Source organism: Ferrovibrio sp. (assembly GCF_025869515.1).
Classification (GTDB): domain Bacteria; phylum Pseudomonadota; class Alphaproteobacteria; order Ferrovibrionales; family Ferrovibrionaceae; genus Ferrovibrio.
Map to the genome: position 1 here is coordinate 1 of NZ_JAOZVR010000038.1, position 55655 is coordinate 55655.

The following is a 55655-nucleotide window of genomic DNA, read 5'->3' on the forward strand; positions in this document are numbered from 1 at the left end:
TTGCGCTGGGTCATCTCGTCCATGCTGCCCACGGCGGTATTGATCTGGTCGAGCCCGGTGGCCTGTTCGCGAGAAGCAGCCGCGATCTCGGCCACGATATCCGACACCTTCTTGATCGCGGTGACGATCTCGGTCAGCGAACCGCCGGTCTGGTTGACCAGCGTCGCGCCGGTTTTCACCTGCGCATTGGATTCCGTGATCAGCGCCTTGATGTCCTTGCTGGCATTGGCCGAACGCTGTGCGAGCGCGCGCACTTCCTGGGCGACGACGGCAAAGCCCTTGCCGGCTTCACCGGCGCGGGCCGCTTCCACGCTGGCATTCAATGCCAGCAGGTTGGTCTGGAAAGCGATCTCATCGATCAGCCCGACGATGTCGGCGATCTTCTGCGCGCTGCCCTCGATCTTGGTCACCGCGGTCACCGCATCGGCCACCACGCTGCCGCCCTTCTCGGCGGTATCGCGCGCCGCCACCGCCAGCTGGCTGGCAGCCTGGGCATTGTCGGCATTCTGCTTCACGGTCGCGGTGATCTCGTGCATCGAGGCTGCGGTTTCCTCAATGCTGGCGGCCTGCGATTCCGTGCGACTCGCCAGATCCTGGCTGCCCGAGGAAATCTCGGCCGAGGCCGTACGCACGGTTTCCGCGCTTTCCGCCAGCCGGCCGGCGAAATCGCGCAGGCGCGTCACGGTCTCGCGCGCGGCTTCGGCCAGATCGCCGAAGGCACCCTTGTACTGACCCGAAGCGGTGGTGGTGAGATCGCCATGGCTCAGGCCGCGCAGCACGCGGCCGAGATCGTCGAGCACATTCTGCAGCGTATCGGCCAGGCCGTTCATCTGCTGCGACAGGTCGCGGAACACGCCATCCTTGCCGGCCAGATCGATACGGCGTGAAAAATCGCCGCCGCCGACGGCCATGCAGAACTGGGCGATCTCCTGGCTGATCGCCGCTTCGGTCTCGCGCTGTTCGGCGAGCCGGCTGCGCTCGGCATCGGCGCGATTGCGCTCTTCGGCCTCCAGCCGGGTTTTCTCGTCGGCGTTACGCTGAAAGATGCCCAGTGCCTTGGCCATGTCGCCGATTTCATCGCTGCGGTCGGTAAAGCCGATCGTGGCCGCTTCGCCCTCGGCGATCCGCGTCATCGTGCCGGTCATCCCGCCCAGCGGACTGATCACGCGGCGCAGGAAAAATACCGTGCCGGCAAGCAGGACCAGCACCGCGAGCACCGCGAGGCCGGATTCGACGGCCATATGCTGGGTCCGCTCGACGATCAGGCGATCCGCCACTTTCAGCGCATCGGCAATCGCCGCATCGCGCAGATAGCCGGCGGTGTAGAGCTGCGGGTTCTGTTTGGCGCGAAAATCGGCCATGGTGAAAGGATAAGGTTCGCCCTTGTCGCTGGCCGCACGGATGGCGGCATACATCGGCGGCAGCGTTTCGTAGAAGGCCTTGCGGGTTTCCTCGACCTTCGTCTTCAGTTCAGGCGACGCATCCACTGCGCCCAGCCCCATGCCGATGCGTGCCCAGATCGCATCCACCTTGCCGGCCTGCTCGGAGATCATGATGAGGGTGGCCGGCGGGATCGGCTTGCCGGACGCCACGATATTCACCGTGGCGGTGCCGCGCGTGCTGGCTTCGGCGCGCATATCGGCTGCCAGACGCGCGATCCCCATCGGGGCGGAAACTTCGTCGTCGGCGCGGCTGATCGCGGCGCCAATATTGTTCAGCAGCGGCACAATATCGTTCACCAGCGCGGTCATGGCCGGCACATAGCCATTCATCACATCCGCCGCCCGGTCGGCCCGCGGCCGATTCACGACGGCATCGGCGCGTTTGCGCCAGTCGTCGAGCGTGGCCTTCATGGCCTGGATGCGGCGGATATCGATGGAGGGATGACCAGAGGCCTGCGCGGCGGCCAGGGCGGCGGCAATGGTGTCGTCCATCGTCTTGCGCGGCTTGGCAAGAAAATCGCCATTCGGATCTGTGGTCTTCTCGTCGCGCAGGGCGGCGTTGTAGGCGCCGCGCTCGATGCCGAGCAGTTCAACGATGCGCAGCAATTCGCCCTGGGTGGCGGCCAGGCCGCGTGCGATCACCGCATTCTGGCGATCCTTGTAGGCATCGCTGATAACCCAGCCGGCGAGGCCGAGCACGATCATCCCCATGACGGCCGTGAAAACCAGAAAACTGCCACGAATACGCATTGTCGCTTCCCCATCCCGCGAAAGGCGGTTTTCGAGTTCTCTGGGGACATTAGCGGATGACACCTGTTCATCCTATTAAGGATTTCAGTAGGTTATCAGGAAATAACCCCCTTCCGATTGGCCATGGCAGTCATTAATACACGTATAGATAGAATTATAGAGGATTCCAGTCTAGGCCTATTCCGGGGGCAGATCAGCGTCGCAACCGGAAAAAGCCGACGAGTTCGGCGAGCTGGCGGCCCTGGCCGGCCAGCGACTGCGCCGAGGCGCTGGTTTCCTCCACCAATGCGCCGTTGCGCTGGGTCATCTCGTCCATGCTGCCCACAGCCGTATTGATCTGGTCGAGGCCGGTCGCCTGCTCGCGCGAAGCGGCGGCGATCTCGGCCACGATGTCGGCCACCTTCTTCACGGCGGTGACGATCTCGGTCAGGCTGCTGCCGGTCTGCTGGACCAGGCTGGCGCCGGTTTTCACCTGCGCGTTTGAGTCGGCGATCAGTGCCTTGATCTCCTTGCTGGCATTGGCCGAACGCTGTGCCAGCGCCCGCACTTCCTGCGCCACCACCGCAAAGCCCTTGCCGGCCTCGCCGGCGCGGGCGGCTTCGACCGAAGCATTCAGCGCCAGCAGGTTGGTCTGGAAGGCGATCTCGTCGATCAGGCCGACGATGTCGCTGATCTTGCGGGCGCTCGCCTCGATCTGGGTAACGGCATTGACGGCGTCGCTGACCACGCTGCCGCCCTTCTCGGCGGTGTCGCGCGCCGCGACGGCCAGCTGGCTGGCGGCCTGGGCGTTATCGGCATTCTGCTTCACCGTGGTGGTGATCTCATGCATGGATGCCGCGGTTTCCTCAATCGAGGCTGCCTGCGATTCCGTGCGCTGCGCCAGATCCTGGCTGCCTGAGGAAATCTCGGCCGAGGCGGTGCGCACGGTTTCGGCGCTTTCGGCCAGGCGGCCGGCGAAGTCGCGCAGGCGCGTCACCGTTTCGCGGGCAGCATCGGCCAGAGTGGCAAAGGCACCCTTGTAGCGGCCGGCCGCATCGCGGGTCAGGTCGCCCTGCGCCATCGCCCCCAGCATGTCACCCAGATCCTGCAGGACCCCCTGCATCGTGTCGGCCAGCGCGTTCATCTGGCCGGACAGTTCGGCGAAAACGCCATCCTTGCCGGCCATGTCGATACGGCGCGAGAAATCGCCCTCGCCCACAGCGGCGCAGAACTGCGCGATCTCGCGGCTGATTGCCGCTTCCGTCTCCCGCTGCTCGACCATCCGGGCCTTCTCAGCCTCGGCCCGGCTGCGCTCCTCGGCTTCCAGCTGCGTCTTCTCTTCGGCATTGCGCTGAAAGATGCCCAGCGCCTTGGCCATGTCGCCGATTTCGTCGCTGCGGTCGCGATAACCGATCTCGGCCTGCTGGCCGTCGGCGATGCGCGTCATCGTCGAGGTCATCGAGCCCAGCGGACTGACCACGCGGCGCAGAAAGAAGATGGCACCGCCGACCAGCAGCAGGGCCGCCACCAGGGTGACAACGCCCTGGGTGACCAGGCTCCGCGTACGATCGGCAATGACGCTGTCGGCCACCAGCCGGGCCTCGGCCACGGCCGTATCGCGCAGCGTGCCGGCCACATAGAGCGCAGGATTGTGGCGCGTGCGGAATTCCGGCGCAGTGAAGGGCCACTGGCCACCCTTGTCGCTGCCGGCGCGGATTTCGGCATAAAGGCCGGGCAGAGTGGAGGTGAAATAGCCCTGATTGGTCTTTGCAACAATATCCTTCAGCGCCGGGGAGGCATCGAACATTTGCATCATCATCGCGATGCGGCCCCAGAAAGCGTTCATGCGGCCGGAATAGTCGGCGAAGCGTGCCTCGGTTTCCGGCGTGATCGGCTTGCCGGATACGATCACATTCACCATGACGGTGCCGCGCGCGCCGGCATCGGTGCGCATGTCGGCGGCAAGGCGCGCAATGGTCATCGGCGTGGCAACGTCGCTATCGGCACGCGAGATGGCGGCGTCGATCTTGTTCAGCACCGGCTGCATGCTGTTGATCAGGCTGACGATGGCCGGCGAATACTCGCGCACCACATCGGCAGGGCGCTCGGCGCGGGGCCGGGAGATCGCAGGATCGACGCGTTTGCGCCAGTCCTGCATCGTCTTTTGCACGGCTTCGATCTTGGCCATGTCGATGGCGCGATGGTTGGCTTCGCGGGCCGTCGCAAGCACGGCACCCAGCGCGTCGTCGCTGTTCCGGCGCGCCCTGGTGATGAAATCGGATTGTGGATCGTAGGTTTTGTCATCGAGCAGAGCGCCATTGTCGCTGCCACGCTCGATGGCAACCATCTCCAGGGCTTTCATCAGTCCGCCCTGCACGGCGGCCAGGTTGCGGGCCGCGATCGCACTCTGGCGGTCCTGATAGGCTGTGACGGTCATCGTTCCGGCCAGACCGATGACGATGACGGCAATGACGGCAACGAAAAGCAGGAAACTGTTGCGAATACGCATGACCCGACCCCTTGTTACACCGGCCGGAATCCATTGCCGGCGCGGCGCGCAAAAAAATGCCTGTGCGGCGAAGCCTGGCCTCGCACGCCTGAGCCGCCCCCGAAGGACGGATGTTTTCTCGATGCTGGATCGCGACCGCATGACACGCGGCGGCGTGGATTATAAACCGGCGGCGCCTCAACACGGCGCACCGGCGTTTCCTCGAAATCCGGGCGAACTTTTACTCGCCGGGAATAAAACGACAAGTGCCAAAATGCGGATTTGCGGATTACGTCACACGATATGGCGTTACATTTGCAGCGAATGCATGCGAGCCATGCGCATGATGCAGTTCATGGCCGCCCGGAGTCCGCCAGGAAGCCTGCGTGAAGGCCGGGGCGCCATCTTGCGACGCGCCTCATGAGATTAAAAAAGATGCCGCACAAGAAAACGGGTGCCATCTTGCGATGGCACCCCCCGTACCGCACAAGAAAACGGGTGCCATCTTGCGATGGCACCCGTGGCGATGCCGTCCGGGCGGAGGGGCGGGAGGCCCGGACGGCAAAGAGGCGATGATTATTCGGCCGCGGCTGCCAGGCCGGTGCCGATGGCGGCTTCGCCATCCAGCGTCGCCGCCACCGCATGCACCACGGCGGCGATGCGCACGGCAGCCTGCACCTGTTCGATGCTCAGCCCGCCCTTGCGCAGCTCATGCTCATGGGCGGTGAGGCACATGCCGCAGCCATTCACGGCCGAGACCGCGAGCGACCACAATTCGAAATCGACCTTGTCGACGCCGGGCTTGCCGATCACGTTCATGCGCAGCTTCGCCGGCAGCGTCTTGTACTGATTCTCTGCCGCGCCCTCGCCCATCAGATGAACGAAGCGGTAATAGATATTGTTCATGCCCATGATCGCGGCGGCGGCTTTGGCGGCTTCGAGCGCCTCGGGCGACAGCTTCGGCGCGAATTCGGCGATGATGGCCTGAATCACGCCCGGCTCGCGGGAGGCCAGCGCGGAGGCGATGAAGGTGCCGGCGCGCTGCTGTTCGGTCAGGCCCGGCTCGGCGGCAAGCGAACCCAGATTGAGCTTGAGGTCGCGGGCATAGTCAGGCAGGCGGGTCTTCAGGCTTTCGAGGCTCATGGCGAGAGTCCTTCTTTATCTTGCAGTCAGACTGGGGAGGCTTTCGCCGTGTCCCTGAACCGGGACACGGCGAACCCTTAGGCGAGACTCAGGCGGCCTTGAGGACGTCTTCGCCCTTCTGCCAGTTGCAGGGGCAGAGCTCGTCGGTCTGCAGCGCGTCAAGCACGCGCAGCACTTCGGCGGGGTTACGGCCGACGCTGAGGTCGTTCACCGAGACGAAACGGATGATGCCTTCCGGATCGACGATGAAGGTAGCGCGCAGGCAGACGCCCTCAGCCTTGTCGAGGATGCCGAGCTCCTGGCTCAGCTCGCGCTTGATGTCGGCGAGCATGGCGAAGGGCAGCTCCTTGAGATCGGCATGGTTGTTGCGCCAGGCCAGATGGACGAACTCGCTATCGGTCGAGACGCCGTAGACGACGGTGTCGCGATCGTTGAAGTCGCCGTTGAGCTTGCCGAAGGCGGCGATCTCGGTCGGGCAGACGAAGGTGAAGTCCTTCGGCCAGAAGAACACCACCTTCCACTTGCCCGTGTCGGACTCGCTGGAGATGTCGGTGAAGGCCTTCTTCGGGTCGGTGGATACGACGGCCTTCAGATTGAAGGCGGGAAACTTGTCGCCGATGGTCAGCATGGGTAAACGCTCCTCTGCTTGGTCTTGGTTACGGGCCCTGCCAAGTCGATTTGGCAGGACCGATCTGGGGGCGGCGGGCTGGTCGGTGCTGTCCCGCTCGGACTGATAATTAGACGCTTTCTAATTATCGTTCAAACTCATAATTCCGATAGAACTAATCGGAAGGATCGATTACATAACCTTCATGTTGAATTCTCCCTCGTTGCGGCAGTGGCAGTACCTGATCGCATTGGCGGAAAACCGCCATTTTGGCCATGCGGCCGAGGCCTGTTTCGTCACCCAGTCGACGCTGTCGGCGGGCATCCAGGAGCTGGAAACACAGCTCGATGCCGCTTTGGTCGACCGCACCAAAAGAAAAGTGGTGCTGACCCCGCTCGGCGAGGAGCTGGCCGGGCGGGCGCGCGAACTGCTGGGCCAGGCGGAGGACATGGTGCTGCTGGCGCGGGCGGCCTCCGTCCCCCTCAGCGGGCCGTTGCGGCTGGGCGTGATCCCGACGATTTCGCCCTTCCTGCTGCCGCGCGTGCTGCCGAACCTGCGCCGGCGTTTCCCCGACCTGAAGCTGTTCCTGCGCGAGGATCTGACCGCGCGCCTGATCGAGCAGCTGCAGAATGGCAAGCTCGACCTGCTGCTGATCGCCCTGCCCTATGAAAGCGGCGCGCTGGACAGCATGACGCTGTTCGACGACGACTTCCTGCTGGCCTGCCGCAGCGACCATGCGCTGGCCAGGCGCAACAGCGTCCGCCTCGACGACCTGACCGATGCGCCGCTGCTGCTGCTGGAAGACGGCCATTGCCTGCGCGACCACGCGCTGGCCGCCTGTCGTTTGCCGCCGTCTCCTCGCAGAGACGGCTTTGCCGCCACCTCGCTGCACACACTGGTGCAGATGGTCGACAGCGGACTCGGCGTCACCCTGCTGCCGCGACTGGCGCTGGATGCCGGCATTCTGCGCGGCACCGACGTGATCACGCGACCGCTCAGCGACGGCCAGAAAGACGGCGGGGCGGCGCGCCATATCGGTCTGGCCTGGCGCCGCGGCACGCAGCGCGCCAAGGAATTCACTCTGTTCGGCGAGGCGCTGGTGGCCGCCATGCGGCAATCGGAAACGCGCCTGCCGGATGCCAAACCCGTAGCGAAGAAAGCCTGAGTCGATGTCGAAGACCCTGATCCGCCATGCCACCGTCGAAGATGCAGACACCATCGTGGCCCTGGTGCAGGCGCTGGCGATCTATGAGAACGAGCCGCTGAGCAGCGTGAAGCTGACGGCCGAGGATATCCGCCGCGATGGCTTCGGTGCTTCGATCCGTTTCGAGGCACTGATCGCCGAGCTTGACAATGAAGCGGTCGGCTTCGCGCTCTACTTCCACAACTACTCGACCTGGGAAGGCCGGGCCGGACTGTTCGTGGAAGATCTGTTCGTACTCGAACGGGCCCGCGGCCATGGCCTGGGCCGCCAGCTGATCACCGCACTGGCGGCGATTGCCGATGCGCGCGGCTGCCGCCGGCTCGACCTCAACGTGCTGGACTGGAATCCGACGCGCGAATTTTACCACCGGCTCGGCATTCACCATAAAACCGAATGGCTGCCCTATCGCATGACGCAGCCGGCCCTCGCCCGTTTGGGCGATGCGGCAGACCCGGCCTGGTTTCCCGGACGACCCACGCGACTCTGATCCTCAACGCGACCGCACCGCGCGGACAAAAGCCTTTGTTGTTCCACGCGGGAGTGTGACAAACTGGCCGCAGGGCGGTAGTGCCCGGGGAGAAAACCGACCCGGCCATGGCGAAGCGCAAGTTTGCGGCAGATGCAGTGATTACCCGGCGTTGGCGCGGCGGTCTGCCTCGCGGCTTTGTCGTTCTCATCGTTGCCGTAATACTGCTGCTCGCCGCCACCGGCGGACTGGCGCTGTCGCTGGTGCTGAACCAGCGCAGCAGCGACGAGGATCGCCTGGTTCTGCAGGGTACCGGCCTGAGCCGCACGCTGGCCGATGCGGCGCAACGCCAGATCGATGTCGCCGACCTGCTGCTGCAATTCGCCGCCGCCGAAGCCAGCGACCGCATCAGCCGCGGCCTGACGCCGAGCGACGCCATCCTCTCCCTGCTGTCCGACCGCATCGCGATGATGCCGCAGGTCGACTCCGTGCATGTCTACGATGCCAGGGGACAATTCTGGTTCGCCGTCGGCAACGCGGCCATGCCGCTGGAGATCGGCTGGCACCCCGATTTCATCCGGCATCGCGATGGCGTGGTGCAGCAGATCGCCGCGGCACAGATCGGCGGCGAACCGCGCGTCTGGCTGAGCCGGCGCATCGGCGGTGGCGACAAGCCCTTCGCCGGCATCCTGATCGCCACCCTGAAGATCGACCTGCGCGCCCTGCTCGATCCCGGCTATTTTCCGCTGCCGGTGGCCGCGCTGGCGCTGGTGCATGACGAGGGCCGACTGATCACCGGCTGGCCATCGGAGCGCGCCATGCAGCTGGCCGGACTGATCGATTTCACCGCCGGCAACCAGGGCTACCGGTCGACGGCGGCGGAACCGCTCTACTGGGCGCGGCTGAATGACCTGCCGCTGATGCTGATGCTGCAGCTGGAACAGACGCCCGAAGCGAGCTGGCGTCGCGCCGCCATCGGCTTCGGCCTGCTGTTCGGCGTCGTCACGCTGGGTGCCATTGCCGCGGTCTGGGGAACCTGGCGCCAGCTCAGGCGCCGCATCGCCATCGAGTCCCTGCTGCGCGGCATGATGGACAACCCGCCGCTGGTGATGGCACTGCAGGATCCGCAGGGCCGCTATCTGATGATCAACCAGTATTTCGCGCAACAGTTCAACCGCGAGCAGGATCAGCTGATCGGCCGCACGGCAGCGCAGATCTTTCCGCCCGAACTGGCCGCACGCCTGACCCAGCAGGTGGAGGAAACCGTCCGCGCCGGCAAGCCGATGACCTTCGACATGCGCATCCCCGACCTGAAGAACGCGATGCGCGACTACATGCTAGTGCGGTTCCCGATCTACGACCGCGACGGCACGCTGCTGGCGGTGGGCAGCATCGCCACCGATATCACTGATCGCAAGCGGCTGGAGGCCGCGCTGCGCGAACAGGCGGCAGTGCGCGAGAAGCTGGCGGAGAATTATGCGCGCCAGCGCGAGGTGGCGGAAACCGCCAACCGGGCGAAGAGCGAGTTCCTCGCGCATATGAGCCACGAACTGCGCACGCCGCTCAATGCCATCATCGGCTTTGCCGACATGATCGCCGGCCGGCTGCTGGGACCGCAATCGCCGAAATATTTCGAATATGCCGAGGATATCAGCGGCAGCGCGCATCACCTGCTGGGCGTGATCAACGACATTCTCGATGTTTCGAAGATCGAAAGCGGCCGCTTCGAGCTGGAACTGCAGGTGCATGATCCGCAGGATCTGGTCGATGACAGCCTGCGCCTGATGCGCGGACGGGCGCGCGAAGCCGGGCTGCAACTGGTCAACTGCCTGCCGGTCGACCTGCCGCAAATGCATGTCGATGCGCGCGCGGTGAAGCAGATTCTGATCAACCTGCTGGGCAATGCGGTGAAATTCACACCCAGCGGCGGCAGCGTGACGGTTGAGGCCGCCATCACACCCGAAGGCGGTATCGCCCTGATGGTCGTCGATACCGGCATCGGCATCGCCGAGGACAATCTGGAGCGCGTCTTTGAGCCCTTCTGGCAGGCCGATGCCGGCATCCGGCGCAGCGAAGGCAGCGGGCTCGGCCTCAATATCTGCCGTAAGCTGATCGACCTGCATGGCGGCAGCATCAGTGTCGTATCAATGCCGCAGCAGGGCACGCGGGTCACCGTGATCTTCCCGCCAGCCTGCGTGGCGGTGGCCCAGACCTGACCTGAAACGACAAACGGCGCGTCCTGCGACGCGCCGTCTGGCCTTGAAGAATTCCGGGTCGCTTGCTGCCTGACGGCCGTTACTGCTTGACCACCGGCAGGGTCTCGATTTCGCTGCCGGCATCGGCGGCGCGGCTGAGCGAGGTCGGCGACACGTTCGGCTGTTTCGAGGCGCGGTTGGCGATCTCGTCGGCACGGCGCTGGCGATACACCGTGCGCAGCGTGACGTAATAATCGAGCGAGGTCTTCTCCAGATTGTCGAGTGTCTCGAGCAGCTGCGAACGGGCATCGACACCGCTGAGCGCAGCGCGGGCATAGACCCAGCCTTCGCGATCGGTGTTGTTCAGATACCAGTTCAGCGGATCTGCAACCGTGTCGACGACAAAGCCGCCGAGATCACGCGGATTCGACGGACCGAGGATCGGAATGAAGAGATACGGGCCTTCGCCGGTACCCCAGGTGGCCAGCGTCTGGCCGAAGTCTTCGGTATGCGGGGCGATGCCGAACCACTTGTCGGCAGCATCATAGAAGCCGAGCACACCGACCGTGCTGTTGATGGCAAAGCGCTGCAGCGTGTCGCCGGCGCGATCGGTCTCGCCTTGCAACAGGTCGTTGGCGAGGATGATCGGCGTCCGCAGGTTAACCAGCGCGCTCCGGATACCGGTCTGCAGCGGCTGCGGGATCAGATTCTGATAAACGAAGGCCACCGGCTTGAGCAGGAAGTGATCGATCGCCTGATGGAATTCGAACATCGCCCGGTTCACCGGTTCGAGCGGGTCATTCACGGCTTCGAAGTCGGCGCGGGCCTGAGGATCGGCAGGCGGTGTGGCGCAGCCAGCAAGCAGACCGGTGGTGAGCAGTGCAACTGCCGCGAGGGTCTTCCACTGGGGGATGGACTGACCCAACTCGCGCGGAACAACGGACATGATGCTGGGACCTCGTTAGAATTCTTAGGCTTATCTTATCCGGTATCCGTCTTTCCGGTGCAAGTCCAATCCCCCCGGCTGTGACGGTGGTCGCCCGGGGACGCGTCGGACGAGCAGGCTTTTTCCGGCAGTGATGCAGTTCTGCAACAGCCCTGCCGGGTGCAGGATGGCGGCCGGGGGTCAGTGCCGGGTGCCGTCGGGACCGCCCGCATCCTCCGGCTGGTCCGACTCGCCTTCTTCGTCCGATTCGACAACCGGAATGGCATAGGCGCCCTTGAGCCAGCGGTTCAGGTCGACATCGGCGCAGCGCGTCGAGCAGAAGGGGCTGCGGCCGGGATCGCCGGGTTTGCCGCAGATGGGACAGGTCCTGGCAGCAGTCATGGCAATACCCGCGTGCGCCCTAGCGGCCGAGTCGGTCAACTGAGAATGATTCGCGACGCCGGCCGGCCTCCGGTTTCACATGCACCATGGCGCCGATCTGGCGTTCAAGCTTGGCCCGCAGCTCGGTATCGAACAGGGCCGCGACATCCGGCGCGCAGGCGATTTCCAGCTTGCCGCCGGGGCTGCCATGGGCCTCGCGCCAGGCCCGGCGCAGCAGTTCGGCCAACACTGCCGGCAGCGACGGCAGGCGGCCATCGCCATCGCAGGTCGGGCAGTTCTCGAACAGGCGGGTGGCCAGCGGCTCGCCGGTGCGCTTGCGCGTCATCTCGACCAGGCCGAGCGCCGACATGCCAAGCACCTTGTGCGGCGCCGGGTCGCGTTTCAGCGCCTCGCGCAGTGCATTCACCGTCTGCGCGCGGTAGGCCGCGTTTTCCATATGCAGGAAATCGATCACCACGATGCCGCCGATGCCGCGCAGGCGCAGCTGGCGCGCGATGGCGACCGCGGCTTCGAGATTGATCTTGAGCGCCTGCTCCTCGAAAGCATGGCCACGCGCCGAGGCCCGGCCGGAATCGACATCGATAGCAGTCAGCGCCTCGGTCTCGCCGAACACGATGGCGCCGCCGGACGGCAGTTCGATACGGCGGCCGAGCGCCGCGGCGATATCGCCCTCGATCTCGAACAGTTCAAACAGGCCAGCGGGATCGTCGAAGCGTTCCAGCCGCGACACGTAATTCGGTGCATGTTCGAACAGCCAGGCGCGCGCCTCGGCAAAGCCGGGCGCGGCATTGACGCGGATACGGTCGAGCCGGGCGCCGACATAGTCGCGCAGCGCGCGGCCGACCGGACCCATCTCGCGCCACAGTTCGGCCGGCACATTCGAGCTTTCGGCCGCCTTGCCGCGGCGCTCTTCGATGGCGATCCAGCGCGAGCGCAGGCGTTCGAGATCGGCGAACAATTCTTCCTTCGACACGCCATCGGCATTGGCATTGACGATGCAGCCCATGCGTTTGCGTCGCTCGTCGCCATTGCGGCGTTCGGGATCGCGCTTCGCCGGCTTGGCGCTGCGGCGGTCGCCGGCGCGATGCTGCAGCCGGACATTGACCTCATGCTGCAGCCGCGCGGTGACTTCCAGCGGCGTCTGGTCGGCCAGCGCCATCAGGCTCTGCATCACGGCGGCGAGCCGCATGCGTTCGGCATCCTGTGCGATACGCCTGGTGACGCGCACGGCCGCATCATAGGGACAGAGCGACAGGAACCGGCCGGGCAGCGCGACCTGGCAGGTGAGCTTGACGCCCTTCTCGCCGACCGGATCGCGCACCACCTGCACCAGGATGGTTTCCCCTTCATGCAGGCATTGTTCGATCGGCTTGTCGTCGGCCGACAGCAGATCGTCGCGGCCGAGAAAGCCGTCGCGGCTCAGCCCGATATCGACATAGGCGGCCTGCAGACCCTTTTCGATGCGGCGCACGCGGCCGAGGAAAATCGCGCCGAGCGCGGAATCGCGGTCGGGCCGCTCCAGATCGAGGTGGACCAGACGGTCGTCCTCGACCAGGGCGACACGCGTCTCGGTCAGTCCGACATCGATCAGCAGTTCGTTGGCCATCGAATCAGTTATAGCGGTTTTTATGAAAGAAGCGGATAGCCCGGAAGCGGGTAGCCCAGGCCGCGCAGCAGCCCGGCGGTTTCCGCCAGCGGCAGCCCCACCACATTGGAATACGAGCCGCCGATCCAGGGAATGAAGGCCTCGGCCCGGCCCTGGATGGCATAGCCGCCGGCCTTGCCCAGCCCCTCGCCGCCCGCGGCATAAGCCGCGATCTCGGCCGCTTCCAGCCGGCGGAAGCGCACTTTCGTTTCGACCGCGCGGCTGACGCGCCGGCCGTCGGGATGGATCAGGCAGAGGCCCGTCACCACGGTATGGCGCCGCCCCGACAGCAGGCCGAGGCACTGTGCGACCTCGGCCGGGGTTTCCGCCTTGGGCAGGATACGGCGGCCCAGTCCGACCACGGTATCGGCCGCCAGCACCAGGGCATCGGGGCGCCGGGCCGCCACGGCAGCGGCCTTGGCCTGGCTCAGGCGCAGCGCCAAAAGGCGCGGCAATTCTGATTTTTCAGGGGTTTCGTCGAGATCGGCGGCCAGGATTTCGGCCGGCACGATGCCGATCTGGCCGAGCAGGTCGCGGCGGCGCGGCGAAGCCGACGCCAAAATGAGCGGGGCCAGAATAGGCGGCGTCCGTGCCACGCGTCCGGCCCCGGATCAGGCTTACTTGAAGCGGAAGGTGATGCGGCCCTTGGTCAGGTCGTAGGGGGTCATTTCCACCATGACCTTGTCGCCCGCCAGCACGCGGATGCGGTTCTTGCGCATCTTGCCCGAGGTATGGGCCAGCACTTCGTGGCCGTTATCGAGCTTGACCCGGAACATCGCGTTGGGCAGCAATTCGTCCACCACGCCGGGAAATTCCAGCAATTCTTCCTTCGCCATTCAGCCTCTGTTTTTACGGTAGCTCGGTTTTACGGTAGTCGCGCGCCGGAACGGCACGGCCATCAGGTGCGCCAAAGCGCGGGCGAGAACATGCGCGCGACGGCCCGGAAAATCAAGCAGTGCCAGCAGCATGGTTGCAGTCGACCGGGTCGCGGCCGCCGCGGAGCCGGCCGGTCGACCGTGGCCGACCTTCATTCCGCTTCGTTTTGCTTCGTTTCTATTTAGGCGGGTTTATGATATTTCTTTAATATATCACAAGAGGTTAATCCGTCATTCCACCTGGATGCGGATCGCCGACCAGACCCATTTTGCGTCATCGTGGCTTTTCAGGGCCGGATGCTTGTCGTCGCGCGGATAGACCACCCAGGTGGGGCCGCGGCCGCCGAGGCCGAGATATTTGCCATCGGCCTTGAGCGCCAGCAGCACGTCATATTGCCGAATCTCGGCGAGCGGGATTTCGGCGCCATAGCCGTCGATGGCAAAGACCTTGATGCTCTTGCCCCCCTGCTTTGAATCCAGGGCGCCGACCGCCTTGAGCACGTCGCGCAGCAGCGGACCCTGGAATGTATAGGCTTTCGGCCAGGTGTCGTATCGCACCGTCAGCGTCTTCTGCCCGAGCTGTTCCAGCATGGCGAGATCGAAGCTCGCCGCCCGGTCGAATGTCACGCTGCCGAATTTGAAGAAGGCATCGTCGAAGTCGTTGAGCGCGCCGCGATTGGTATGCGCGATGTCGCCATGCACGGTGAGTACCACCGGGCCTTTCGGCCTGGCCAGATCGGCAGCCCGTGCGTCGATATGGGCGGAAACAGCGAAGCAGACCGCAAACACGACAGCGAACAGCGCGCGCAACATCGTATGCCCTCCTGTTTAAGCAATACTTTCTGGTAGCCGGCCTGCGCCAGGCTGTCCAGCCGGTGCGACGCGATGATCAGCTTTGCTTGAGCGGGAAAACCATCGTGGCCGTGGTGCCGCGGCCCAGGTCGCTGGCGATATTGAGCCGGCCGCCATGCAGCGCCATCAGGCGGTGCGAGATCGCCAGGCCGAGGCCGGAGCCCTGGCGGCGCTGGTTCTTCGGCCCGGCCTGGTAAAAAGCTTCGCCCAGCCGCACCAGATCGGCCGGCGCGATGCCCGGGCCGTCATCGCCGACGCTGATGCGGATGCTGTCGGCATCGGTGGCGCCGGTCACCACGATGCGCCCTTCGGGCCGGGTGAACTTGATCGCATTGGAAATCAGGTTGAGCAGCACCTGGCGGAAGGCGCTGCGGTCGGCATGCAGCACCGGCAGGGCATGCAGGCTGGCATCCATCACCAGCGACAGCTCCTTCTGGCGCGCCTGGGTGAGCAGCAGCGAGATCACCGCATCGGCCTCGTCGACCACCTTCAGCCGGTCGAGCGTCAGTGTCATCTTGCCGGCTTCAATGCGGCTGAGATCGAGGATGGAATTGATCACCTCGAGCAGATGCTGGCCGGCCTGGTGGATCAGTCCGGCATACTCCTTGTAATGGCTGTCGCCGAGCGGGCCATAGGCCTCGCTTTCCAGCATCTCGGCGAAACCGATCACGGCATTGAGCGGCGTGCGCAGCTCGTGGCTCATGAAGGCCAGGAACTCGCCCTTCGAACGCGAGGCCAGCATCGCCTCCTCGCGCGCCGTCTCGGTCTCGGCCAGCGAACGGTGCAGCTCCAGGGCATCGAGCACCAGGCCGGCGAACTCTTTCAGATGGGCGCGCTGGGCGGCATCGAAGCGGCGCGCAACGGAATCGAAGATCGCCAGCGTACCGATGCAATGGCCGTCGCGGCTGATCAGCGGCGCGCCGGCATAGAAGCGCAGGCCATCGGACGCGGTGACCAGCGGATTGTCGGAGAAGCGGGCATCGGCCTGCAGGTCTTCCGCGACACAGAGCTCGTCGCTCAGCACCGCCCAGGAGCAGAATCCAAGCTCGCGCGGCATCTCGCGATCGGCAATGCCGATATGCGCCTTGAACCACAGCCGGTCGGCATCGAGCAGGGTGACGACGGCCCCCTGCGTGCCGAAGACGCGCGCCGCCAGCTGCACCAGCCGATCGAAACGCGGATCGTAGGGTGTGTCGAGAATGGCGAAGCTGCGCAGATCGGCCAGGCGTGCGGCTTCGTCGGGTGGCAGGGGTGCGGGTGGCAAGGAGGTCTCGTTTGAAAGGCGATCTTATTTAGAGGCGGTATTCCGCGACGGCAAGCTTTCTTGCTGACGAGCGCCAGGCGCAAATCCCTGAAGACATTATGGTTAACCGCCGCAATGCGGCGATTAGCCGCCATGGAGGACCGACCGGAAATAGAAATCCGGCCGAAATCCGCACGGCCCGCAGATACGGACCCGGCCAGGTCTGGACCGGTAAAGCGGTTGGCATTTATGACAGACGGCCCATGCGCGCATTACGGGACATCCAGGCTGATGCTGCACCTCGATCATATCACGGTCATCGCGCCCTCTCTGGCCGACGGCGTGGCCCATGTGCAGGCCTGCCTCGACATCGACGTGCCGTTCGGCCGGCGACACCAGGATATGGGAACCCATAATCACCTCCTGCGTCTCGGCGAGAGCGTGTATCTGGAGATCATCGCGGTCGATCCCGACGCGCAGTCCCCGGCGCGCCCGCGCTGGTTCGGCCTCGATGACCGGGCCGCTGTCCGCGCCGCCTGGGAACGCGGCTTGCGCCTGCGCGGCTGGGTGGCGCGAACCGACGCTATCGATTCCGTTCTGTCGGAGCATGCCGGCGTGCTTGGCCGCAAGGTCGCGTTTTCGAGCCACAACGGCGACTTCTTTTTTGCGATCCCGCAGGACGGTTCGCTGCCGCTCGACGGTGCCGCGCCATCCGTGATCGACCGGCAGGGGAAGCCGCCCTCGGTGGCAGCCATGGCCGATCCGGGCGCCAGGCTGCGCGCCGTGATCATCGAACATCCCGAGCCGGATCGCATTGCAGCGCTTTACGGCAGGCTCGGCATCGCCGACCCGCCGGAGATCAGGCAGGGCGATGGTCTGCGCTACCGGGCCCTGATCCAGACGCCCGGCGGTCTGCGCGAACTGACCTAGGTCAGCGCCGGCGCCGCCATTAACGTCGACGAAGAATGGCCTCGCCATCGACGGTGACGCTGATGGTCTGCTCGCCGGCTGCCGCCACCGGCGGCGCGAAGTCCTGACGCGGCGCGGCCGCCATCGCCTTCATCATCACCGGACGCACCGCCATGCCGCCATTGAGGCCGACGCGGGCCCAGCCTTCGAAGCGCATGCCGAGCGCGGTGGCCGCTTTCTCTGCCCGCGCGGCCAGACGCTGCAGCGCCTCGGCGAACATGTCGTCCTGCTGGCTGCGCTGCTGCTCGCGCGACAGCGTGTAGCCGAGCTCCTGCAGCGCCAGGCCTTCGGCCTGCAGCGCGCCGGCCGCCTCCAGCACCTTGGCATCGTCCTTTGCGGTCAGGATCAGGCTCTGCTGCGCGCGCCACAGCGGCAGCGGCGGCTTGGCGCCGGCCGGCAGCGACTGCGGCCGCTGCGGACTTTCCTGATAGGTGCTGTAGCTGCCGGTTTCGACCTCGAGGCCGAGGGCCCTGGCGCGGGTGAGCGCGCGGGCCATCGCCGCATTGACGCTGGCCTGCGCGGTGGCCGCCGATTCCGAGGTGGCCTGCGCCAGCAGGCGGGCGCGGATGGTATCGGGCGTCACCTCGCGCTCGGCGCTTTCCGACAGGGTCAGCAGAGTGGCGTCGTCGGGCAGCGTGCGCTGCACCGTCTGCGCCCCGGCATTGTCGCAGGCCGCGACGGCGAGCAGCAGAAGGGCAAGGGCTGGAACAGCGAGGCGGCGGGACATGGCGGACTCCGGAGGATGGTTGCCGCAGTCTTGCCGGCAAACCATGGCGGATTTGCGGCATCGCTGTCCCGCCCGCCGGCGTTCAGCCCCGTCTCAATTCCGGGCCGGGGTTCAGGCCGGAGCCAGCAGTGGCATCATGCGGTCCTTGGCATGGAAATACTTGCGCGCATAGGCAACGATCTGGCCATCGGTGGGATGATCCACCGTCTCGCAGCCGACGATCCTGTGTTCCAGCGCGGGATTGGCCTTGCCGGCATAGCGGAAAAATTCCAGCTTGGCGGCGCCGGGACCGAGCAGCAGCACTTCCCCGGCATCCGTCAGCGTATGGGCAATCTCGGCAAAGAAGGCCGCATCGGCCGGATCGCGGCCCGAGCCGATAGCGCCGGCCTTGTGATGCAGATGATGCTTGTGGCCGTGCAGCACGGTCTTTTCCGCCGAATCGCGGTCGAAATGGAAAACCCGCGCCTGGGCATGATCGAGCCAGACCACGGCATGGAAATGCGACATGTCTTTATCTCCGTTGTATCCGGATAAAGACTAGGCGTTTTGCGCCCGGCCGCCTTGACGCAGGTCAATCCGCCGGTTTCAGCGTTTCACAAACCGTTCGCGGATTTTCTTGTTGAGGAAGTCGCGCACCTCGCGATACGCGGCCAGCCGCTGTTCGCGGGTGCCCTCCACGATGGTGGGATCGAAGGTGTTCCAGAATTCGACGTCGCAGGCCATGGTGCGGGTCATGTCGACGGCGGTGTGCTGCGCCTCGGGCGACAGCGAGATGATCAGGTCGAAGGAGCTGTCTTCCAGGTCGTCGAAATTCTTCGAGCGATGCTTGCTGATATCCAGGCCGATCTCGTCCATCACCTCGACGGCGAGCGGGTCGACCTTCTCCTTGCGCACGCCGGCCGAGTCGACGAAGACCTGCTTGGGGTACAGCGCCTTGAGGATACCCTCGGCCATCGGGGACCGGACGCTGTTCATGGTGCAACAGAACAGCACGCTGCCGGGAAGCCGATCATCCATGGCTTACCGGATATGCAGGACGCAGATGAGGGTGAAGAGGCGGCGGGCGGTGTCGAAATCGCAGTCGATCTTGCCCTTGAGCCTTTCGCGCAGCAGTTCGGAGCCTTCGTTATGCACGCCGCGCCGGGCCATATCGATGGTTTCGATCTGCGACGGCGACGAGCGTTTGATCGCCTGGTAATAGCTGTCGCAGATTTCGAAATAGTCCTTCACGATCCTGCGGAAGGGCGACAGCGCCAGGATGATCTTGCCGAGCGGCGCGGCGCCCTCGTCGCGGATATCGAAAACCAGCCGGTTGTCGGCGATGCCGAGATTCAGCTGAAACGGCCCCTGTTCGTCATGGGCACCGACCGGCGAGAAGACGTTCTGCTCGATCAGGTCGAAGATCGCGACCTTGAGCTCATGGTCGATATCGGCGGAGCGCCGCACCACGCTGCGCTCATCGAGGTCGACCCCGATGAGACGGTGGCTGGTTGGCGGCGCCTTCTCGGTCATGCCCTGCCTTTGGTGGAAGAACTGCCTTTGGGAAGCCGGATGCTGACCGAGAGCGCATGCCCCTGCAATCCCTCGGCATTGGCCAGCGTGACCGCGGCCGGACCGATCTTTTCGAGCGAGGCCTGGTCGCATTGCACGAGCGTGGTGCGCTTCATGAAATCGAGCAGGTTGAGGCCCGAGGCGAAGCGCGCCGCGCCGGCGGTAGGCAGCACATGGTTCGGCCCGGCGACATAATCGCCGATCGCTTCCGGCGTGTGGCGGCCGAGGAAAATGGCGCCGGCATGCCGCACCTTGTCGGCGAGCGCCTGCGGATCGTCGATGGCCAGTTCCAGATGTTCAGGTGCGATGGCATCGACCAGCGGTGCGGCATCGGACAGCCGCTGCACCGTGATCAGCGCGCCGAATTTCTCCCAGCTCGCCGTGGCGATGTCCCGGCGCGGCATGGTGGAGAGCTGCTGGCGCACGGCGGCACCGACCTGTTCGGCAAAGGCGGCATCGTCGGTGATCAGCACCGACTGCGCCACTTCGTCATGTTCGGCCTGCGACAGCAGGTCGGCGGCGATCCAGGCCGGATCATTTTTATTGTCGGCGACGACAAGGATTTCCGACGGGCCGGCCGGATTGTCGATGCCGACCTGGCCGAAGACCAGACGCTTGGCCGTGACCACGAAGCTGTTGCCCGGGCCGGTGATCTTGTCGACGGCCCTGATGCTCTCGGTGCCGTAGGCGAGCGCCGCCACCGCCTGGGCGCCGCCGGTGCGATAGACCTCGGTGACGCCGGCCAGTTTCAGCGCCGCCATCACCAGCGGATTGAGTTCGCCGCCCGGCGTGGGCAGGGTGACGACGACGCGACGCACGCCGGCCACCACGGCCGGAACGGCATTCATCAGCACCGAGGAGGGATAGGCCGCCTTGCCGCCCGGCACATAGAGACCGACGGCATCCAGCGGCGTCCAGCGATGACCGAGCTTCACGCCCTGCGCATCGGTGTAGAAATCGTCGGCCGGTGTCTGGCGTGCATGGAACAGCCGGATCCGCTCGGCGGCGGTCTGCAATGCCTCAAGCGTGGCCGCATCGACCAGCGTGGCGGCGGTATCGATCTCGGCCTGGGAAATGCGCAGCCCCAGCCTGGCCGAATCGACACGGTCGTATTTCTGGTTCAGCTCATGCAGGGCCGCATCGCCGCGCCTGCGCACATCGGCGATGATCTGCGCCACCGTGGCACTGACATCGGCCTCGGCATCGCGCTTGGCCTTCACCATCGCCTCGAAGCGGGCAGTGAAATCCCTGTCGCTGGCATTCAACGAAACGGGCATCAGACGGCAACTTTCTTCGACTTTGCCGCCGCCGCGGCGTCCACGGCGGCGGTGAACTTCTCCAGCCAGCCGCCGACCTGGATCGGCCGCGTCTTCAGCGTGGCACGGTTGACCACCAGGCGCGAGGTGACCTGGGCGATGACTTCCACTTCGACCAGGCCATTGGCCTTGAGCGTCGCGCCGGTCGAGACCAGGTCGACGATGCGGCGGCACAGGCCCAGCGTCGGCGCCAGTTCCATGGCGCCGTTCAGCTTGATGCATTCAGCCTGCACGCCGCGATCGGCGAAATACTTCTGCGTCACATGCGGGTATTTGGTGGCGACGCGCACATGGCTCCAGCGTTTCGGATCGTCAGACGCCGACAGCGCGGCCGGTTCGGCCACCGACAGCCGACAATGGCCGATATCGAGATCGAGCGGCGCATAGATCTCCGGATAGTCGAATTCCATCAGGACGTCGTTGCCGGCGACGCCGAGCTGGGCGGCGCCGAAGGCGACGAAGGTGGCGACATCGAAGCTGCGCACACGGATCAGCTCGATATCCGGCTGGCTGGTGGCGAAACGCAATTTCCGACTGTTGTCGTCGGAGAATTCCGCTTCGGGCTCGATACCGGCAGCCAGCAGCAGCGGCATCACTTCCTTGAGGATGCGGCCCTTGGGCAGCGCCATGACCAGTTTGTTGTCGATACTCATGACACTTCCTTATGCCTGGGCGCGCGACGCACCGGATAGGGTTGCCCCAGATCCTGCATCTGTGCGTCCACGCATTCCACTTCAAGCCGCACGGCACCGCCGCCGGCGAACACCAATGTCAGCACCGCGGCCGGCACTTCATCGCCGGGTTCGGCAATGATCGAGAGCAGCTCGAGCGGTGCCGCCGCATTATTGCGATCGATACCGCTGGACTGCACCTTCAGCACGCCGTCGAAATGCAGCCCGGCCGGCACGCGCACATGCGGCACGGCCCGGATCAGCTTGCCACGCGCATCGACGCGCGTTTCGTCTTCCCAGCGGAAGCGGTTCAGCACCAGGGCAAAGCGCCGCTGCTTCGGCTGCCAGGCCATGTCTGCGGCGCGCAGGGTGGCATCCTGCAGACAGGCCGCCAGCACGGTCACGTCTTCCGCATCCTCGGCGCGCAAACGCAGAGGCGGAAAACGCAGCGTCTTGCGGCGGTCCTCGGCCATCTCAGGTCTTCAGTCTTTCGATCACGGCGCCGCAAGCGGCCAGCTTCTCTTCCAGCCGCTCGTAGCCGCGATCCAGGTGATAGACGCGGTTGACGATGGTTTCGCCTTCGGCCGCGAGGCCCGCCAGCACCAGCGACACGGAGGCGCGCAGATCGGTGGCCATCACCGGCGCGCCGGTCAGTTTCGGCACGCCGCGCACCAGCGCCGACGAACCATGCACCACGATATTGGCGCCCATGCGGGTGAGCTCGGGCACGTGCATGAAGCGGTTTTCGAAGATCGTCTCGGTGATCATCGAGGCGCCCTCGGACACCGTCATCAGCGACATCATCTGCGCCTGCATGTCGGTGGGGAAACCCGGATAGGGCTGGGTGAGGAAATCGACGCCCTTCAGACGCGCGCCGTTGCGCGCGATCGAGATGCCGCGCGGCGTCTGCTCGATGACGCAGCCGGCCTCGGTCAGCTTGTCGGCCACCGCCTCGATCAGATCGAGCCGCGCGCCGGTCAGTTCCACCTTGCCGCCACAGATCGCAACGGCGGCAAGGTAGGTGCCGATCTCGATACGGTCGGGCACGATCTTGTGGAGGCCGCCATGCAGGCTGGACTTGCCGTGGATGGTGAGATGCTCGCTGCCGATGCCGTCGATCATCGCGCCCATCGCCACCAGGCAATGCGCCAGATCGGCGATTTCGGGCTCGCGGGCGGCATTCTCCAATACGGTGGTGCCCTCGGCGAGCGCAGCCGCCATCAGCAGGTTCTCGGTGGCACCGACCGAAACCTGCGGGAAGCGGATCACCGCGCCCTTCAGGCCCTTCTTCGCCTGGGCCTTGATATAGCCGTTCTCGACCGTGATCTCGGCGCCGAGCGCCTTCATGCCCATGATATGCAGATCGACCGGCCGCGTGCCGATGGCACAGCCGCCCGGCAGCGAGACTTCCGCCTCGCCGAAGCGGGCGAGCAGGGGCCCGAGCACCAGCACGGAGGCGCGCATCTTGCGCACGATGTCGTAGGGCGCCAGCGTCGAGGTGATCTTGCCGGCATTGAGGTGGATGGTGCGGCCCTCCGGCGTACCGTTGCCGCCATCCATCGACACGTCGACGCCGTGCTGCTGCAGCAGATGCGCCATGGTGGCGATATCGGCCAGATGCGGCACGTTGGACAGGGTCAGGGTCTCATCGCTCAGCAGGCTGGCCGCCATCAGCGGCAGGGCCGCGTTCTTGGCGCCGCCGATGCCGATGCTGCCGTCCAGCGGCTTGCCGCCGCGCAACCGAATTCTATCCATAACGCATTGATTCCAAAAGACTACCGGCCAAAACCGCCGGCCAGGATGAGATAGGGTCCCGTTTGTCTAGCGCAACGGGGGCCGAATCGCCAGTGCGGGAGATGCGCCCTGCCGGGCGGCGGGCGTGTAAGAGCCATCACATTGCGGCGGAAATGCGATTGCCGGCGATTGCGGCAGCGGCCAGCCTGCCGCGCATGATCGCGATCCTGTCCTATGCCGCCGGCATCCTGAGCCACACGCCGCTCTGGGTCTGGGCCCTGCTCGCCCTGCTCGCCTGGCTCGGCAGCCTGGGGCTGAGGCAGCGACGTATGACGCTGCGGCGCATCGCCATCGTGCCGGCCATCTTCATCCTCTGGGGCCTGGCCGGCCTGGTGGCGCGGCCCTTCGATCCCGACACCATCGCCGCGCTGTGGCTGGGCGGACTGGCCGGCGGCCTGCTGCTGGGCCTGGCGACGGGACCGCGGATTCTGAGCGCCGACAGGCTGCGCGGTCGCGTCGAGCTGCCGGCCAGCTGGTGGCCGCTGTTGCGCAACCTCATCATCTTTTTCGCGCATTACGCCCTGACCGTGACCGCCATCCTGACGGCGCACAGGGTAGTGCTGATCCAGGCCGACATCGTCGTCTCGGGCGGCAGCGCCGGCTATTTCATCGGCTGGGGTCTTGCGCTCTGGCGCCGCTACCGCTCGGTGGCGGATACGGCTACAGCTTCGGCAGGGTGACGCCGCGCTGGCCCATATATTTGCCGGCGCGGTCGGCATAGCTGACCTCGCAGGGCTGGTCGCCCTTGAGGAAGAGGAACTGGCAGGCGCCTTCGTTGGCGTAGATCTTGGCCGGCAGCGGCGTGGTGTTGGAGAATTCCAGCGTCACATGGCCTTCCCATTCAGGCTCCAGTGGCGTGACATTCACGATGATGCCGCAGCGCGCATAGGTGCTCTTGCCCAGGCAGATCACCAGCACGTCGCGCGGGATGCGAAAATATTCCACCGTGCGCGCGAGCGCGAAGGAATTCGGCGGGATGACACAGACATCGACGCTGCGATCGACAAAACTCTGGTCGGAGAAATTCTTGGGATCGACCACGGCGCTGTCGACATTGGTGAAGATCTTGAACTCGCGGGCGACGCGGGCGTCGTAGCCATAGGAGGACAGGCCGTAGGAAATCGTGCCCTCGCGCTTCTGCGCCTCGACGAAGGGCTCGATCATGCCCTTCGTCTTCGCCATTTCGCGAATCCAGATATCGGACATGACTGACATACGGCGGCCCTTTCGACAGCGGAGAACGGCGTTCCGGGCTTAACGCGGGCGAACTCGCCCCGTCAAGGGCGGGACCGGCTGCGGCTGCTCAGGCCTTCGGCTCCGGCTCCTGCGGATCGGCCGCGCCGTCGGGTGCCGCCCCGGTCCTGCGGCGCGCGCGCGCCTGCTGCTTGCGCCGTCCGAGGTTGGCCCGCAGCCGCTCGGCCAGCCGCGCCGTACGGGCAGCCCGGTCCTCCGCCTTGCCGTGGGATTTGGGGCGGGACCGGGCACCGGCATCGGGGTCGTCATGGTCAGACATCTGCGCTCCTGAACCAGACTGAGCGATAGCCAGTTCGCCGGCCTTGCGTCAACGGGCATGCACCCCGCCGCCGGCGGCTGATTCGCCGCCAAATTCCGTAGAAGACAACGAAATACCGGATTTCGCAAAAGCCGGCCAAAAGCCGCGTGTCGCGCTTGCGCCGGCCGGCCGGCTGTGGCAGTTTCCGCGCCCGACGCCGGCCGGGCCTGCAGGCCCGAGCGCCGGTTTGTCGTTTTCGGCCCGCCGACTCCTCCGGGGCAATCCGGAGAGGCATACGGGGCTGCTGTAGCTCAGTGGTAGAGCACCTCATTGGTAATGAGGAGGTCGACAGTTCAATCCTGTCCAGCAGCACCATTTCATATCCCCTTCCGATAATTGCACCTTACGCCAAATGGACAACTTGCCTGCCCCGATTCGGCATGGCATGACCGTACCGGTCGAGCAGCTGGCAACCGGCGGCGCGATGCCCATCCAAATTGACTGTCCGACATGGCCCGCGGTCTTCGTACTTTCCTTCTCGCGCTCGTTTCCCTCGGGTCGCTTCTGGCCACTCTGTACCTGGTCGGGGTCGAAACCGTTATCGAGACGCTGCGCTCGATTCACTGGCTGGGCATTGTCGGCGCCGCCCTGCTGATCCTGATCAATTCCCTGTTGTCGCTGCTGCGCTTCCGTTCGGTGCTGCGCGGCTTCGGATTTTCGCCAGGCTGGCGCAGCCTGTTCTTCGCCCATTCGATCGGCCAGGTCTCCAATCAGATTCTGTTGAACGTGATCGGCCAGAGTCTCAGCCGTGCCGCCGCCCTGGCTGTGGACGGCGTGCCGTTCAGCGCATCGGTGATCGCGACATACTGGGAGCGCATCCAGGCTGCCGCCATCCTGTTCCTGCTAAGCCTGGCCAGCCTGTGGTATTTGTTTTTCAACATCCATCTCGACCTGGCGCCTGCCGGCCTCTCCATGGTGTCGCTGTCGGCCGCCCTTGCCGTCACGTCGATTGTTGTGGCCGTGACGGTCCTGCGCCCGGCCGGGGCATTCGACAATCTGTCCAACCGTCTGCGCATCGTCCTGCGCCTCTGGCCCGGCCTGCTGCTGACCCTGTTTGCGCATGGCTGCATGCTCGGCGCCTATCTGAGTCTGTTATGGGGCCTGGGCCTAACGCAAATCGATGGCGGCATGGTTGCCGCCCTGATCATCGTCATGTTCACCTCCAGCCTGCCGATCAGTTTCTCCGGCTGGGGCATTCGCGAGCTCAGCGCGGCCCAGGCGCTGGGTGCGGTGGGCGTGGGGGAATCGACCGCCGTGGCGAGTGCGGTTGCCATCGGACTGCTGTACCTGTTCCTGGTCGTGATCTTTGCCGCAGTCAGTACCGCGATCATGCTGCGGCATCGCAAGAAGTATGCGACACCGCAACCGGCCGCAGCCACGGCCGCAACCCCGACGATCGACTGGAGCAAGCTGGGACTGACGGCCTGCTCCCTGCTCTGCGCCATGTTTCTGTTCTTCCAGTTGCGCATTCCACTGCGCAGCGGTGAGCTGACCGCCAATATCGCCGACCTGATCGCGCTGACCTGCCTTGGCCTGGCGCCCTATTTCCTGTGGACTCACCGCCGTACACTACCGCTGCCAAAAATCCTGCTGGCCGGCCTGACCGCTGTTTCCGCCGTGATCGTTTTCGCGCTGCTGTATGGCTACAGCAGGTTCGGCTGGACGAACTGGGCTTTCTTCAATCGCGGCTTCGGCTGGCTGATCATCCTGGGTTATGTCGCCACCGGCCTGTCGATTACGCTGACCGGCAACGAACAGCATCGCCGCGTGATCCTGGCCGCCTTCGTTGCCACCGGTGCAGCAACAGCAGCACTGCAGCTCATCCTGCTGCTCACCATCCTGAGCGGTGTTCGAATCCCGCACGATGTCTTTTCGCTGCCGTTGCAGGGTTACGCCGGAAACACCAACGCTTTCGCGGTGCAGATGATCATGACCGCGGCAGCCGCAATCGCAGCCCATCATCTGGGTATCTTCGGTCGACGGAAATATTTCCTGCCACTGATCCTGAGCCTTGCTGGGTCGTCGATTTATTTCTGCCATTCCCGGGCAGGCCTTGGTATGTTCGCCATCGCGCTGGCGGTGATGATGCTGTTCCCAGCCAGTAAGTCGCGGCGCTCTTTGTTGCCAGCGCTGCTATGGCCGATCATCGCAATCATATTCTCTTCGCAACTATATCTGATCTACGGCTTCGTCCTGGCCGGCATTCCCAAGCTATTCACCTCCGGCAAACCCGCGATCGCCGACAGTAACTACGTCAACATCGTTACGAGCTTGCTGCAGGTCAGCATGGAGCGTCAGTCTGGCGATCTCGAACGCTGGACCAGCATTCTCGAAGGCTGGGACATGTGGCTGGAGAGTCCGCTGATCGGCAACGGACTCGGCGCCTATATGCAGCACCGCCTGGCCACCACCGGCGGCGCACTGATCATTCACTCGGTTCCGGTCTGGCTGCTGGCGGAAACCGGCCTGGTCGGTTTCTGCGTGGTCGCCGGCAGTTTTGCCGGGCTGCTGGTATATGCCTGGCGCCTGCAGGCCCGGCCGACTGCAGCGGGCTGGGGAGCCGGCCTGATGATCGCCCTGGTCTGCATTGCGGCCGGTTCGGCAGTGCACGACTTTTTCTTCCAGCGCAGTTTCTGGTTCCTGCTGGGGCTGTTTATTGCAATGCCCGTGGTCAGCAAATCTCCCGGCAAGGCCTGATCGCGCCCCATCGGGGTATGCAGCACCAAGCCTGAACGCCGGATTTGACGACAATCCGCCATCGTGGGGTAGACTTGCCCGGATGACGCGGCGAACCCTCTTCTCCGACGAGCCGGCGCTCGACGCCGTCGCCCGCTATTGGGCACGACAGCGCCAGGGCCGCCGCATGCCCGACCGCGCCGATATCGATCCGCTCGATCTGCCGCCGGCGATCTGGCCGAACCTGCTGATCACCGAACCCGCGGGTGACGGTGTCTGGCGCTATCGCCTGGTCGGTTCGGCCCATGTCGAACGATACGGCATGGATTTCACCGGCAAAACCCTGCACGACATCATGCAGGGCAGTTATCGCGATTACATGACGCATATTTATGACGCCGCTTTCCATGATCGCTTGCCAGTCTATTCAGAAAGCGTGTTTCGCTGGGATGCGGCCGGTTTTGCGATGACGCGGCGTCTGATGCTGCCGCTCAGCCATGGCGAGACAGACCGCCCGGCCCTGGTCTTCAGCATACAGGTCTGGCCGACGGCGATGCCGGTGCAGCCGCGTTCGATCACCGACATCAGCCGCAGCGGTGGCTTCAAGGATGGCTTCTTCCTGCGCCTCGATATCGAAAGCTTCCAGCCGCTGCCGGATGCCGGAGAGGATGTCGGGGGCTGACGCGGAAAACCCGGCCGGCGACTGGCAGGGTCAGGGCAGCGGGATGGTGACCTGGTAGCGGCTGATCACCTGCAGCGGCACGCTGCCGGTATTGGTGACCGCAATATAGGCGCGCCCATAGCGATCATAGAGTTCGGTCCTGCCATTGGCCGGCACGGCAATGCTGGCGCCGCCGGTGGGGAGCTGCAGGCTGCCGGCGATGCTGCCGCTGTTGATGACGGTGATGGTGGTGTAGCCGCTACGGTCGGCAACATCGATCTGCATCGTGGTGCCCGGTGCCACGGTGTAGCTGCCAGCCTGAACCGGGGCCGCAAGCGTAAGCGTCGCCGCAAAGACCGCGGCCGCAGCAAAGAGAGGGGCGGTGGATTGGATGCTTGTCATGGTCAGTCTCCAGGCCGTTCACGCGGCAATGCACAGCAGCAACAGATCGATTGGAGAGAAGTGTATGGTTCGTTTTCCAACAGCCAAGGGATAGCGGCGCGAAAGGCGCCACCCTGCGGCGAGCGTCACAGCTTTAAATACAAGCCGCCTTAGTAATCGGCCTAAAGTGATAATTCGTTAGGCATTTTCGTCATAATAGAATAAATTTTGTTAACGCTGCACGCAGGGGTCGGCCTGGGGGGAGAAGGTTATGGGGCAGCAATATCCATTCGTTAATTATCAGATCGACGGCAAGGTGGTGACCTTAATCATGGTTTCCGAAGCCGGCGTCTCGACCCCGGAAATGGCGCAGCGGTCGATGGCCGCGTTCAAACAGCGCCTGAAGAAGGATGAGGTTGTGCTGGTGGCCAAAGGCGTAAGCCTGGCGCCGATTTTCATTGGTGCCAAATCCTTCGTCGACAAGCTGAAAGATGTGCCGCTTCACAGCATTCCGTGGGGCAAGGTCGAGATGTAACGGTATCCGCCGGATATCGCCTGCCGTTTCAGCCTGCCGCTCCAATCCTCACTTCCCGAAATCCATCCGGCCGCCGCCGAACTGCACGCCCTCAGCGGGCATTTCATAGGCATCGCGTTCAAAGGTCTCGACATCGCCGATGGTGATCTCATGTTCCTCGACGATGCTGGGATTGTGCGTGTGAATCTGGCCGTCGAGTTTGATACAGCCCAGCAGATGATCGATGCGCTCGCCGGTATTCGAAAGTGGCAGAAGCACGCGTGAATAGCGGATATACGGGCGCCCCGCGAGATGCAGCGTGTTCTTGCGGTAATGCACCTTACGGTCGAAGGCGGCAATGCAGAAGCCTTCGTCGAAAAATTCGCGCAGCGGCGAACGCAGCGCCTCGTCGAGCCAGCGGCCATGCAGCTTGGCCTGCACCATAGCCTCGACATCGCTGCCGGCGAGACGATAGCGGAAGCGCTGTTCCTCGTGATCGACCTCGATGATGAACAGCGACGACAGCAGGAACCGGATTTCGCCCGGTTCAATAGCCGCGCGCGGCGGCGGAAACCGGTTGGTCTTTTTCGACAGCCAGTAGAAATACAGTTGCCGTAAATCTTCGTCGTCGATCTTCTCGGCGAAGCGCATGGAATTCTTCCCTGCCAGCTTGAGGGCCAATCTCATAAATATGCCTGAAAGCCAAGCTAGGCCATATCTTCGTACAATCGGATAAATCGATAATTTTATAGAGAGAAATCAATCTTCTCTCTGATGCTGCCATCCAGCCTGCCTCGGAGGCGACCTTCATCCATCCGCAGGCGCGCGCTCCGCGCACCAATCTGCACCATCCGACGGCGACAGCGGAGCAAGCTCCTCTCGCTTCGCTGTCACTGCAGGAGCCGGTGTCAAAACCGGCTCCCGTCTTTTTCAATCGATGAATATGGTGCCCTTCGGCTTGGCGATGTGGCGCACCGGTCCGGGCGGCGGCAGGCCCTTGCAGTCCTGCAGACTGGCGCCGCCAAGATTGACATCGGTGAATTGCGCCTGGCTGAAATCGACGCCTTCGATCCGCGCCCCCCGCATGTCGACGCCATTCAGGTTGGCGCCGGCAACCTGAGGCGCAAACATCCGCCCCGTCGGGCGACCGTCGGGCGTCGTCAGTTCGGCACTGGCCAGGCGCGCATTGCGGAAGGTGGCCGCGGCCAGATTCGCCTCGCCGAAGATGGTGCCGGCGCAGTTTGCCTCATCGAAGTTGCCGCGCTGCAGATCGCAGCGCGTGAAGTTGGTGAAGGTGAGCTGGGCGCAGACGAAATGCGCATCGGCGAGACCCGCATCGGTGAAATCCGCGGCGCGCAGATCGCAGCCGGAGAAATCGGTGCCACGCAGCCTGCGACCGGAGAAGTTGGCCCGTTCACCCTCGGCACCGCCGGTGGCGATCCAGCGCGAATGGTTGGCCAGCATCGCCTCGATCTCACCATGCATGACGGCATTGGCGCTGCGCATCGCCGCGCCGATCAGATTGGCGCCGGTGACATTGACGGTGCTGAGATCGACATTGCGCAGATTGGCGCCACGCAGATCGGCACCGCGCAGCTGGGCACCATCCAGCCTGGCCCCCAGCAGATTGCATTCCTTCATTTTCGCTTCGGTGAAATCTGCGCCGCTGAGATCGGCGCCGGCGAGATTGACGCCATAGAGATTGGCACGGGCGAAGTTGGTACCGCGCGCCGAGGCCACCGCCAGATCGGCTTCCTCAAGCTGGGCGAGCGACAAGTCGGCACCATCGAGATCGGCGCCGCGCAGGGTGGTGATCTGGCGGCGTTCGCCGTCCTTATCCTGAATCTGCATCTGACCTGGGCGCATATCGGCCTGACGCAGGCAGGCGCCGCGCAGACTGGCGCTGTGGAAATTGGCGCCGCGCAGATCGGCACGATCAAGCTGGGCCTGTTTCAGATCGGCAACGGCGAAATCGGCAGCGAAGAGGTCGGCGCGGCGCAGGCTGACATTGGCCAGGCCGGCGCCGACGAAGCGGCAGGCCGCCAGCACGGCATCATCCAGCGGCGCGCCTTCCAGAATCAGCCAGGAGAAATCCTCGTCACGCCGTTTCAGACGCTCGCCCCCCTGGCGCTGCGCCAGATAGGCGGCATGACGCGAAATGGCGTGGATCAGGGTGGGTGGTGGCAGATGTCGGTCTGTCATCCTGGCCTTCTGTCAGCGATGCATCGCAACCTTAGCGGGCCCGTGCGACAGCGCCAATGGGTTCCTTGCGGGTTTCCGGGATATTCGCGGGTTTAGCCTGCCGTCAATGCACGCTGCAATGCCCGGCGCGCCAGACCGGACCGCCCCAAGGGCCGGGTGAACGGCGCGCTACTCGGCCACGCCGCTGAGGCCGATGCAGTTCCGCACATCGGCGCCGGAGAAATTGGCGCGTCCGAGCTTGGCACGGCTGAGATCGATATGATCGAGCACCGCGCCACGCAGATCGGCACCGGTCAGATCGGTATCGATCAGGATGGGATACAGCGTGCGGCCGGTCGCCTGATGGCTGGCGCTGAACAGCGGCGCTCCGACCAGCTTGGCGCCCCGGAACGTCGCCTCGGCCATAGTCGCGCTGGTGAAATTGACGCCGCCGAGATCGGCCTGATCGAAATTCGCCTTGTTCAGATCGGCCCCCAGGAAACTGGCGAACAGCAGCTGCGCCGAGCTGAAATCGGCCGCCTTGAGATCGCAGCCATGCAATTCGGCCCCCCGCAGGTCGCAGCTGGAGAAATCGCAGCCGGCCAGTTTCTTGCCACTCAGAATGGCCCGCGATCCCTCGGAACCGCCGGTGGCGATCCAGCGGCTATGGGCATGCAGGATGACCTCGATCTCGGTCGGCAGGTTGGCCGCCTTGCGGTAGGTTGCCGTGGAAAGGTCGACACCCTTCAGATTGACCTTGGTCAGATCGACATTGCGCAGATTGGCGCCGCGCAGATCGGCGCCCTGCAGCAGCGCGCCTTCCAGGCGGGCCCCGATCAGATTGACATCGCGCAGACGGGCCGCGGTGAGATTGGCGCCCGACAGGTCGGCACCGGCCAGGTTGACGGCAAACATGCTGGCATTGGCGAAATTCGCACCCGTCGCCGACGACACCGCCATATTGGCTTCGTCGAGCTGGGCCGAGCGCAGATCGGCACCATCCAGCTTGGCTTCGGACAGATTGGCCGACTGCGCCTTGGTGCCGCCGCTTTCGGTCACGATTTGGCCGGGCCGCAGATCGGCCTGGTTCAGCGAGGCGCCGCGCAGGATCGTCCTCATCATATTGGCGCCGCGCAGATCGGCACGATCCAGGATCGCGCCCGACAGGTCAGCGCGCATGAAGTCAACCGCAAACAGGTCAGCGCGGCGCAGCTCGGCCTTCACCAGCGAGCTGCCGCTCAGGATGCAGCGCGCCAGGACCGCATCGTTCAGCTTGGCGTTGTCGAGCCTGAAAAACGAGAAATCCTCGCCGCGGCGCTGCAGACGCTCGCCTTCACTGCGCCCGCCGGCCCAGGCGGCATGGCGGGACAGGGCAACAGTCAGCTGCTGCGGTGGGAAGCGAAGTTCAGGCATACCGTTTTCGTTTAACGAGAAAAGTCGTCGTAGCTTCACTATTTAGTAGATTTACGCACCAGTTCATTCTTGCATCAAGGGTATTTATTGCACCCTAGCAGGCGAGGGGCGCGGCTGGGCAGTGGAGAAGCGGTAACGGTTCGGGAAAGTCATTAACAGGCGGCGTCGGGTCAGCGCTTGATCCCGATGCATTCCCGGAATTCGGCACCCTGCAGATTGGCACCGGGCATCTTGGCTTCACTGAAGTCGATGCCCTCGAAAGTGGCCCCGCGCATATCGGCGGCGGTCAGGTCGGCCTGCTCGAAGCGCGGGTAGATCACCTTGCCGGTGCGCTGATTCCGCGCGTTGTAAAGTTCGACGCCAACCACCCGGGCCCCGCGCCAGCGGCTGGCAGCCAGATGGGCACGGACGAAATTGGTGCCGCTCAGATCGGCCATATCGAAATTCGCCTTGGCCAGATTGGCCTCGACGAAACTGGCGAACATCATCTGGGCATTGGAGAAATCGGCGCCGTCCAGGGAAGCGCCGTGCAATTCGGCGCCGCGCAGGTCGCAGCCGGAGAAATTGCAGCCGTCGAGCTTCTGGCCGCTGAGCACGGCGCGCACGCCCTCGGCGCCATTGGTGGCGATCCACAGGCTGTGCGCCTTCAGCGTCGCCTCGACATCCTCGGGTAGCTGGTCGCCCTTGCGATAGATCGCGCCCTGCAGGGATACGCCATCGAGATCCACCTTGCTGAGATCGATATTGCGCAGATTGGCGCCGCGCAGATCGACGCCCTTGAGCTTGGCCCCGGCGAGGTTGGCGCCAATGAGGTTGGCATCCTTCAGCTTGGCGCCGGAGAGATTGGCACCGCCGAGATCGGCGCCGGCCAGATTGACGGCAAACAGGCTGGCATTGGCGAAGTTCGCACCCGTTGCCGAAGAGACCGACATGCTGGCTTCGTCGAGCTGGGAATTCTTGAAATCGGCACCATCGAGCTTGGCACCGTCGAGATTGGCATTGACCTGTTTGCTCTCGCTGGTCTCGGCGATCATGATCTGGCCGGGCCGCAGGTCGACCTGGCTGAGCGAGGCATTACGCAGGATGGCGCGGCCCATATTGGCGCCGCGCAGATCGGCGCGGTCGAGCACAACGCGGGTCAGGTCGGCATTCTGGAAATCGGCGCAGAAAAGGTCGGCGCGGCGCAATTCGGCGTTGGTCAGCGACGCATTGCCAAAGCCGGCGCGGGACAGGATCGCGTCATCGAGCTTGGCGCCATCCAGCTTGAGGTTCTCGTAATGCACGCCGCTCTGCTGCAACCGCGTGCCGCCCGGGCGGCCGGCCAGAAAGGCGGCGTGGCGGGAGAGGGTTACCTGGACCTCATGCGGCGGTATATTGCGATCGGCCATAGCGTTGAACATCGTCTGTCACCCGGGGACCGGGTAAGTTACAAAACGCTAATGTTTCGCCGTTTTCCGCGCAACTCCTAAGTGAAATTATGACAGATTCTTACTATTATTGTTTTTAATCTTGAATCATAATGGTTTAGCGCGCGATACAGAACGCATACCGGTGCAATTGCGCAAATCCGCGCCAGCAATATTCACCTTGTCAAAGGTTGTGCTGGCAAAATCGACGCCTTCTACCACGGCACCACGCAGGTCGGCCCCGGTCAGATCGGCATTGTCAAAGCGCGGGAAAATGGTCTTGCCGGTGCGCTGGTTGAGCGCATTGAAGATCTCCACACCAACCAGTTGTGCGGCCCGGAAAGCGGCACCGAGCAGGATGGCGCCGGAAAAATTCGCGCCGCCCAGACTGGCCTGATCGAAATTCGCCTTGCGCAGATCGGCACCGACAAAGCTGGTGAACAGCAGCTGACTCTTGGTGAAATAGGCGCCGGCCAGATTGGTGTCGTGGAAGACCGCTGCGCGCAGATCGCAGCTGGAAAAATCGATGCCGGGCAGCTTCATGCCGGTGAAGACCGCGCGTTCGCCGCTCAGGCCGTTGGATGCGATCCATTTGCCATGCGCCAGCAGCTTTTCCTCGATCTCGGCCGGCAGCTTGGCGCCGCGATAGATCGCGCCCTGCATCATCGCGCCGCTGAGATCGGCATTGCTCAGATCGACGCTGCGCAGGTTGGCGCCGCGCAGATCGCAGTTCGCCAGCTTGGCACCGTCGAGATTGGCACCGACGAAAGTGGTGTCTTTCAGCTTGGCGCCGGAGAAATCGGCGCCGCTGAGATCGGCGCCGGTGAGATTGGCGGCAAACAGCGAGGCACCGACGAATGTGGCATTCATCGCATTGGCATTGGACATATTGGCATGATCCAGATGCGCATGCCCGAGATTGGCCTCTTCCAGGTTGGCGCCCGACAGATTGACCGGCACGTCCTGCTTTTTCTCTTTCTCGCCGCCCTCACCCTCTTTCACATGCTGGATGATCTGGCCCGGACGCAGATCGGCCTGGCGGAACGAGGTTTTTTTCAGCACCGCCATGAGGAAATTGGCGCCGCGCAGGTCGGCGCGCTCGAAATTCGTGCCGGTCAGATCGGCGCGGGTGAAATCGCTGCCGAACAGATCGGCGCGCAGGAATGTCGCCGACTTCAGCGACGAACCGGCAAAGCTGCAGCCCGGCAGGATGGCATCGTCGAAGGCCGCGCCATCGAGGCGCAGATCGGAAAAGTCGTCGGCACGGCATTGCAGGCGTACACCGCCCGGCCGGCTGGTAAGATAAGCATTATGGCGCGACAAGGCCCAGACAACGGGCTCCGGCGGTATCCGCGCGGACATGGCGATGATTTCAGTCTTCAGTTGGACAATACGATGACGGTTCGATTGCCACTCTAGAGAAACCGGTCTGCTGCCGCCATGCTTTTGTCAGGAGATCAAGACCTTAATCGGGCTTTTCAGAATCTGGGGCAGCCGGTAGTGTTATCGTATTCAACAGGGGAAGTGTCGATGGCATCCGCCAAACAGGGACGTGGCAAGGCCGGCAAAAAGACCGTCGGCCAGAGCAAGGCCAAAACAACTGCTGATAAAGGTGACGCCAACCGGCGCCGGTTTGACCGTCGCGACACGCATATTGTCGCCCAGATCGAGCATGACGGCGCCCTGGTGAGCGGCATGGTGACGAATTTGTCGCTGGAAGGCTGCCTGTTCGCGCCGCGACTGGAGATCCCCGTCGGCGCCCGCGTCAAGCTGAAGCTGGCCGGCGAGAACAAGTCCGTGCCCGCCACCGTGAAGGGCGTCAGCGATCTGGGCGTGCATTGCCTGCTGCATGCCGGCGGCGCCACGCTGGGCCGCCTTTCGGTCGAAGTCGACGACATGGCGTTGCTGATGCTCAATGCCGGTCGCCCGCATGCGGTGCCGCCACGCGCCGTGCCGGCCGCCAAGGCGGCGCGCACGAAAAAGAAGATCACGAAGAAAAAGATCATCGTGAAGAAGAAAGCCGCTGCGGCAAAGCCGGCGGCAACGAAAAAGAAAGCAGCGAAGAAGGCCGTGAAGAAACCGGCGGCGAAAACGCGCGGCCGCTAGACCTTACGCCGGCACCACTTCGGCCACCGACCACTGCCCGGCTGCTTCGGTGGCAAAGACCAGGATGCTGTCGTTGCCTACCGCCACGGTCTCAGGCACCGCTGCGGCCTTGCGCTCAAGCCGGATCTGCGCGGTATTCGCCGGCATGCCGTAGAAGCGCGGGCCATTGAGCGAGGCAAAGGTCTCCAGCCTGTCGAGCGCATTTTCCTCGGCGAAGACCTGCGCATAGCATTGCATGGCAGTCGGCGCATTGAAGATGCCGGCACAGCCGCAGGCGGCCTCCTTCAGATGCACGAAATGCGGCGCCGTATCGGTGCCGAGGAAGAAACAGGCCTCGCCTGACGTGGCCGCCTTGCGCAGGGCCAGACGGTGATGCTCGCGTTTGGCGATCGGCAGGCAATAGAGATGCGGTCGCACACCGCCCTCGAAAATCGAGCTGCGGTTGATCATCAGATGATGTGGCGTGATGGTGGCACCCATCTGCGCCGCATGGGCGCGCACGAAATCGGCGGCTTCCGCTGTAGTGATATGCTCCAGCACCACCTTCAGGCCGGGGAAATCCTTCAGCAGCTTGCCGAGGATGCGCTCGAGGAAAACGGTTTCGCGGTCGAAGATATCGACGCTGTGATCGGTCACTTCGCCATGCAGCAGGATCGGCATGCCGATCTTTTCCATCATCGCCAGCACGCTGTGGATACGCGCAATGTCGGTGACGCCGGCCTGTGAATTGGTGGTGGCGCCGGCCGGATAGAGCTTGGCCGCGACCCAGACGCCGCGTTTGAAGCCATCGGCGATATCGGCCGGATCGGTGTTGTCGGTAAGATAGGCCGTCATCAGCGGCTGGAAGCGCGAGCCGGGCTGCAGGGCTGCCAGAATCCGCCTGCGATAGGCTTCGGCCAGTGCCGTGGTGGTGACCGGCGGTTTCAGATTCGGCATCACGATGGCGCGGGCGAACTGCGCCGCGGTATGCGGCAGAACGGCAGCCATCACCTCGCCATCGCGCAGATGCACATGCCAGTCGTCGGGCTGGCGAATCACCACGGCGGCGCTCTTGGTGGTACTGTCGCTGCTGCTCATCGGAACCCTCGGAATCTGATCCCGCATGCATACGCGATTTGTGCTTTTCCGGCCAGTCTCCGGCCGTTTGGGCCGCCGCATTTGCACCGCGAGTGGTTTCATTTCTGCACCCCCCGGTCTTGCCGCTTGCCTGGGCCGGCGCCGCCATCAGATATAGGACAGGCACCACCGGAGGGACTCATGGCCGACCTGCTTTATCTGGACGATCTCAAGGTCGGCCAGCGCTTTGCCAGCACGGGATCGCTGGCCGTGGACGAGGCGCGCATCAAGAGCTTTGCCGCCGAATTCGACCCGCAGCCCTTTCACCTCGACGATGCCGCCGCCCGGCCCACCCTGTTCGGCGGCCTGGCCGCCAGCGGCTGGCATACCGCGGCGATGACCATGAAAATGGTGACTGATGGCGGCATCCCGATTGCCGGCGGCATCATCGGCGCCAGCGGCGAACTGGCCTGGCCGAAACCGACACGGCCGGGCGACGTGCTGCGGGTGACGGCCGAGGTGCTGGAGATCACGCCATCGAAGTCGCGACCCGACCGCGGCATGATCACCATGCGCATCGAGACGCAGAACCAGAAGGGTGAAGCCGTTCAGGTCTTCACCGTGAAAATGGTGGTGCCGCGCCGGACACCGGCAGGCTGAACGGCCCGCCGGCCAGTGCCTTCAGCCGCTGGCCTTCACCCTGGTGCGGAAGGCATGCAGCAGCGGCTCGGTATAGCCGTTCGGCTGCCGGAAGCCTTCGAATACCAGGGCGCGCGCCGCCTGGTATGCGAGACTGTTGTCCGGATCGGTTGCCATCGGGCGATAGAGCGGGTCGCCGGCATTCTGCGCATCCACCTTGGCGGCCATGCGTTTGAAGGCGGCATCGACCTGCTCCTTCGTGCAGACCCCATGCAGCAGCCAGTTGGCCATATGCTGGGAGGAAATGCGCAAGGTGGCGCGATCTTCCATCAGGCCGATATCGTGGATGTCAGGCACCTTCGAACAGCCGACGCCCTGGTCGACCCAGCGCACGACATAGCCGAGAATGCCCTGCGCGTTGTTGTCGAGTTCGTCCTTCACGTCCTGCTCTGAAAAATTCTGCCCGGTGGCGAGCGGAATGGTGAGCAGGGCATCGAGCGACGGCACCGGCTGCCTCGCCACCTCGGCCTGCCGGCCGAACACGTCGACCGCATGGTAATGCGTGGCATGCAGGGTGGCGGCCGTCGGGCTCGGCACCCAGGCGGTGTTGGCGCCGGTTTTCGGATGGCCGATCTTCTGTTCCAGCATGTCGGCCATGCGATCCGGTGCCGCCCACATGCCCTTGCCGATCTGCGCCCTGCCCGACAGGCCGCAGGCGAGACCGATGGCGACGTTGCGCTCTTCATAGGCCTTGATCCAGCTCGACGCCTTCATATCGGCCTTGCGCACCATCGGACCGGCCTGCATCGAGGTGTGCATCTCGTCGCCGGTGCGGTCGAGGAAGCCGGTGTTGATGAAGATGATGCGATGCCGCACGGCATGGATGCAGGCGGCCAGATTAGCCGAGGTGCGGCGTTCCTCGTCCATCACGCCGACCTTGATCGTGTAGCGCTCCAGTCCGAGCAGGTCCTCGACGGCATCGAACAGCCGGTCGGTGAACGCCGCCTCTTCCGGCCCGTGCATCTTCGGCTTGACGATGCAGACCGAGCCGGCGCGGCTATTGACGAAGCGGCCCTGCTTTTTTAGGTCGTGCAGCGCGATCAGGCTGGTGACGATGGCATCGAGGATGCCTTCCGGCGCCTCGCTGCCATCGGGCAGGCGGATCGCCGGGTTGGTCATCAGATGGCCGACATTGCGCACCAGCAGCAGCGAGCGGCCGGACAGCGTGAGCCTGCCGCCGCCGGCAGCGGTATAATCGCGATCTGGTTCGAGCGCGCGGGTCATGGTCCTGCCGCCCTTCTCGAAGCTGGCTTCGAGATTGCCCTTCATCAGGCCGAGCCAGTTGGCATAGGCCGCGACCTTGTCCTCGGCATCCACCGCGGCAACGGAATCCTCAAGATCGACAATCGTCGTGAGCGCCGATTCCAGAATCACATCCGACAGGCCGGCCGGATCGTCCCGGCCGATCGGATGCGCACGGTCGATCACCAGTTCGATATGCAGGCCGTTATGCCTGAGCAGCACGGCCGAGGGACTGGCCGCATCGCCGCGATACCCGACAAAAGCATTTGAGTCCTTCAGCGCCGGCGACAGGGCGCCATCCTTGATCGACCAGCCCTTCACATCGGCATGGCTGCCCGAGGCCAGCGGCACGGCGGCATCGAGGAAGGCCCTGGCTTTCGCGATCACCTTCGCGCCGCGCGCCGGATCATAACCCTTCTTCTCGTTCGCCTCATGCGGGATCGCATCAGTGCCGTAATAGGCATCGTACAGGCTGCCCCAGCGCGCATTGGCCGCATTGAGCAGGAAGCGCGCATTCAGTACCGGCACCACCAGCTGCGGGCCGGCCATGCGGGCGATCTCGTCATCCACCCGGGTGCTGTCGATCCTGAACGGCGCCGGCTCGGGCACCAGATAGCCGATCTCCTTCAGGAAGGCCTGGTAGGCCGTGGCATCGAAGCTCTGGCCTTTGCGCGCGGCATGCCATGTATCGATTTTTTCCTGGAGCTGGTCGCGCTTGAGCAACAGCGCGCGGTTCTCCGGCGTGAAGCGGGCGAAGATGGCGGCTACGCCGGACCAGAAGGCGGCCGGTTCGAGCCCGGTGCCCGGCAGGGCCTGCTGCTCGATGAAACCGGCGAGGTCCCCGGCAACCGTGAGGCCGGCCTTGTCGATGGTCCTGATCATGGCGTTCCCTGCACTTTCTAAAACTGCCGCAGGCTAGCAGAGCCGGAATTCATTCTGTAGATGAAAAGAATTGAACGCAGTCGTTCTCTATGGGAAACAATAATTCATGGACAGGGAATACGAGCTGTTTGCCCGGGTGATCGAGACTGGCAGCCTGGCCGCTGCCGGCCGCACACTGAAGCTGTCGCCTGCCATGGTGTCGAAGCGGATCGCGGCACTGGAGGAGCGGCTCGGCGCCCGGCTGCTGCACCGGACCACGCGCAAACTGGCCACCACCGAAGCGGGCCAGCGGTTTTATGAACGGGTGGTCGAAATCCTGGCGGCCTCGCGCGAGGCGGAAAATCTGGTCACCGGCGTGAGCGGCGCGCCATCGGGCCGCCTGCGGCTGACCGCGCCGACCTCGTTTGGCCGGCTGCATGTGGCGCCGCATCTGAAACCCTTCCTCGATGCCTGGCCACGGCTGGAAATCGAACTCGACCTGTCGGACGGCTATGTGGATCTGGTGGCCGAGCGGATCGACCTGGCCATCCGCATCGCACCAAGTGGCGTTTCCGGGATCGAAAACGGCCTGACCGGGCACCGGCTGGCGCCAAACCGCCGCGTGCTTTGTGCCAGTCCAGGCTATCTGAAACAGCATGGCGCACCGACACGGCTGCAGGACCTGCGACGCCATCGCCTGCTGGCGGCGGCGGCGCAGTTGCCATGGCGGCTGCAGGGCCGCGCCGGTACGGTTCTGGTGCAAGGCGAAAGCGTGGTGCGCACCAATTCCAGCGAGGTGGTGCGCGAACTGGCGATTGCCGGCATGGGTATCGCGCTGCGCTCGACCTGGGACATTGGTGCAGAGCTAAGGAACGGGATTCTGCAAGTCGTGCTGCCCGAGCATCCGGGTGCCACCGATGTCAGCATTTTCGCCGTACATCCGGTGACCAATTTCGTGCCGGCCGGCGTGCGCGCCTTCATCGATCATCTGCGCGCGATCTACGGGCCGATCCCGGGCTGGGATCGCGCCCTGAAAATCTGACCCGGCGGCCGATCACCCGACCAGGCGAAAACTGCCCGTCAGATAATCCCATTCGACCAGCCAGGACCGGTCGGCTGCGCTGCCCAGCAGGGATTCCTGTGTCAGGCACCAGCACGGCCGGAAACCGTCGCTGGAGGCCGTCTGCACCGACCAGCGCATGGCGGCTGCGGATTCGCCGCTATCCTGCCGCACCAGGAAGCCGGTGGCGCCGCGTTTTTCGGCCGCGGCCTGCAGGCGCTGCGTGATGGCCAGGTCGGCATGATCGATTTCAGCCACCACGGCGCCATAGCCGAGCTTTTCACCGAGGGCTTCTTCAGCGGCCCAGCAACGGTCGCCGGCACGCGGCGTGGTGACCACCGTGAGCCGGCGATGATCGAGGCCGAGCTGCGCCAGCGCCGGCGCATGCAGGCCGGCACCCGACGTGACCCAGAGAATCTGCGCCTGCCGCCTGTCACGCCCGAGCAGGGCGGCGAGGAAACCGCTGACCGTGGCGCGCTCGCCGACGATGTCGTGCAGCGCACCGCGGGTGAAGCCTTCCAGGCCATCGATCTGCGGAATGCCCAGCGTCAGGCCCTGCTGGCTGAAGCGGCCAAGCTGGCGGAGCAGGCCGGCGCCGAAACGCGACGGGGTGATAGACGAAGACGGGGCGATATACGAAGACCGGGCGATATACGAAACCGGGCGCTGCTGACCATGGCTGGGCTGAACAGGCTGAAGCTGGGCGGAACGGGACATCGGGCGGGCTCCTCATGGATCGAGGCTTATGTTCTACTTCTGATCCATAAAGTACGCTATATGTTCTTATTCCTAAGCTAGGACCGGAGTATTGCTGGAAAACCAGTAAATACGACCAGCAGAACCTGCAGGACAGCCCTCCTGTCGCCGCGTTCAGGCGACTTTGGCGCGCGGATCGACCCGGGCCAGACGGGCCAGCATGTAATCCACCTCGGCCCGCGCCTTCGGCCCCAGCACCGGGCCGGGTTTGCGCTGGGCATCGCTGGCCAGGATGCCGCGTTTCATCATCGTGTATTTGCGCACGGCGAGGCCGATACTCTGCTGCTGCTCGTAGCGCAGCAGCGGCAGATGCGCGTCGAACAGATCATGCGCCGCATCGCGGTTGCCCGCCTTCTGGAACCGCACGACATCGACCAGCATTTCCGGGAAGGCATAGCCGGTCATGGCACCATCGGCGCCGCGCTCCATCTCGAAATCGAGGAACAGGCCGCCATTACCGGTCAGGATCGATATTTCGCGCATGGAGCCATCGGCCTGGAAGCCGCGCAGGGCGGTGATCTTTTCCAGCCCCGGCCAGTCTTCGTGCTTCAGCATCACGCAGGAAGGATGATCCTGCACGATCTGGCGGATCACCTTCGGTGTCATCTGCACCGACAGCGTGAGCGGGTAGTCCTGGATCACGAAGGGAATGTCGTCGCCGATCGCCTCGATCGCCTGGCGGTAATAACCGGTGATCTGGTCGTCGGTGCGCAAGGAAGGGATCGGCGCGATCATCACCCCGGCGGCGCCGCGCTCCATGCTGGCGCGCGCCAGCGAACGCATGGCGGCAAAGCCCGGTGCCGAGACGCCGACGATCACCGGCAGATTTTTCATGCCCCTGATGAAACGGGTGGCGATGGCGAGCGATTCTTCCGGTTCCAGTTTGGGCGCCTCGCCCATGATGCCGAGCACGGTCACGCCGGTGGCGCCGGCAGCGAGATAGGTCTCGATCAGTCTGTCGGTCGAGGCTTCGTCAATCCGGCCATCGGGATGGAAGGCCGTGGGCGCGATCGGATAGACGCCAGCCGCGGTGTGATCGAGACGCATGTGGTTTCTCCCTTGTCGCAGCCGGTGTTTGCCGCGTTGGCACCATCCTGCCATCCGTACTGCGCCGATGGAAATAAAAAGGCGCCGCCATGATCGCTCACGGCGGCGCCAGGACGGATGTCAGGGAAGATCAACCCTTGATGAAGTCGAGCAGATCCTTGTTGAGCTGGTCCTTGTGGGTATCGGTCAGGCCATGCGGCGCGCCCGCATAAACCTTCAGCGTGGCATTCTTGATCAGCTTGGAGGACATCAGCGCGGCAGCGCCAATCGGCACGATCTGGTCGTCATCGCCATGCAGCACCAGGGTGGGGATATCGAACTTCTTCAGGTCTTCGGTGAAATCGGTTTCCGAGAAAGCCTTGATGCAGTCATAGGTACTCTTGTGGCCGCCCATCATGCCCTGCAGCCAGAAACTGTCGATCATGCCCTGGCTGGCTTTGGCGCCCGGCCGGTTGAAGCCGAAGAACGGGCCGCCGGCAATATCCTTGTAGAGCTGCGAGCGATCCTTGACCGAGCCGGCGCGGATGCCGTCGAACACTTCGAGCGGAAGCCCGCCGGGATTGGCGGCGGTCTTGAGCATCAGCGGCGGCACGGCGCTGATCAGGGCGGCCTTGGCCAGCCGCCTGGTGCCGTGACGGCCGATATAGCGGGCGACTTCGCCGCCGCCGGTGGAAAAACCGATCAGGATGGCGTCCTTGAGATCCAGTGCCTCGAACACCGCCGCCAGATCGTCGGCATAGGTGTCCATCTCGTTGCCGTCCCAGGTCTGGGTCGAACGGCCATGGCCGCGACGGTCATGGCCGATAGCGCGATAGCCGTTGCCGGCGACATGGAACATCTGCGATTCCCAGCTGTCGGCGCTCAACGGCCAGCCATGACTGAACACCACCGGCTGCCCCTTGCCCCAGTCCTTGTAGTAAACCTGTGTGCCGTCCTTGGTCGTGACAAAGCTCATAGCTGTCTCCTTTGGTCGTTGCGAAGAACAAGAAGGATGCGACGGGACCCTAACCTAGCGATCCGCGAGCGGCGCAGTAAACACCATATTGACGACAGTTTTTTTAAATGTACTATCAGTACAGTATTTATCCTGTGTGCTGCGCCTGAAAATTGGGCGGCGGATTCCCTGGAGTGAGCCTCGATGAGCGATGTGCAATTCACCGGAACGCAACGCCCGATCACGCCGCTGCAGCTGCGCGCGCTCTGCGCCAAAAGCAACGCGCCGGCCCTGCTCCGCATCACCGTGCAATACGCCACCATCCTCGGCACCGGCTGGCTGATTCATCTGGCGGCCGCTCGGGAGGCCTGGTGGTGGCTGGTCCCGCTGGTGATCGCCCAGGCCTATTTCATCGGCTTCCAGTTCATGGCGGTGCATGAAACGGCGCATAAAACCGCATTCCGCACCCGCTGGATCAATGCCGTGGTGGGCCAGACATCGGGGGCGCTGATCATGCTGCCCTATGAATATTACACGCTGTTCCACTGGGATCATCACCGCTACACCCAGGACGAGGCGCGCGACCCGGAGCTGCTGTTCAAGACCGTACCGCGCAACTGGCTGGCGCTGGCTTTCACTTTCACCGGCATCACCCAGGTGCTGAAACGCTTCCTGCTGATGGCGCGCCATGCCATCACCGGCAGAGTCACCGCACCGTGGATTCCGGAGGCCAGGCGTGGCCTCATTGTGCTGGAAGCGCGACTCTATCTGCTGGTCTATGCCACGTTGCTGGCCAGCTCACTGGCGCTACAGACCGCGGCGCTGCTCTGGGCCTGGCTGCTGCCGCTGTTCATCGGGCAGCTGATGCTGCGACCCTATCTGCTGTCGGAACATACCGGCTGCGCGACGACGCCGAGCGCGTTTGAGAATACCCGCACCACCTATACCAATGCGGCGATGCACTGGTTCGCCTGGAACATGCCCTATCACGCCGAGCATCACGCCTATCCCTCGGTGCCGTTCCACGCCCTGCCGAAACTCAATGCGCTGATCGACAGCCATATCCTGCATAAGGGCCAGGGATATCTGAATGTTTATCGCGAAGTGTGGGGCCACCTGCGCAGCCGCGCCGGTCAGTCGGGCAGCAGCACCGAGTCGACCAGCGCGCGGGCATGAGCCGGCGTCACACGCCGCAGCCCGAACAGAAACTGGTAGAAGAGCGTGCCGTAGATGCGGTCGTAAAGTTCGCTGGCCGGAACCGACCGGCGAAATTTCCCTTGTGACTGGCCGCGCTGGATCACCTTCACGCCGATCCCCTTGCGCGCCTTGAGATAACGGTCGCGGAACAGCACGCCCGAACCGTTTTTCGCCATATCTTCGGCGATCACCGCCAGCTGCACCTTGCCGAAATCCTGGTTCAGCGCCCTGGCATAGGCAGCGGCATGATCGCGCAGGATGGTGAGCGGATCGCCCTGCTCCGGCAGTGGCACCATCACCGCGGCCTGGCGCAGGAAGGCATCGATCAGCAGCGCATCGCGCGACGGCCACCATTTGTAGATGGTCATCTTCGAGACCTGCGACTCACGCGCGATGGCATCGACGGTAGTGGCATTCAGCCCGATCGAGGCTGCCAGACGATAGGCGGCATCGAGGATGGCGGCTTCGGTTTCCAGCGAGCGCGGCCGGCCGCGTTTGGCCGGAGGTTTGGCAGCCGGGGCTTTGGGCGGAGGTGTTTTCAGTGCTTTCGCCCGGGTGTTTCTGATCATGGCACCATCGAAGCAACCGGCGGCGGGGCTGTCAATTGCCCGACCATGTTGCAGCAACCCTTCCCAGCACGGCGGCAAAATCCGTCGCCACGGAATGCGGATTGACCGCGATCATCAGATTCTCGGCCAGACCGAAATTCTCGACCATCCAGCCATCGGGATCGGCGTTGCCATCACCCGGCGTGCGCACAGCCAGCAGGGCCGCGGTCTCGCTCCACAGGAAAACCGGTTTGCCGAGCGCCTCGGCAAAGCCGATTTCCCAAGCGGTACCCGGATCCATGTTGGGGCCGCGGAAGGGCGAAATATTCGCCACCACGGCATCGCAGCAGCGGATCAGCCCGACATTGACCTGCTTGATGACGTCTGCCAGCGCGGCACCCTCAAGGTCAGCGGGCAAGGCATTGTCCACCGGCGTCAGCGGCTCGAAGCCAGCGGCGCGGCAGGCGGCCCGCATGGCATCGAAACGCATCGCCGCATCGGGTGCAAAGACATCGGGACCGGCGAGATAGAGTTTCAGGGCCATTATACGTTCACAGTGTCAGGCGCAGCTGCGGCGGTTCATCCACTTCTCCGGCCTCGGCTTCCTCGCCGAGCGAAGACAGCGTCACGCCAAGCAGGCGGATGCCCCGGGTCACCGGGAATAACGGCTGCATCAGGGTTTCGACGGTTTCCGCGATCTCGGCTTCGGAGGCCACCGGCTGCGGCAGCGTGCGGCTGCGGGTGATCTGCTGGAAATCGGCATATTTCACCTTCAACGTCACGGTCCGGCCGCGAATGCCAGCCTTTTCGCAATAGCGCCAGACCTTGGCGATGATTGGCTGCAGCTCGATCTCCGCCTCGCCGCTGTTGAACAGGTCGTCCGAAAAAGTGTTTTCGGCGCCGACCGATTTACGGATGCGGTCGGGTCGCACCCGTCGTTCATCGATACCGCGCGCAATCCAGTAGTAATGCGTGCCCGACTTGCCGAAATGCTGCTGCAGGAAGGGCAGCGGCTGCGCCCGCAGGTCGCGGCCGGTTTCGATGCCGAGCCGGTTCATCCTGGCCGAGGTGGCCGGGCCGATGCCATGGAAGCGGCCGACCGGCAGGTCTTCGACAAAGCCCGGCCCCATCTTCGGCGTGATGACAAACAGACCGTCGGGCTTGCGGTGATCTGAGGCCAGCTTGGCGAGGAATTTGTTGTAGGACACGCCGGCCGAGGCGGTCAGGTGGGTCACCGCCCTGATTTTGGCGCGGATTTCCTCGGCGATCTGGGTGGCCGAGTCGATGCCTTTCAGATTTTCGGTGACATCGAGATAGGCCTCGTCGAGCGACAGCGGCTCGATCAGGGGCGTGTATTCGGCGAAGATTTCCCGAATCTGCTGCGAGACCTGGCGATACACATCGAAACGCGGTCGCGCGAAAATCAGTTCGGGGCATTTGCGCCTGGCGGTGACCGACGGCATCGCCGAACGCACCCCGAATTTGCGTGCCTCGTAGCTGGCGGCGGCCACCACCCCGCGCTCGCGCGAGCCGCCGACCGCTACCGGCTTGCCGCGCAGGTCCGGATTGTCGCGCTGCTCGACCGAGGCATAGAAGGCATCCATGTCGATATGGATGATCTTGCGGATGCGCTGCCGGCCGTCATCCGCCTGTCCGGCGGCATCCGCATTGGCCGGCATCTCCACGATCTGCACAGGCGCGTCATTCATCCTGCGGTATGGATAGCGGGTTTATGCGCTCGGGTCACCCGCCGGCAGGTGCATTGCTGTCAATCCCCGGCAGCAGCGTTACTCGGCGCCGGGCGTGTTATGGGTGCGGTTGATGGCGAAAAAAGCAAAGAATACGGCAAAGACCGCCAGAGCCAGCCCGAAAGCCATCATCAGCGCATCCACCGCCTGCGATGCCATCACCAGGCCGAGCAGGCCGAGCAGAATCAGGAAGCCGCTCATCAGGATATAGCCGAAGGAATCGTCGTGTTTCATGGTTGTCTCCGTTCGCGCAGCCGCGCATCCGCATCATCGAAAAGCACCCGGGCACCCTCGGCATCCAGGTCGTTGAACTGTCCATTGCCGATCGCCCAGAGAAAAGCCCAGACGCCGATCAGGCCGAGCAGCAGGGCCGCCGGTATCAGCAGGAGAAGGATTGTCATGGCCGTGCCTTTCTTGCAGACAGCCCGAGCCGCACCGCATTCGCCACCACGACCAGCGACGACGACGACATGGCAACCGCGGCGATCAGCGGCGTGACCATCCCGGCAATCGCCAGCGGCACGGCGAACATATTATAGACCAGCGAGAAGCCGATATTCTGCCTGCACAGGCGCTGGCTCTGCTCAGCCACGCCGAGGAATTCCGGCACGGCGCCCAGTTTCTCGCCCTGGAAGACCGCATCGGCGACATTCTGCGTGATGTCCATGCCGGTGGCCGGCGACAGGGAGGCATCCGCAAAGCCCAGGGCGGCAGCATCGTTCAGACCATCGCCCACCATCAGGATACGGCGGCCCTGATCCTTCAGCGCCAGGATGAAATCGGCCTTGGCCTTCGGCGTCAGGCCGGCGCGCCAGTCGTCAATCCCCAAAGCGGTCGCCACTTCCGCCACCGCATCGGCGTGATCGCCGGACAGGATGACAAGGCGGCGGCCCTGATCGCGCAGCTGGCCGATCACGGCGGCGGCATCGCTGCGCAGGCTGTCGCGGAAACGGAACCGGTAGGGCAGCTGGCCGGGCCGGGCGAACCACAATTCGCTGCAGCCATCGCGCGCGCTGACCGGCACGCCGGCAAAGCCGGCATTGCCCAGACGATATTCGCCATCGGCGCCAGCCATCGACAGGCCCTGGCCCGGATGTTCCTGCACATGATCGGCCGGAACGGCATCCGGGCAGGCCGCCACCAGCGCGCGGCAGAGCGGATGCCGGCTGCGGGCCGCCATGGCGGCAACAACCGGCAGCAGGACCTGGCCGGTTGCATCCGGCGGCACCAGCCGCGGCTGGCCGATGGTGAGCGTGCCGGTCTTGTCGAAGATCACGGTATCGATGGCGGAGGCGCGTTCCAGCGCGGTGGCGGATTTGACCAGAATGCCGGAACGCATCAGGCGGCTGGAGGCGACCACCTGCACGGCCGGCACGGCGAGCGCCAGCGCACAGGGGCAGGTGATGATCAGCACCGCGGCGGCAATCAGGACCGCAGAGCGCCAGTCGGCATCGCCCAGCAGCATCCAGCCGGCAAAGCTGAGCAAAGCCGTGACATGCACCACCGGCGCATACCAGCGCGCCACCTGCTCAGCCAGGCGCACGAAGCGGCTGCGGCTTTGCTCGGCGGATTCCAGCAGGCGCGTCATCTCGCCGACCAGAGTGCCGGCGCCGACCGCGGTGGCCTGAACGGTGAGCGGTGCTTCGAGATTGGTGGCGCCGGCATAGACCATGGCGCCGGGTGCCACCGATTGCGGCAGGATTTCACCAGTCAGCAGGCTGGCATCGACCGACGACACACCTTCCTGCACCAGGCCATCGACGCCGATACGCTCGCCGGCGGCGACCAGGATGCGTTCGCCGGCGGCGACGCGGCTGGCCGGGCGCTGGATCACCCCAGCCGCAGTCAGCACAGCGACCGGACGATTGGTCCAGGCCAGTAACTGCTGCGCTGTGCGGCGGGCGAAGCCGCGGGCGCGCAGATCGAGGAAGCGGCCGACCAGCAGGAAGAACAGCAGGGTGATGGCGGCATCGAAATAGGCATGCGGGCCGGAGCGCATCACCTCGGCCATGCTGACCACCACGGCCAGCGTGACGCCGATCGAGATCGGCACATCCATATTGGTGCGGCCATGGCGCAGCGCATTGAACGCCGAGCGGAAGAACGGCCGGCCGGCATAGGCAATGGCCGGGATGGCAATCAGCGCTGAAATGCCATGGAACAGGTCGCGCGTGTAAACACCCATGCCATCGCCATGACCCGACCAGACCGAAACCGACAGCAGCATGATATTGGCGGCGGCAAAGCCAGCCACCGCCATGGCGCGCAGCAATTCGCGTTCCCCGGCGACGCCATCGGCCTGCACCGTCGATTCATCGACCGGCAGGCAGCGATAGCCGAGCCGCGTCACGATCTGCACGAAACGGCTGGCATCGGCGGCAGGGCCGGTCCATTCCATGGTCAGGCGGCGGGTGGCCGAGGAGAGCTGCGCGCTGGTCATGCCGGGCTGGGCCCGCAGGGCATGTTCGATCAGCCACAGGCAGGCGGCACACTGCATGTCGCCGACCAGCACCGAAAGCCGGCTGCGGCCATCCGGCAACGGCGTGACGAATTCGCTCCAGTCGACATCGGCATCGGCATCCGCCGCCACCGGTGCGGCGTTGCTGCGCAGCTGGTAATACTGCTCCAGTCCCAGGCCGCGGATCAGGGCATAGGCGGTGGAACAACCAGTGCAGCAGAATTCACCGGCTGCCGAGGGCGCGCCGCAATGCGGGCAGGCACCGGCAAGCGCCGGGCGTGCTGGCAATGCCTGCAGCGCCTGCGCCGTCATCACGGCACCCGGATACGATCGGCAGCCACGACATGGCGGCCGCTGCGTTCGGCGCGGACATGCATGTCCCAGATGCCGGGGCGCGGCAGCTGGAGGATCGCGGCGTAGGCACCGCCGCCGAGGTCGGTCAGCACCACATCGATCGTCTCAAGCTTTTCCACCGGACGTTCCAGGCTTGCCGTCACCGTCATGCCGCCGAGCGCCAGACCGGCCGCATCGGTCCAGTACACCTGGAGACCGAGCGCGCCATCCGGCCGCGGCTTCACTGTAATACGATGCTGCCAGTTGAGCTGACGCTGGGCGGCGATGTCCTGCTGGTTGGCGCTGTATTCGACCCCCTTCTTGTAGGGATTGGCCACCACCAGACCGCTGAAGGTCTTGCTGGCGGCGACGATCAGCACGGCATTCACACCAATGACCACCAGAAAGCCGAGCACAAAGAGGGCCGGAATCCAGCGTTGACGAAGGACGGATATGAACTGCATGGCCAACCTCACGCCGGACCGGAAAGCTGCGTGCGGATACGGATGACTTCACGGCCCGCCGCGTCACGCAGGACGAAATCGAATTGCTGCTGGCCGCGCGGAAGCTGACCGCGCGGCGCCGTGACGAAGACATGATACGATGTCACCACATCGGAAGGCACCGAAAAATCCAGCCCTGTATGGCGGCCGGTCTCGCCGGCCTGGAACAGCCGGGCATCCTTCACACCCTCGACAGTCAGACGCAGGTCGACCGGGCCGTGAGTCTTGTTTGTCACCTTGACGGTATAGCCGTTGCGGATGCTGCCATCGGACAGCGCCACATAGAGCGGCGCGCGATCCTGCTGCACGGCCATGACAAAATCGGCGCGATTGGTCAGCACATACAGCATGATGGCACCCACCACCAGAAGCAGTGAGGCGTAGATGATCGTGCGCAGCCGCACCAGTTTCTGCACGGTCGGCTGGCCCTTGGCGCGGCGCTGCAGGTTATCCAGCGACACAAAGTCGATCAGGCGTTCGGGCCGGTCGACCTTGCGCATCATGTCGTCGCAGGCATCGATGCACAGTGCGCAGCCGATGCATTCCAGCTGCTGGCCGTTGCGGATGTCGATGCCGGTGGGGCAGACATGCACGCAGGCCTGGCAGTCGATGCAGTCGCCGCGGCCTTCCCAGGTTTCGCCGGCCTTATGCTTGCCGCGCGTCTCGCCGCGCCAGCCCTGGTAGGTCACGACCAGGGAATGCTCGTCCTGCATGGCGGCCTGAAAACGCGGCCAAGGGCACATATAGGTGCAGACCTGCTCCCGCGCCCAGCCGGCCAGCACGTAGGTGGTGAGGGTGAACAGGCCGAAGAAGAAATAGGTGGCCATCGAGGCGCCGCCGGTGACGATTTCGCGCGTCACGGTCGGGGCATCCTGGAAATACATGATCCAGGCGCCGCCGGTGGCAGCCGAAACCACAAGCCAGAGCGTATGTTTGGCCGTCTTGCGCAGCAACTTGTCGGCCGACATCGGCTGGGCATCGCGCTTGATCCGCGCATTGCGGTCGCCCTCGGTCCAGCGCTCGACCGCCATGAACAGATCGGTCCATACCGTCTGCGGGCAGGTATAGCCGCACCAGACGCGGCCATACAGCGCGGTAGCCAGGAACAGGGCGATGGCGCCGAGGATCAGCAGGCCAGTGATGTAATAGACTTCCTGCGGCCAGATCTCGAGATTGAACAGATAGGCGCGCGGCCCGGCCATGTCGACCAGCAGTGCCTGGTTGGGTGCATTGGGACCGCGATCCCAGCGCAGCCAGGGCAGCAGATAGTAGAAAGCCAGGCAGAGCGTCAGGATCGCCCATTTGACCTGGCGGAAGGGTCCGCGCACGGCGCGCGGATAGACCTTTACATGATCGGCATAGAGCGACGGCGCGAAAACGCCAAGCAGTGCCTCATCGCGTGCGACGGGAGTGGCCTTGGCTGGGGCATCTGGCGGCATGGCATTCACATTGACCTCTTTTTTACTCTCCGCCACCCAGTGAATGTACGTAGACCGCCAGCATCTTGATCGTCGCGTCGTCCAGCCGTCCGGTCCAGGACGGCATTACGCCATTGCGCGATTGCGCGATGGTGCGGATCAGCGTGTTGCGATCACCGCCATAGAGCCAGATCTTGTCGGTCAGGTTCGGTGCGCCGAGCTCGCGATTGCCTTTGGCGTTATCGCCGTGGCAGACCGCGCAATTGTCCTTGTAGAGTGTCGCAGCATGCGGATTGACGGGCTTCGATTCCGACACAGCAACGACGTAGTCAGCCACCGTCTCGATGTCCTTCTGAGGCAGGATGCCATCGGCGAGGAAGCGTGGCATCTGTGACTGGCGCGTCTCGTCATGCGCGCCGCGGACGCCGAAGCGGATCGTGCGCTCGATATCGGCCAGGCTGCCGCCCCAGAGCCAGTCGTCATCGGCCAGGCTCGGATAACCCCTGGTCCCGATGCCACCCGACTGGTGGCAGCCGGCACAGTTCTCGGCGAAGAGTACGCGACCGCCGGAGACGGAGAATTGATAGAGATCGGAATCGGCCTTGACCTGTTCGACGGAAGTCTCGCGGATTTTCGTGCGATAGACCGCCTGGCTGTCGGCCGCCTGCTGCAGGTTGGCAGCGACCTCGTCGCGCTGGCTGTAGCCGAGCGTGCCGCCGAAATAGGAGCGCAGACCGGGCACGCTCGGGTAGAGCACTGACCAGACCACCGCGAACACAATGCAGGCGTAGAACACATACAGCCACCATTTCGGCAGCGGGTTGTTCAGCTCGCGGATGCCGTCCCATTCATGGCCGGTGGTGCCAACAGTATCGTCGTTCGAGGTATTGGGGAGCTTGGCCATTGTCAGTTGTCCTTGGCCGCGGGGTTATGCGGATCGAGCAGGGGGATTTCGCCGCGTTTCGTCCACAGGTCGCGGCGCGAGGGCCACATCGTCCAGACGATGAGGCCGACGAAGAGGGTGAAGAACCAGACGGTCCAGAGCGACCGCAGCCAGGGATAACTTTCGAGAAGCGTCGTCATTCTGACCTCACTGCCGCAAGCCGCCGGGCTGCGTGCGATCGAATTCAACCAGCCGGCCCAGCATCTGCAGATAGGCGACCAGCGCATCCATTTCGGTCACGCGCGGATTGCCGTCGAAATCGCCGAGCGCCGCCTTCGGATAGCGGGCCAGCACGCCATCGGTATCGGCATCGGGCTCGGCCTGAGCGGTGAAATCCGCCTTGGCAGAGGCAATCATCTCGTCCGAATAGGGCACGCCCACCAGGCGCAGGGCCTTCAGGTGATCGGCAATATCGGAGGGATCGACCGGCTTCTGCGCCAGGAAGGCATAGGGCGGCATGATCGACTGCGGCACCACGGCACGCGGATCAACCAAATGCGCGACATGCCATTCATTCGAATACTTGCCGCCGACGCGGGCGAGATCGGGTCCGGTACGCTTGGAGCCCCACTGGAAGGGATGGTCGTACATGCTTTCCGCCGCCAGGCTGTAATGGCCGTAGCGTTCCACCTCGTCGCGCAGCGGCCGGATCTGCTGGCTGTGACAGAGATAGCAGCCTTCACGGATGTAGATGTTGCGGCCGGCCAGCTCGAGCGGCGAATAGGGCCGCATGCCCTGTACGCGCTCGATCGTGGTTTCGATGGTGAAGAGCGGCACAATTTCGACCAGGCCGCCGATCGCCACGGTAACCAGTGTGAGTACCGCCAGCAGGATGGTGTTGCGTTCAATGGTTGCGTGCTTGATGAACATCGGAGGCCTCGATCACACTGCCGGCTGCGGACGCGCCAGGGTCGGCAGGCTGTCCTCGTTACGAAGATCGCCGCGCGCCGTGCGCCACAGGTTGTAGACCATGATCAGGGCACCGGTGAGGAAGAGCACACCGCCCAGAGCACGAATGACGTAGAATGGATGCATGGCTTCCACCGTCTCGATGAAGGAATACTGCAGGAAGCCGAGGTGATCGTAGGCACGCCACATCAGGCCCTGCATGATGCCCGACACCCACATGGCGGTGATGTAGAGCAGGATGCCGATAGTCGCGACCCAGAAATGTACCGAGACCAGCTTGATGGAATACAGCCGCTGGCGATTCCACAGCACCGGCACGATGTAATACAGCATGCCGAAGGTGATGAAGGCATTCCAGCCGAGTGCGCCGGAATGCACATGGCCGATGGTCCAGTCGGTATAATGGCTGAGGGCGTTGACCTGGCGGATCGACATCACCGGACCCTCGAAGGTGGACATGCCGTAGAAGGCAACCGCGGTGACCGAGAAGCGCAGCGCCGGATCGGTGCGCAGCTTGTCCCAGGCGCCCGACAGCGTCATCAGGCCGTTGATCATGCCGCCCCAGGACGGCATCCACAGCATGACCGAGAAGACCATGCCCAGCGTCGACGCCCAGTCGGGCAGCGCGGTGTAGTGCAGGTGATGCGGGCCGGCCCAGATGTAGAGGAAGATCAGCGACCAGAAATGCACGATCGACAGGCGATAGGAATAGATCGGCCGCTCCGCCTGCTTCGGGATGAAGTAATACATCATCCCGAGGAAGCCGGCCGTCAGGAAGAAGCCGACCGCGTTATGGCCGTACCACCATTGCGTCAACGCATCCTGCACACCGGCGAAAAGCGAATAGCTCTTGGTCCCGACCAGCGAGACCGGTATCGCCAGATTATTGACGATATGCAGCATCGCCACGGTGATGATGAAGGAGAGATAGAACCAGTTGGCGACATAGATATGCGGCTCTTCGCGCCGAAGCAGGGTGCCGGTATAGGCGACCAGATAGACTACCCAGACCAGCGTCAGCCACAGATCGACATACCATTCCGGCTCGGCATATTCCTTGCTCTGGGTGATGCCGAACAGATATCCGGTCGCCGCCAGCACGATAAACAGCTGATAGCCGAAGAACAGGAACCAGCCGACGGGCTCGCCGCCGAACAGGCGCGCGCGGCAGGTACGCTGCACGATATAGATCGAGGATCCGAGCAGGGCATTGCCGCCGAAGGCGAAGATCGCCGCCGAGGTATGCAGCGGGCGCAGGCGACCGAAGGTGGTCCATTCCAGGCCCAGATTGAGCACCGGAAAGGCCAGCTGGAGGGCGATGTAAACGCCGGCAGCAAAGGCCGCGACGCCCCAGAAGATTGTTGCGATCACAAAGGCGCGGACAACGCTTTCGATGTAAGGCTCGACCTTGTGATCTGCATATGGGCGGTTTGCATATGGCTGGCTGGCGGCTAGTGCCGACATGGGGGGCTCCCGAAACTGAATGCGACCTGAATGGCCGTGCAGGTGCAGCATGCAAGTTCGGCGGATTGCGACATTGACCCAAGTCAATTGAGCGATGCACAGTCCGTGCAATAAGGTCGAAGTGGTGTGACCTATTGCCGCAGAAAGGTCCCTTAATGACCTCCGATACCGATATCCGCACGAGCAGCCCGGGCATGAAGACCCCAAGCGTGAACACGGTTGCGCATGACCAGCCCTGGGTCTGGCTGCAGCGCGGCTGGCGCGATCTCGCCGCGACGCCGAAAGTCAGCCTCGCCTATGGCTGCGGCATTGTGGCCGCGAGCTGGATTCTGTTCGAACTGCTAT

57 protein-coding genes and 1 tRNA gene (1 of these 58 running past the window's edge) are annotated in these 55655 nt (G+C 64.2%); 14 read left to right on the top strand and 44 right to left on the bottom strand.

All coding sequences use genetic code 11. The annotated features are described in order from the left end of the window. From OJJ21_RS05090 to OJJ21_RS05105, 4 genes are all read right to left on the bottom strand, one after another. Positions 1-2192: methyl-accepting chemotaxis protein (locus OJJ21_RS05090; protein ID WP_297683794.1), on the bottom strand; the 2192-nt coding region annotated here is incomplete at its 3' end. A gap of 193 nt (positions 2193-2385) precedes the next feature. Next, the gene (locus OJJ21_RS05095; RefSeq protein WP_297683796.1) at positions 2386-4680 is read right to left on the bottom strand and encodes a methyl-accepting chemotaxis protein; all 2295 of its coding nucleotides are present in this window, start codon (positions 4678-4680) and stop codon (positions 2386-2388) included. A 555-nt stretch (positions 4681-5235) separates the two neighbouring features. After that, entirely contained in the window at positions 5236-5802 is a 567-nt protein-coding gene (locus OJJ21_RS05100; RefSeq protein ID WP_297683798.1) for a carboxymuconolactone decarboxylase family protein, read from the bottom strand. Between the two features lie 88 nt (positions 5803-5890). After that, entirely contained in the window at positions 5891-6430 is a 540-nt protein-coding gene (locus OJJ21_RS05105) for a peroxiredoxin (RefSeq protein ID WP_297683800.1), read from the bottom strand. Positions 6431-6614: 184 nt separating this feature from the next. Here OJJ21_RS05105 and OJJ21_RS05110 point away from each other — a divergent pair, with 184 nt between their 5' ends. From OJJ21_RS05110 to OJJ21_RS05120, 3 genes are all read left to right on the top strand, one after another. After that, positions 6615-7574, top strand: a complete 960-nt coding sequence (locus tag OJJ21_RS05110) for a hydrogen peroxide-inducible genes activator (protein ID WP_297683802.1) — start codon at positions 6615-6617, stop codon at positions 7572-7574. Positions 7575-7578: 4 nt separating this feature from the next. Further along, the gene (locus OJJ21_RS05115; RefSeq protein ID WP_297683804.1) at positions 7579-8100 is read left to right on the top strand and encodes a GNAT family N-acetyltransferase; all 522 of its coding nucleotides are present in this window, start codon (positions 7579-7581) and stop codon (positions 8098-8100) included. Positions 8101-8207: 107 nt separating this feature from the next. Further along, positions 8208-10295 carry an ATP-binding protein gene (locus tag OJJ21_RS05120; protein WP_297683806.1) on the top strand — a complete coding sequence of 696 codons (2088 nt, stop codon included), beginning with the start codon at positions 8208-8210 and terminating at the stop codon, positions 10293-10295. Between the two features lie 79 nt (positions 10296-10374). On the opposite strand, the gene OJJ21_RS05125 is transcribed toward OJJ21_RS05120, so the two are convergent. The 7 genes from OJJ21_RS05125 to OJJ21_RS05155 all read right to left on the bottom strand — a co-directional run bounded on the left by OJJ21_RS05125 (position 10375) and on the right by OJJ21_RS05155 (position 16237). After that, positions 10375-11220: a VacJ family lipoprotein gene (locus OJJ21_RS05125; protein WP_297683808.1), complete on the bottom strand. Its 846-nt coding sequence runs from the start codon at positions 11218-11220 to the stop codon at positions 10375-10377. A 180-nt stretch (positions 11221-11400) separates the two neighbouring features. After that, complete coding sequence (gene yacG, locus OJJ21_RS05130) at positions 11401-11601, bottom strand: DNA gyrase inhibitor YacG (RefSeq protein ID WP_297683810.1); 201 nt, start codon at positions 11599-11601, stop codon at positions 11401-11403. A 19-nt stretch (positions 11602-11620) separates the two neighbouring features. Then, on the bottom strand, positions 11621-13207 hold the full coding sequence (locus OJJ21_RS05135; RefSeq protein WP_297683812.1) for a ribonuclease E/G: 1587 nt from the start codon (positions 13205-13207) through the stop codon (positions 11621-11623). A 20-nt stretch (positions 13208-13227) separates the two neighbouring features. Then, positions 13228-13842, bottom strand: coding sequence for a nucleoside triphosphate pyrophosphatase (locus OJJ21_RS05140; protein WP_297683814.1), 615 nt, complete (start codon positions 13840-13842; stop codon positions 13228-13230). Between the two features lie 21 nt (positions 13843-13863). Continuing rightward, entirely contained in the window at positions 13864-14082 is a 219-nt protein-coding gene (infA, locus tag OJJ21_RS05145) for a translation initiation factor IF-1 (RefSeq protein WP_144067704.1), read from the bottom strand. Between the two features lie 270 nt (positions 14083-14352). Next, a complete protein-coding gene (locus OJJ21_RS05150) occupies positions 14353-14934 on the bottom strand; it encodes a molybdopterin-dependent oxidoreductase (protein ID WP_297683817.1) in 582 nt (193 codons plus the stop codon). 76 nt (positions 14935-15010) lie between these two features. Next, positions 15011-16237, bottom strand: a complete 1227-nt coding sequence (locus OJJ21_RS05155) for a GAF domain-containing sensor histidine kinase (RefSeq protein WP_297683819.1) — start codon at positions 16235-16237, stop codon at positions 15011-15013. Between the two features lie 270 nt (positions 16238-16507). Between OJJ21_RS05155 and OJJ21_RS05160 the strand changes: the two genes are divergently transcribed. Then, a complete protein-coding gene (locus tag OJJ21_RS05160) occupies positions 16508-17146 on the top strand; it encodes a VOC family protein (protein WP_297683821.1) in 639 nt (212 codons plus the stop codon). A 19-nt stretch (positions 17147-17165) separates the two neighbouring features. On the opposite strand, the gene OJJ21_RS05165 is transcribed toward OJJ21_RS05160, so the two are convergent. The 8 genes from OJJ21_RS05165 to murA form a co-directional block, all read right to left on the bottom strand. Continuing rightward, positions 17166-17912 carry an SIMPL domain-containing protein gene (locus OJJ21_RS05165; RefSeq protein WP_297683823.1) on the bottom strand — a complete coding sequence of 249 codons (747 nt, stop codon included), beginning with the start codon at positions 17910-17912 and terminating at the stop codon, positions 17166-17168. Between the two features lie 111 nt (positions 17913-18023). After that, positions 18024-18419, bottom strand: a complete 396-nt coding sequence (locus tag OJJ21_RS05170) for a hypothetical protein (RefSeq protein ID WP_297683825.1) — start codon at positions 18417-18419, stop codon at positions 18024-18026. A 78-nt stretch (positions 18420-18497) separates the two neighbouring features. Beyond that, positions 18498-18929, bottom strand: a complete 432-nt coding sequence (locus OJJ21_RS05175; RefSeq protein WP_297683827.1) for an arsenate reductase ArsC — start codon at positions 18927-18929, stop codon at positions 18498-18500. Positions 18930-18932: 3 nt separating this feature from the next. Then, entirely contained in the window at positions 18933-19424 is a 492-nt protein-coding gene (locus tag OJJ21_RS05180) for a UPF0262 family protein (RefSeq protein ID WP_297683829.1), read from the bottom strand. Further along, positions 19421-20740 (bottom strand): histidinol dehydrogenase, encoded by a 1320-nt coding sequence (gene hisD / locus OJJ21_RS05185; RefSeq protein ID WP_297683831.1) that lies wholly within the window; start codon positions 20738-20740, stop codon positions 19421-19423. The genes OJJ21_RS05180 and hisD overlap by 4 nt, the downstream gene beginning before the upstream one ends. Continuing rightward, positions 20740-21432, bottom strand: a complete 693-nt coding sequence (gene hisG, locus OJJ21_RS05190; RefSeq protein ID WP_297683833.1) for an ATP phosphoribosyltransferase — start codon at positions 21430-21432, stop codon at positions 20740-20742. Before hisG ends, hisD begins: the two co-directional genes overlap by 1 nt. Continuing rightward, entirely contained in the window at positions 21429-21923 is a 495-nt protein-coding gene (locus OJJ21_RS05195) for a DUF2948 family protein (protein ID WP_297683835.1), read from the bottom strand. Before OJJ21_RS05195 ends, hisG begins: the two co-directional genes overlap by 4 nt. 1 nt (position 21924) lies before the next feature. Beyond that, entirely contained in the window at positions 21925-23205 is a 1281-nt protein-coding gene (murA, locus tag OJJ21_RS05200; protein ID WP_297683837.1) for a UDP-N-acetylglucosamine 1-carboxyvinyltransferase, read from the bottom strand. Between the two features lie 158 nt (positions 23206-23363). Between murA and OJJ21_RS05205 the strand changes: the two genes are divergently transcribed. Next, on the top strand, positions 23364-23924 hold the full coding sequence (locus OJJ21_RS05205) for a DUF6622 family protein (RefSeq protein WP_297683839.1): 561 nt from the start codon (positions 23364-23366) through the stop codon (positions 23922-23924). On the opposite strand, the gene dcd is transcribed toward OJJ21_RS05205, so the two are convergent. Beyond that, positions 23905-24459, bottom strand: a complete 555-nt coding sequence (gene dcd / locus OJJ21_RS05210; RefSeq protein ID WP_297683841.1) for a dCTP deaminase — start codon at positions 24457-24459, stop codon at positions 23905-23907. The genes OJJ21_RS05205 and dcd overlap by 20 nt on opposite strands. 88 nt (positions 24460-24547) lie before the next feature. After that, positions 24548-24757 carry a hypothetical protein gene (locus tag OJJ21_RS05215; RefSeq protein ID WP_297683843.1) on the bottom strand — a complete coding sequence of 70 codons (210 nt, stop codon included), beginning with the start codon at positions 24755-24757 and terminating at the stop codon, positions 24548-24550. Between the two features lie 279 nt (positions 24758-25036). Here OJJ21_RS05215 and OJJ21_RS05220 point away from each other — a divergent pair. The 3 genes from OJJ21_RS05220 to OJJ21_RS05230 all read left to right on the top strand — a co-directional run bounded on the left by OJJ21_RS05220 (position 25037) and on the right by OJJ21_RS05230 (position 28154). After that, a tRNA-Thr gene (locus OJJ21_RS05220) sits at positions 25037-25111 on the top strand. A gap of 135 nt (positions 25112-25246) precedes the next feature. Continuing rightward, entirely contained in the window at positions 25247-27493 is a 2247-nt protein-coding gene (locus tag OJJ21_RS05225) for a lysylphosphatidylglycerol synthase transmembrane domain-containing protein (RefSeq protein WP_297683845.1), read from the top strand. A gap of 82 nt (positions 27494-27575) precedes the next feature. After that, complete coding sequence (locus tag OJJ21_RS05230) at positions 27576-28154, top strand: PAS domain-containing protein (RefSeq protein ID WP_297683847.1); 579 nt, start codon at positions 27576-27578, stop codon at positions 28152-28154. Positions 28155-28184: 30 nt separating this feature from the next. On the opposite strand, the gene OJJ21_RS05235 is transcribed toward OJJ21_RS05230, so the two are convergent. Next, a complete protein-coding gene (locus tag OJJ21_RS05235) occupies positions 28185-28535 on the bottom strand; it encodes a hypothetical protein (RefSeq protein ID WP_297683848.1) in 351 nt (116 codons plus the stop codon). A gap of 250 nt (positions 28536-28785) precedes the next feature. Between OJJ21_RS05235 and OJJ21_RS05240 the strand changes: the two genes are divergently transcribed. Further along, the gene (locus OJJ21_RS05240) at positions 28786-29049 is read left to right on the top strand and encodes a hypothetical protein (protein ID WP_297683850.1); all 264 of its coding nucleotides are present in this window, start codon (positions 28786-28788) and stop codon (positions 29047-29049) included. 48 nt (positions 29050-29097) lie between these two features. On the opposite strand, the gene OJJ21_RS05245 is transcribed toward OJJ21_RS05240, so the two are convergent. The 5 genes from OJJ21_RS05245 to OJJ21_RS05265 form a co-directional block, all read right to left on the bottom strand. Beyond that, on the bottom strand, positions 29098-29679 hold the full coding sequence (locus OJJ21_RS05245) for a PAS domain-containing protein (protein ID WP_297683851.1): 582 nt from the start codon (positions 29677-29679) through the stop codon (positions 29098-29100). A 279-nt stretch (positions 29680-29958) separates the two neighbouring features. After that, a complete protein-coding gene (locus OJJ21_RS05250; protein ID WP_297683853.1) occupies positions 29959-31230 on the bottom strand; it encodes a pentapeptide repeat-containing protein in 1272 nt (423 codons plus the stop codon). Positions 31231-31398: 168 nt separating this feature from the next. After that, positions 31399-32622, bottom strand: coding sequence for a pentapeptide repeat-containing protein (locus tag OJJ21_RS05255; RefSeq protein ID WP_297683855.1), 1224 nt, complete (start codon positions 32620-32622; stop codon positions 31399-31401). 170 nt (positions 32623-32792) lie between these two features. Next, positions 32793-34010 (bottom strand): pentapeptide repeat-containing protein, encoded by a 1218-nt coding sequence (locus OJJ21_RS05260; RefSeq protein ID WP_297683857.1) that lies wholly within the window; start codon positions 34008-34010, stop codon positions 32793-32795. 126 nt (positions 34011-34136) lie between these two features. Then, on the bottom strand, positions 34137-35351 hold the full coding sequence (locus OJJ21_RS05265) for a pentapeptide repeat-containing protein (RefSeq protein ID WP_297683859.1): 1215 nt from the start codon (positions 35349-35351) through the stop codon (positions 34137-34139). Positions 35352-35558: 207 nt separating this feature from the next. Here OJJ21_RS05265 and OJJ21_RS05270 point away from each other — a divergent pair, with 207 nt between their 5' ends. After that, on the top strand, positions 35559-36134 hold the full coding sequence (locus OJJ21_RS05270) for a PilZ domain-containing protein (protein WP_297683861.1): 576 nt from the start codon (positions 35559-35561) through the stop codon (positions 36132-36134). 3 nt (positions 36135-36137) lie between these two features. On the opposite strand, the gene pyrC is transcribed toward OJJ21_RS05270, so the two are convergent. Further along, a complete protein-coding gene (gene pyrC, locus OJJ21_RS05275) occupies positions 36138-37211 on the bottom strand; it encodes a dihydroorotase (RefSeq protein WP_297683863.1) in 1074 nt (357 codons plus the stop codon). Positions 37212-37391: 180 nt separating this feature from the next. Between pyrC and OJJ21_RS05280 the strand changes: the two genes are divergently transcribed. Further along, positions 37392-37850 carry a MaoC family dehydratase gene (locus OJJ21_RS05280; protein ID WP_297683865.1) on the top strand — a complete coding sequence of 153 codons (459 nt, stop codon included), beginning with the start codon at positions 37392-37394 and terminating at the stop codon, positions 37848-37850. 21 nt (positions 37851-37871) lie between these two features. Here the strand turns inward: OJJ21_RS05280 and OJJ21_RS05285 are convergent, their stop codons facing one another. After that, the gene (locus tag OJJ21_RS05285; protein ID WP_297683867.1) at positions 37872-40013 is read right to left on the bottom strand and encodes a malate synthase G; all 2142 of its coding nucleotides are present in this window, start codon (positions 40011-40013) and stop codon (positions 37872-37874) included. A 106-nt stretch (positions 40014-40119) separates the two neighbouring features. On the opposite strand from OJJ21_RS05285, the gene OJJ21_RS05290 reads away from it, so the two are divergent. Continuing rightward, positions 40120-41034, top strand: a complete 915-nt coding sequence (locus OJJ21_RS05290; RefSeq protein WP_297683868.1) for a LysR family transcriptional regulator — start codon at positions 40120-40122, stop codon at positions 41032-41034. Between the two features lie 12 nt (positions 41035-41046). On the opposite strand, the gene OJJ21_RS05295 is transcribed toward OJJ21_RS05290, so the two are convergent. From OJJ21_RS05295 to OJJ21_RS05305, 3 genes are all read right to left on the bottom strand, one after another. Beyond that, positions 41047-41769: a hypothetical protein gene (locus tag OJJ21_RS05295; RefSeq protein ID WP_297683870.1), complete on the bottom strand. Its 723-nt coding sequence runs from the start codon at positions 41767-41769 to the stop codon at positions 41047-41049. Positions 41770-41922: 153 nt separating this feature from the next. Beyond that, entirely contained in the window at positions 41923-42855 is a 933-nt protein-coding gene (locus OJJ21_RS05300) for a dihydrodipicolinate synthase family protein (RefSeq protein WP_297683872.1), read from the bottom strand. A 130-nt stretch (positions 42856-42985) separates the two neighbouring features. Beyond that, on the bottom strand, positions 42986-43810 hold the full coding sequence (locus OJJ21_RS05305; RefSeq protein WP_297683874.1) for an alpha/beta hydrolase: 825 nt from the start codon (positions 43808-43810) through the stop codon (positions 42986-42988). Positions 43811-43993: 183 nt separating this feature from the next. Between OJJ21_RS05305 and OJJ21_RS05310 the strand changes: the two genes are divergently transcribed. Then, a complete protein-coding gene (locus OJJ21_RS05310) occupies positions 43994-44965 on the top strand; it encodes a fatty acid desaturase (protein WP_297683876.1) in 972 nt (323 codons plus the stop codon). Here OJJ21_RS05310 and OJJ21_RS05315 read toward each other — a convergent pair. From OJJ21_RS05315 to ccoN, 12 genes are all read right to left on the bottom strand, one after another. Next, the gene (locus OJJ21_RS05315; RefSeq protein ID WP_297683878.1) at positions 44923-45555 is read right to left on the bottom strand and encodes a TetR/AcrR family transcriptional regulator; all 633 of its coding nucleotides are present in this window, start codon (positions 45553-45555) and stop codon (positions 44923-44925) included. The two genes, OJJ21_RS05310 and OJJ21_RS05315, sit on opposite strands and share 43 nt — an antisense overlap. Before the next feature lie 31 nt (positions 45556-45586). After that, positions 45587-46078, bottom strand: a complete 492-nt coding sequence (locus tag OJJ21_RS05320) for a nucleoside 2-deoxyribosyltransferase (protein ID WP_297683880.1) — start codon at positions 46076-46078, stop codon at positions 45587-45589. A gap of 7 nt (positions 46079-46085) precedes the next feature. After that, positions 46086-47213 carry a DNA polymerase IV gene (gene dinB, locus OJJ21_RS05325; protein WP_297683941.1) on the bottom strand — a complete coding sequence of 376 codons (1128 nt, stop codon included), beginning with the start codon at positions 47211-47213 and terminating at the stop codon, positions 46086-46088. A 108-nt stretch (positions 47214-47321) separates the two neighbouring features. Beyond that, positions 47322-47516: a hypothetical protein gene (locus OJJ21_RS05330; protein ID WP_297683882.1), complete on the bottom strand. Its 195-nt coding sequence runs from the start codon at positions 47514-47516 to the stop codon at positions 47322-47324. Beyond that, positions 47513-47683, bottom strand: coding sequence for a cbb3-type cytochrome oxidase assembly protein CcoS (ccoS, locus tag OJJ21_RS05335; RefSeq protein ID WP_297683884.1), 171 nt, complete (start codon positions 47681-47683; stop codon positions 47513-47515). The genes OJJ21_RS05330 and ccoS overlap by 4 nt, the downstream gene beginning before the upstream one ends. Continuing rightward, the gene (locus tag OJJ21_RS05340; RefSeq protein WP_297683886.1) at positions 47680-50052 is read right to left on the bottom strand and encodes a heavy metal translocating P-type ATPase metal-binding domain-containing protein; all 2373 of its coding nucleotides are present in this window, start codon (positions 50050-50052) and stop codon (positions 47680-47682) included. The genes ccoS and OJJ21_RS05340 overlap by 4 nt, the downstream gene beginning before the upstream one ends. Further along, on the bottom strand, positions 50052-50537 hold the full coding sequence (locus OJJ21_RS05345; RefSeq protein WP_297683888.1) for a FixH family protein: 486 nt from the start codon (positions 50535-50537) through the stop codon (positions 50052-50054). Before OJJ21_RS05345 ends, OJJ21_RS05340 begins: the two co-directional genes overlap by 1 nt. A gap of 8 nt (positions 50538-50545) precedes the next feature. Continuing rightward, entirely contained in the window at positions 50546-52015 is a 1470-nt protein-coding gene (ccoG, locus tag OJJ21_RS05350) for a cytochrome c oxidase accessory protein CcoG (RefSeq protein ID WP_297683890.1), read from the bottom strand. Positions 52016-52037: 22 nt separating this feature from the next. Beyond that, on the bottom strand, positions 52038-52898 hold the full coding sequence (ccoP, locus tag OJJ21_RS05355) for a cytochrome-c oxidase, cbb3-type subunit III (protein ID WP_297683892.1): 861 nt from the start codon (positions 52896-52898) through the stop codon (positions 52038-52040). A 2-nt stretch (positions 52899-52900) separates the two neighbouring features. Beyond that, complete coding sequence (locus OJJ21_RS05360; protein ID WP_297683894.1) at positions 52901-53077, bottom strand: cbb3-type cytochrome c oxidase subunit 3; 177 nt, start codon at positions 53075-53077, stop codon at positions 52901-52903. Positions 53078-53084: 7 nt separating this feature from the next. Continuing rightward, on the bottom strand, positions 53085-53807 hold the full coding sequence (gene ccoO / locus OJJ21_RS05365) for a cytochrome-c oxidase, cbb3-type subunit II (RefSeq protein ID WP_297683896.1): 723 nt from the start codon (positions 53805-53807) through the stop codon (positions 53085-53087). Positions 53808-53819: 12 nt separating this feature from the next. Then, positions 53820-55310: a cytochrome-c oxidase, cbb3-type subunit I gene (gene ccoN, locus OJJ21_RS05370; protein ID WP_297683898.1), complete on the bottom strand. Its 1491-nt coding sequence runs from the start codon at positions 55308-55310 to the stop codon at positions 53820-53822. Positions 55311-55504: 194 nt separating this feature from the next. Here ccoN and OJJ21_RS05375 point away from each other — a divergent pair, with 194 nt between their 5' ends. Next, on the top strand, positions 55505-55655 hold the 5' portion of the coding sequence (locus OJJ21_RS05375; RefSeq protein ID WP_297683900.1) for a DUF2189 domain-containing protein. 590 nt of this gene lie beyond the right edge of the window; only the first 151 of its 741 coding nucleotides appear in the window; its start codon is at positions 55505-55507; the stop codon falls past the right edge of the window.

Coding starts and splice junctions, on each gene's coding strand:
- OJJ21_RS05095 (WP_297683796.1), bottom strand. CDS start 4,680: ATGCGTATTCGCAACAGTTTCCTGCTTTTCGTTGCCGTCATTGCCGTC.
- OJJ21_RS05100 (WP_297683798.1), bottom strand. CDS start 5,802: ATGAGCCTCGAAAGCCTGAAGACCCGCCTGCCTGACTATGCCCGCGAC.
- OJJ21_RS05105 (WP_297683800.1), bottom strand. CDS start 6,430: ATGCTGACCATCGGCGACAAGTTTCCCGCCTTCAATCTGAAGGCCGTC.
- OJJ21_RS05110 (WP_297683802.1), top strand. CDS start 6,615: ATGTTGAATTCTCCCTCGTTGCGGCAGTGGCAGTACCTGATCGCATTG.
- OJJ21_RS05115 (WP_297683804.1), top strand. CDS start 7,579: ATGTCGAAGACCCTGATCCGCCATGCCACCGTCGAAGATGCAGACACC.
- OJJ21_RS05120 (WP_297683806.1), top strand. CDS start 8,208: ATGGCGAAGCGCAAGTTTGCGGCAGATGCAGTGATTACCCGGCGTTGG.
- OJJ21_RS05125 (WP_297683808.1), bottom strand. CDS start 11,220: ATGTCCGTTGTTCCGCGCGAGTTGGGTCAGTCCATCCCCCAGTGGAAG.
- yacG (WP_297683810.1), bottom strand. CDS start 11,601: ATGACTGCTGCCAGGACCTGTCCCATCTGCGGCAAACCCGGCGATCCC.
- OJJ21_RS05135 (WP_297683812.1), bottom strand. CDS start 13,207: ATGGCCAACGAACTGCTGATCGATGTCGGACTGACCGAGACGCGTGTC.
- infA (WP_144067704.1), bottom strand. CDS start 14,082: ATGGCGAAGGAAGAATTGCTGGAATTTCCCGGCGTGGTGGACGAATTG.
- OJJ21_RS05150 (WP_297683817.1), bottom strand. CDS start 14,934: ATGTTGCGCGCGCTGTTCGCTGTCGTGTTTGCGGTCTGCTTCGCTGTT.
- OJJ21_RS05160 (WP_297683821.1), top strand. CDS start 16,508: ATGCTGCACCTCGATCATATCACGGTCATCGCGCCCTCTCTGGCCGAC.
- OJJ21_RS05165 (WP_297683823.1), bottom strand. CDS start 17,912: ATGTCCCGCCGCCTCGCTGTTCCAGCCCTTGCCCTTCTGCTGCTCGCC.
- OJJ21_RS05170 (WP_297683825.1), bottom strand. CDS start 18,419: ATGTCGCATTTCCATGCCGTGGTCTGGCTCGATCATGCCCAGGCGCGG.
- OJJ21_RS05175 (WP_297683827.1), bottom strand. CDS start 18,929: ATGGATGATCGGCTTCCCGGCAGCGTGCTGTTCTGTTGCACCATGAAC.
- OJJ21_RS05180 (WP_297683829.1), bottom strand. CDS start 19,424: ATGACCGAGAAGGCGCCGCCAACCAGCCACCGTCTCATCGGGGTCGAC.
- hisD (WP_297683831.1), bottom strand. CDS start 20,740: ATGCCCGTTTCGTTGAATGCCAGCGACAGGGATTTCACTGCCCGCTTC.
- hisG (WP_297683833.1), bottom strand. CDS start 21,432: ATGAGTATCGACAACAAACTGGTCATGGCGCTGCCCAAGGGCCGCATC.
- OJJ21_RS05195 (WP_297683835.1), bottom strand. CDS start 21,923: ATGGCCGAGGACCGCCGCAAGACGCTGCGTTTTCCGCCTCTGCGTTTG.
- murA (WP_297683837.1), bottom strand. CDS start 23,205: ATGGATAGAATTCGGTTGCGCGGCGGCAAGCCGCTGGACGGCAGCATC.
- dcd (WP_297683841.1), bottom strand. CDS start 24,459: ATGTCAGTCATGTCCGATATCTGGATTCGCGAAATGGCGAAGACGAAG.
- OJJ21_RS05215 (WP_297683843.1), bottom strand. CDS start 24,757: ATGTCTGACCATGACGACCCCGATGCCGGTGCCCGGTCCCGCCCCAAA.
- OJJ21_RS05225 (WP_297683845.1), top strand. CDS start 25,247: ATGGCCCGCGGTCTTCGTACTTTCCTTCTCGCGCTCGTTTCCCTCGGG.
- OJJ21_RS05230 (WP_297683847.1), top strand. CDS start 27,576: ATGACGCGGCGAACCCTCTTCTCCGACGAGCCGGCGCTCGACGCCGTC.
- OJJ21_RS05235 (WP_297683848.1), bottom strand. CDS start 28,535: ATGACAAGCATCCAATCCACCGCCCCTCTCTTTGCTGCGGCCGCGGTC.
- OJJ21_RS05240 (WP_297683850.1), top strand. CDS start 28,786: ATGGGGCAGCAATATCCATTCGTTAATTATCAGATCGACGGCAAGGTG.
- OJJ21_RS05245 (WP_297683851.1), bottom strand. CDS start 29,679: ATGCGCTTCGCCGAGAAGATCGACGACGAAGATTTACGGCAACTGTAT.
- OJJ21_RS05250 (WP_297683853.1), bottom strand. CDS start 31,230: ATGACAGACCGACATCTGCCACCACCCACCCTGATCCACGCCATTTCG.
- OJJ21_RS05255 (WP_297683855.1), bottom strand. CDS start 32,622: ATGCCTGAACTTCGCTTCCCACCGCAGCAGCTGACTGTTGCCCTGTCC.
- OJJ21_RS05260 (WP_297683857.1), bottom strand. CDS start 34,010: ATGGCCGATCGCAATATACCGCCGCATGAGGTCCAGGTAACCCTCTCC.
- OJJ21_RS05270 (WP_297683861.1), top strand. CDS start 35,559: ATGGCATCCGCCAAACAGGGACGTGGCAAGGCCGGCAAAAAGACCGTC.
- pyrC (WP_297683863.1), bottom strand. CDS start 37,211: ATGAGCAGCAGCGACAGTACCACCAAGAGCGCCGCCGTGGTGATTCGC.
- OJJ21_RS05280 (WP_297683865.1), top strand. CDS start 37,392: ATGGCCGACCTGCTTTATCTGGACGATCTCAAGGTCGGCCAGCGCTTT.
- OJJ21_RS05285 (WP_297683867.1), bottom strand. CDS start 40,013: ATGATCAGGACCATCGACAAGGCCGGCCTCACGGTTGCCGGGGACCTC.
- OJJ21_RS05290 (WP_297683868.1), top strand. CDS start 40,120: ATGGACAGGGAATACGAGCTGTTTGCCCGGGTGATCGAGACTGGCAGC.
- OJJ21_RS05295 (WP_297683870.1), bottom strand. CDS start 41,769: ATGTCCCGTTCCGCCCAGCTTCAGCCTGTTCAGCCCAGCCATGGTCAG.
- OJJ21_RS05300 (WP_297683872.1), bottom strand. CDS start 42,855: ATGCGTCTCGATCACACCGCGGCTGGCGTCTATCCGATCGCGCCCACG.
- OJJ21_RS05305 (WP_297683874.1), bottom strand. CDS start 43,810: ATGAGCTTTGTCACGACCAAGGACGGCACACAGGTTTACTACAAGGAC.
- OJJ21_RS05310 (WP_297683876.1), top strand. CDS start 43,994: ATGAGCGATGTGCAATTCACCGGAACGCAACGCCCGATCACGCCGCTG.
- OJJ21_RS05315 (WP_297683878.1), bottom strand. CDS start 45,555: ATGATCAGAAACACCCGGGCGAAAGCACTGAAAACACCTCCGCCCAAA.
- OJJ21_RS05320 (WP_297683880.1), bottom strand. CDS start 46,078: ATGGCCCTGAAACTCTATCTCGCCGGTCCCGATGTCTTTGCACCCGAT.
- dinB (WP_297683941.1), bottom strand. CDS start 47,213: ATGCCGGCCAATGCGGATGCCGCCGGACAGGCGGATGACGGCCGGCAG.
- OJJ21_RS05330 (WP_297683882.1), bottom strand. CDS start 47,516: ATGAAACACGACGATTCCTTCGGCTATATCCTGATGAGCGGCTTCCTG.
- ccoS (WP_297683884.1), bottom strand. CDS start 47,683: ATGACAATCCTTCTCCTGCTGATACCGGCGGCCCTGCTGCTCGGCCTG.
- OJJ21_RS05340 (WP_297683886.1), bottom strand. CDS start 50,052: ATGACGGCGCAGGCGCTGCAGGCATTGCCAGCACGCCCGGCGCTTGCC.
- OJJ21_RS05345 (WP_297683888.1), bottom strand. CDS start 50,537: ATGCAGTTCATATCCGTCCTTCGTCAACGCTGGATTCCGGCCCTCTTT.
- ccoG (WP_297683890.1), bottom strand. CDS start 52,015: ATGCCGCCAGATGCCCCAGCCAAGGCCACTCCCGTCGCACGCGATGAG.
- ccoP (WP_297683892.1), bottom strand. CDS start 52,898: ATGGCCAAGCTCCCCAATACCTCGAACGACGATACTGTTGGCACCACC.
- OJJ21_RS05360 (WP_297683894.1), bottom strand. CDS start 53,077: ATGACGACGCTTCTCGAAAGTTATCCCTGGCTGCGGTCGCTCTGGACC.
- ccoO (WP_297683896.1), bottom strand. CDS start 53,807: ATGTTCATCAAGCACGCAACCATTGAACGCAACACCATCCTGCTGGCG.
- ccoN (WP_297683898.1), bottom strand. CDS start 55,310: ATGTCGGCACTAGCCGCCAGCCAGCCATATGCAAACCGCCCATATGCA.